This window comes from Rhodanobacter sp. FW106-PBR-R2A-1-15 (genome assembly GCF_058789735.1).
On sequence record NZ_JBYTEM010000023.1, the window covers coordinates 1 to 57,671 of the forward strand.

The following is a 57,671-nucleotide window of genomic DNA, read 5'->3' on the forward strand; positions in this document are numbered from 1 at the left end:
GCTTTTGCTCTTGCGAATCCCGAATCCCGAATCCCGAATCCCAGCTTCAAAAGCATCGCCCGCCAGCGGGCTCCTACCGGTGCGTTGCTGTGACAACCGGTGTGCCTTGGCGATATTCGCGGCGAGGCCCGGCGCTAGAATGCCGGCTCCCTACTCTCGCACGATGCCCCCATGCAACCCGTCAACCAGGCCCGTCTGCAGATCCATTTCTGCGTGTTGCTGTGGGGCTTCACCGCAATCCTCGGCAAGCTGATCACGCTGCCCGCATTGCCGCTGGTGTGGTGGCGCATGCTGCTGGTGGTGGCGGCGCTGCTGCTGATGCCGCGGGTCTGGCGTGGTTTGCGCGCGATGCCGGCGCGGCTGATCTGGGCGTATGCCGGCATCGGCGTGCTGGTGTCGCTGCACTGGCTCACCTTCTACGCGGCGATCAAGCTGTCGAACGCCTCGGTCGGCGCCACCTGCATCGCGCTGGGTCCGGTGTTCCTGGCCTTCATCGAACCGTGGATCGCCAAGCGCCGGTTCGATCCGCGCGAGCTGCTGATCGGCGTGGCGGTGGTGCCGGGCGTGGTGATGGTGGTGGGCGGCGTGCCGCACGACATGCGTGCAGGGATCGCGGTGGGTGTGCTGTCGGCGCTGTTCGTGGCGTTCTTCGGCTCGCTCAACAAGCGCCTGGTCGAGCACGGCGACCCGCTCACGGTGACCTTCATCGAGCTGGGCACCGGCACCGTGTTCCTCACCCTGCTCGCGCCATTCATTCCGCACGCCGGCCCGGCATTCATGCTGCCGAGCGCGCACGATGCGCTGCTGCTGCTGGTGCTCGCGTTCGGCTGCACCTTGCTGCCGTTCACGCTGGCGTTGGTGGCGCTGCGCCACATGAGCGCGTTCGGCACACAGATGGTGACCAACCTGGAGCCGGTCTACGCGATCGTGCTGGCGATCGTGCTGCTGGGAGAGCAGCGTGAGCTGGACGGCTGGTTCTATGCCGGCGTGGCGGTGATCCTGGCCGCAGTGTTCATGCACCCGCTGATGAACCGGCGCGCGCGCAGCACCAGGCAGCCCGAACTGCTCGGCACGACCGAAAGCCACTCCCTGGTCGACTGATCCATCGGCACCCGCTGACAGGTGCCCGGGCCATCGACCACTTCGGCAGTGGCCGATGGCGTCTCAGCCGGCGGGCACCGGTCGGCGTGCCTCGCTGGCACCGTGCACCCAGCGGTACAACGCCGGCAGCACCAGCAGGGTCAGCAGCGTCGAGGACAGGATGCCGCCGATCACCACCGTGGCCAGCGGACGTTGCACTTCGGCGCCGGTGCCCACGTTCAGCGCCATCGGCACGAAACCCAGCGATGCCACCAGCGCGGTCATCAGCACCGGCCGCAGGCGGGTCAGCGCGCCTTCGACAATGGCACCGTCCAGGTCATGGCCTTCGTCGAGCAGGCGGCGGATGAACGACACCAGCACCACGCCGTTTAGCACCGCCACGCCCGACAGCGCGATGAAGCCCACGCCGGCGGAAATGGAGAACGGGATGCCGCGCAGCCACAGCGCCAGCACGCCGCCGGTCAGCGCCAGCGGCACGCCGCTGAAGATCACCGCGGCATCCCGCGCCGAACCGAACGCCATGAACAGCAAGCCGAAGATCAGCAGCAGCACGACCGGCACCACCACCTGCAGGCGCTGGCTGGCCGAGATCAACTGCTCGAAGGTGCCGCCGTAGTCGATCCAGTAGCCCTCCGGCAGGGTGACCCCGGCGGCCACGGCGCTGCGCAACTCCGCCACGAACGAGCCCAGGTCGCGGTCGCGCACGTTGGCGGTGACCACCACCCGGCGCTTGCCGCTTTCGCGGCTGATCTGGTTCGGCCCGGTGGACAGTTCGATGCGCGCCACCTCGCCCAGCGGTACCGTGATGGGGGCGGACGGATCAGCGCGCGCCGGCAGCGGTATCGGCAAGCTACCCAGCGCCTCCAGCCGGCTGCGCTGCGCCTCCGGCAGGCGCACCACGATGTCGATGCGCCGATCGCCCTCGAACACCTGGCCGGCGGGGCCGCCGCCCATCGCGATGGACACCGTGTCCTGCAGGTCGGCGACGGACAGCCCATAGCGGGCCAGCGCGGCGCGGTCGGGCTGGATCGTCAGCAGCGGCAGGCCGGTGGATTGCTCCTGCTTGACGTCGGCGGCACCGGCGACGCCGGCGGCAACCTGCTCCACCCGTTCGCCCAACGCCACCAGCGTGTCGAGGTCGTCGCCGAAGACCTTGACCGCCACCTCCGCGCGCACGCCGGCGATCAGCTCGTTCATGCGCATCTGCACCGGCTGCGTGAACTCGTAGTTGTTGCCCGGGATGGCGCGCACGGCCGCGTCCATCTCGCGGACCAGTTCGGTCTTGGGCTTGCGCGGATCGGGCCAGTCCTTGCGTTCCTTCATGATGATGTAGGTATCGGCGACGGACGGCGGCATCGGGTCGGTCGCCACATCGGCGGTGCCCAGCTTGGCGAACACGTGGTTGACCTCCGGGAACTGCTTGATGCGCGCTTCCAGTTGCACCTGCATGCCGATCGCCTGGTTCAGCCCGGTGCCCGGGATGCGCAGCGCATGCACGGCGATGTCGCCTTCGTCCAGGTCGGGGATGAATTCGGCGCCGAGCCGACCGGCCAGCAGCCCGGCGGCGACGACCAGCACGGTCGCCGCGGCGACCACCGCGATTCGCCACGCCATCACCCGCTGCAGCAGCGGCGCGTAGACGCGGCGAACCGCGAGCATCACCCGGTTCTCCCGCTCGGCCACGCGGCCGGTCACGAACATCGCCACCGCCGCCGGCACGAAGGTCAGCGACAGCGCCATCGCCGCGGTGATCGCGATCACCACGGTGAACGCCATCGGATGGAACATCTTTCCCTCGACCCCCGAGAGACTGAAGATCGGCAGGTACACGGCGGCAATGATGAACAGGCCGAACAGGCTCGGCTTGATCACCTCGGCCGTGGCGCTCGCCGCCAGCGCGAAACGCTCTTCCCGGCGCAGCATGCGGCCCAGGCGGTGCTGCGCCTCGCCGAAGCGGCGCAGGCAGTTCTCCACGATGATCACTGCGCCATCGACGATCAGGCCGAAGTCGAGCGCGCCCAGGCTCATCAGGTTGCCGGAAATGCCGTTGCCGACCATGCCGCTGATCGTCATCAGCATGGTCAGCGGAATGACCGCAGCGGTGATCAGCGCCGCGCGCAGGTTGCCCAGCAGCAGGAACAGCACCGCGATCACCAGCAACGCGCCTTCGACCAGGTTCTTCTGCACCGTAGCGATGGCCCGGTCGACCAGCAACGTGCGGTCGTACACCGTGCGTGCACTGACCCCGTCGGGCAGGCTCGCGTTGATCGTCTTCAGCTCGGTCGCGACCCGCTGGGCCACGATGCGGCTGTTCTCGCCGATCAGCATGAACACGGTGCCCAGCACGGCCTCGTGACCGTTCTCGGTCGCCGCACCGGTGCGCAGTTCCTCGCCCTCGGCGACTTCGGCCACGTCGCGCACGCGCAGTGCCACGCCGTCCTTCTGCTTGATCACGACCTCGCGCAGGCCATCGAGGTCGGCGATCTGCCCAGGCACACGGATCAGGTACTGCTCGCCGAACCGCTCGATATAACCGGCACCGACATTCGCGTTGTTGCGTTCCAGCGCCTGTTGCACGTCGACCAGGCTCAGCCCGTAGGCAGCCAGCCGGGCCGGATCGGGGGTGACGTGGAACTGGCGCACGAAGCCGCCAATCGTGTTCACCTCGGTCACCCCGGCAAGGTTGCGCAGCTGCGGCCGGATCACCCAGTCCTGCAGTGAGCGCAGGTCGGTCGGCGTCCACGGCTGGCCGTCGGCACGCCGCGCAGCGGGAGCAGCCTCGACCATGTACATGAAGATCTCGCCCAGGCCGGTGGCCACCGGCCCCAGCGTCGGCTGCACGCCCGGCGGCAGTTGCGTGCCGACCTCCTTCAGCCGTTCGGCCACCTGCTGCCGCGCGAAGTACACGTCGGTGCCGTCCTCGAACACTGCGGTGATCTGCGACAGGCCGTAACGGGCGATCGAGCGCGTCTGCTGCAGATGCGGCAGCCCCGCCAGCGCCGTCTCGATCGGGTAGCTCAGGCGCCGTTCCGCTTCCAGCGGCGAATAGCCGGGCGCCTCGGTGTTGATCTGCACCTGCACGTTGGTGATGTCGGGCACTGCGTCGATCGGCAGCTTCGAATAGTTCCAGGCGCCAAGTGCACCCAGCCCCAGCGCCAGGATGAGCACCAGCAGGCGATGCGCGATCGCGGCGCGTACAAGTCGTTCAAGCATGCCGGCGTCCTCAGTGGTCGTGGCTGGCGCCGGACTTTTCGATGTCCGCGCGGATGAGGAAACTCTGCTCGCTCACGTAGGCCGTGCCGGGCTTGAGGCCGCCGAGCACCTCGACCGCCCCGGCATCGCGCGCACCCAGCTCCAGCATGCGCACCTCATAGGTGTCGCCGACCCGGGCGAACACCACGGTGAAGTCGCGAAAGCGCTGCAGGCCCGAAACCTTCACCGCCAACGGCACTTCACGCTGGGCGACGGTGACATCCCCGACCACCGCCATACCCGGACGCCAGGCGCCGTCCGGGTTGGGGATGCGTGCGCGGACCACCACGCTCGTACCCATGTGGGTGACCGGTACCAGGGCGTCGATACGGGTCGCCAACGCCTCGCCGCCGCTGGCCGGGCGCACCCTCACCGCCTGCCCCGGCCGCAGCCGGTCGGCGTCGCGTCCGACCGCATGCAGTTCGATCCAGACCGAGGACAGGTCTGCGATCTCGAACAGCGGCGCCTCGTCGGCGACGTCGCCGACATTCGTGTTGCGCGCCAGCACCACGCCGTCCAGCGGTGCGGTTACCACGTAGCTGCGCATGCTGTCGTTGCCTTCCACCGTGGCCAGCGTCTGCCCGCGGCGCACGCGATCGCCCAGGTTCACCGGCACGCTGCGCACGATGCCCGGAAAACGGGCACGCACCATCGCCTGGCGGCTGCGGTCGATCGCCACGCGCCCCATCAGCGGCAGCACGTCGCGGATCGTGGCCGGGCCGGCCACCGAGGTTTTCACTCCTGACGCTACGGCAATCGCCGCCGGGATCGTGACGCGTCCTTCGTACGAGGCGTAGTTCCACGCATGCGTCTTGCCGGCGTGGACGGCACTGACCTTGACGTCGAACGAATGCGGCTCGATCACCGTGCCGTCGGCAACCAGCGCGTCGCCCTCGGGCCGGAACGTGAAGCGGGTGGTTTCGCCGTCCAGACGTCTGATCTCGATCAACGGCTGCAGCGCATCCGGCGGCAGCAGCTTGCCGTCGCGATAGCCGTACAGGCGGAACTCCGGCGGCACGCCGGCTTCGTAGACGGTGACTTCGAGTGCGAACGAGCCGTCGCGCAGCAGGCGGCCGTTGTGCGGGCCGCGCTCGAACGCATCGGCGGCAGCGTGTTCGCCTGCGGCCGGTTCATGCGCGGCACGATCGCCGCAGGCGCCAAGGGCAACAGTGGCGAGAACCAGCAGTACCAGTGCAATGCGCTTGATGGGAGCGCTTTTCAGGGACATGAACTTCATGGCGACGAAACTCCGGCCGAGACCGTCATCCGTTCGATGTCGGTCAACAAGATGTGGTAACGGACGGCGGCGTCGATCTGCGCGTTGCGCAGTTCGAGCAGCGTGCGCTGGGCCTGCGACAGCGCGACGAAGCTGAAGCGCCCCGCCTCGAAACCCTTGCGGGTCAGCGCCAGCGCGGCTTCGGCCTTGGGAATCATGCGGTCGCGATGCGCTTCGAAGGCGGTACGCGCGTGGACCATTTCCTGGTACGCGGAGAACAGCCGCTGGCGCACGTCCATCTGCTGTGCCTGTGCGCGCGCGTCGGCCGCCTCGGTCTCGGCCTCCGACTGGGCCACGCTGAGCGCGGAGCGTCCGGCGCTGCCCAGCGGCAGCGATACCCCGGCGATCAGCGCCGTGTCGTTGAACGTCGACAGCCGCCGCACGCCGACGTGCCAGGTAACGTCCGGCTTGGCGCTGGCGGCGGCGACGCGCTCGCGCGCCCGTGCCGCGTGCGCGTCCAGTGCCAGGCCGCGCAAGGCGGGGTTGTCGGGCAGGCGCGAAATGAGGGCTGCATACGACGGTACCGCGGGCAACTCGAACAGGTTGCCGGCCACCGCGTCGAAATCAGGCTCGGCGGCATGCCACAGCGCGGCCAGGGAGACCCTAGCACTGGCCAGCTCGTGGGACGCGTGCTCCACCTCGATGTCGGCGCGCGCCTCGGCGATCTGCATCAGGTCGAGGTCCGACTCCGGACTGCGGCCGGCCTGCACCCAGCGCCGCACGGTCGCCGTCAGCTCGTGCGCGAGGGCGAGGTCCTGCGCCGCCAGGGTGGTGCGCGTCTGGTCGGCGAGCACTTCGACGAAGCGCCGTGCGGCCTCGGTGGCCAGCTCCAGACGGACCTGTTCCAGCGCATTGCGCGACCGTTCGATGTCGATGGCACCCGCGGCCACGCGAGCGTCGCGCTTGCCGCCCCGTTCGAGGACACGGCCCAGCCGCAAGGTGGTTTCCGCTGCCCCGACGCCGGCCAGCGATCCGCTGCCGGCCACGTTTTCCACCTCCGCCCCCACCACCCAGGGCGGCGCAAGGCCGGCAAGGTCCGCCTGCCGTTCGTCGGCGACGACGGTCCGGTCGCCGGCACGAATGGCCGGGTTGTGCGCGAGCGCACGAGCTACCGCTTGCGGCAGCGAAAGGGCCTCGCCCGCCACCGCAGGCGCACCGAAACCGCCCGCCAGCAGCAGGAGGCACAGACAGCGTAAAGAAAACACGACGATCTCCCATCGAATGCACAGTCAACGAGTTCAGGCCGCGATGCGGCCGTCGGGACGTTGCCGTCAGACGATGGGAGGCCGATGCAGGCGGGTCAGCGAACCGTCGGGTGCGGAGGCATCCTGCCAGGGCGTGCAGGCGTCCGCCTGCACCGGTGCGCACAGCGCAACGACGACTTGCGGCAGGGTTGCCGCTGCGCCGGCCAGGTAATGCGCATGGACGTGCGAGCCGTCCGGCAGCGGCACCACCGGCTCGCCGGCACCATCGGCATGGTGGTGATCGGCGGCGGCATCGGTGGCGAGCACGTGCACTGCCGTGTGCGCGCCGTCATGGCTATGCGTGATCCACCTCGGCATCAAGGCCGACAGCACCATCGCCAGCGCGAACAGCAGCACCGCGCGCACCATGACGGGGCGACGATGGGGCAAGCGGCGAAGAGTGCAAAGGACGCTCATGACCCGCCCACTATGCGCAGGAAGAGCCGCGAAGGCAACCGGCGATGCGACGCACCACATGCCGTTCACCCGCCGCGACGATCAGCCGCGGCACCAGCAACGGGGGCGCCGCTGCCGTCGCCGGCATCGGTGCCCGGTGCGATTTCAGGTCGGAAACCGATGACGGTGTCAACCAACGGGCGGCGTGCCTGCTTCGCTCCACGGAACCGGCCATGCGTCATATCTTGAAGTCGTCGAAGGCTATGCGCTCGTCATCGACACCCAGGCTTCGCAGCAGCTTGATGGTGGCCGACAACATGCCTGGAGGGCCGCACAGGTAAAACTCGCAGGACTGCAAGTCAGGATGATCGCGCAGCAAACCCTGGTGGGTGGCCTCGTGTACCAGACCTTCGATCGACATGGCGCCATGTCCGGCCGTTTCCGACAACACGAGATGCCAGGTGAAGTTGGAATGACGCGATGCCAGTTCGGCCATCTCGTCGATGTAGGGCGCCTCCCCGCGATGACGGGCTCCATACCAGAAATGGATTCGCTCTTGCCCGCCCTGGTCGAGCCGGGAGTGGATCATCGCCCGCAATGGAGCCATGCCTGCACCGCCGCCGATGAAGATCTTTTCGCGATCGCCCGGACGCAGGGCGAAGTCGCCGAACGGCCCGCTGAAGCGGATCGCGTCGCCCGGCTTGAGCGAATACAGGTAGGCCGAACCCTTGCCCACGAACCGGTGTTTGCTGCCCGGGCTTCCCACGCTGAAACGGGCCAGCAAGGTGAGATGCCACCCGGCCTTCTCCACCGGCAGCGACAGCGAATACGAACGCCGGACCGGCTCCTTGCTGACCAGCACCGGCGGCAGGTTCAGCGCGCCCCATTCGTCACGATGTTCTTCCGGGTGTGAAATATGCTGGCGCGGCAGCGCGTAGTCGGGAACGTGAACCTGGAGATACGAACCCGGCTGAAACCCCCGCCTGATGGGCGACGACGGCAAGAGCCTTATCTCGCGCAGGAACGGAGTCACCGCGGTGATGCTCTCGACGATCGCCGTCTGCTCGTTCCACAGCTCGGCACCACCGGGCACCTCCAGCTCGAGATCGGCGTGCACCGGAACGTTGCAGGCCAATCGATAACCCAGCTTCAGGCTGCTGGCGCTGAGATGCTCGCGATCGGAACTCGTCGAGGGTGGCGCGTTGCCACGCAAACGGACCGCGCACAACCCGCAGCTCTGCCCGCCACCGCAATTGGACGGCAGGTGCAGGCCGCTTCGCCCCAGCGCCAGAAACACGCTGTCGCCTTCGCGCGAATCCACCAGGCAGAGCTTCGTCCCGTCCGGCGCGTAGACCGCCAGGCTCCGTTTCCGGCGCCAGCGAAGCGGGACGAATTCACTCAGGCGGAAACTTGCAACGAGCAGCCACAGTCCCGACAGCGCCATCCATAGTCCCCCCGAAGCCGCCAGGACCACCAATGGATTGTTGAAGTTCTGCTGCCCCGTGTAATCCATGAAGTGCAGCATCATGACCGTATCGAACAGCCGCCAGGTCGCGTTGCGGCGCTCGAGGATATGGCCATCGCGGGCCGACAGGTAGATCGTCGTATCGGCGCTGTCGCCGAACGCCACGCGCCAGACCGGGCCCTGGTAACCGCGGGTCTCGAAATTGGCCTTCGGCAGGAACTCCGGTGCCTCCGGTCGACCGTCGCCGACATAGTCGCGGGCGGCGATGATCGCCGCGATCGTGGCATCCACGGTCACGCTGTGCCCGGTGTGCGCGTCCACCAGCCACGCCTCGGCCTTTTCGGCAAGCCGGTAGACCGGGCGATCCGCCAGCCACATGGTTTCCAGCGTCTGTACCGAACGCCCTGCATCCGCCAACACGCGTTGCGGTGCAAGCATGCCGGTGGGCCAATCCGGTATTTCACGCGCCTGGGCGCGATGGGTCCGGCCTTCGACGGCGTCATGATCGAGCAGGCTCATGATCAGGCCGCTTCCCGTCCAGACCACGAATTGCGCCGCGACGATCAGGCCGATCCATTTATGCAGTTTGCGGATCCACGGCTTCATGTCGTCGCCTTCCTCTTGCGGAAACTGTGCACCAGCAGCCAGATCCCGCTGAGCGCAAAAAGCAGTCCGATGGAAGCCGCTACCCGCATCAGACCGTTGTTCACGTTCGAACGCGTCTCGTAGTCCATGATGTGGAACATCCAGAGAAAATCGTACAGGCGCCAGAAGTCGTGCCGCCGCGCCAGCAATTCGCCCGTCGTCGCGGACAGGTACAGCGTCGTGTGGCCGCGATCCGAGAAATTGGCTTGCCACATGGGTACCGGCCGCTTGGCCACCTCGCTCGGCACCTTCTCCAGCAGATGCACGGATTGAATGGCGCCATCGCCGCGGTAGAGCGACGAGGCCAACTGTCGCACCTGCTGCTCGCCCAGCGCGGGCAACTCGGCGCCGGTCGAGGCATCGACCAGGACGGTTTTCCCGCCCTGGCGCAGCTCGTATACCGCCTGCCCCATCAACTGCTTGAGCTTGAAACCCGTCGAGTGCGGATAACGCTCGCTCAACGTGCCGGCGTCGACCTGCACGGCCGGCTCGCGAAGCGGCTCGGCCGCGACGTGCGCCAGGTGGTCGCCATGGATGAGGTCGATCGAGATGGCGGTCATGTAAAGACCGCTCAGCGTCCAGAGGAGTGCCTGCACGCCCACGATCAGGGCGATCCAGCGATGGGCGCGCCGCGCCCAAAATGCGAGTTTCATCGAAAATATCCTGCTGACGGACAACCCGGGGGCGCATGACCGGATAGCTGCCGGCGCCATCGCGCCGGCAGCTTCCGACGAAGTCACCAGCGGTAGGTGAGCTTCGCGTTCCAGCGCCGACCGAGCAGGTCGTAGGTCATGGTGTCGGTGTTCGCGTCGGTATAGCTCTGGATGAATGGCGCCTGCTTGTCCCAGAGATTGTCGACGCCGAAAGCAACGTCGAGGAACGTGTTCACCACGTACTTCAGCTGCACGTTGTGATAGGTCAAGCCCGGTGCGTGGTCGCCGATATCGCCGCGCGAGGCGTTGATGTCGTCGGCGGCGCCGATGTACTGCACGCTGTAGGAGCCAGACCACGGCCCGCGCACCATCGTCAGCGAAGTGAACGAACGCCAGTGCGCGTAGCTGCCGCGACCGCCGGTGATCTTCCCCGCATAGTGGATGTCGTCCGCACCCAGGAACGGTTTCACGTCGTAGTTCTTCAGGTACGAGACGTCCGCGCTGAGGGACGCCTTCCAGCCGGCCAGATCGAACTGGTAGACCGCCCCCAGGTCGACGCCCGAGAGCCTTTCACTCGCGGCATTGACCGGCTGGGCCGAAAGGAAACCAATCTCGCCAGTCTGCCGATTGCGGGTGAAGTTCGACGCTGAGCAGAACGGATGCGAAAAACCGGGCGTGTTGTAGCACACCGCAAGCTTGGTCGAACCGGCGATACGCTGGATCGCGTTGTCGATCTTGATCTTGTAGTAGTCCAGCGTGACCGTCAGGTCGTTCACGAAGTTTGGCGTCCACACCACTCCCGCCGTCATCGTCTTTGCGGCCTCGGGCTGCAGTTTCGGGTTGCCGCCAACGGTCGTCAGTACCGTGTTCCCCAGCTGGGTATAGCCGGCCGGCACGCCGGAAGCGCGGCAGTTCTGCGCAACCACCGACGACGCCGGCAGCTTGCTCCAGCCGTTGCAGGGATCGGTCGTGGTCAGATTGCCCTCCGACACTCCGCCGAAGAGCTCGGGCACATTGGGAATGCGGAAAGCGGTGGCGTAGTTCGCGCGCAGCTTGAGCGACGGCACCATCTGCCAGTCCAGGCCGACCTTGTAGTTGCTGTCGTTGCCGAACAGGTCGTAGCTGGAATACCGCGCTGCCGCGCTGAGGTTCAGCGACTGCGCGAGGAACTTGTCCTGCAACAGGGGAACTGCGACTTCGGCGAAGGCTTCCTTGGCCGTGTATTCGCCCGCTATCGGATCCTGCTTGTTGGTGTTGGCGATGCCCAGCACCGTGAGCTGGTCCGGGTCGCGCCAGCCGCGTTCCTTGCGAATCTCCACGCCGGTTGCCACGCCGACGACGCCGGCCGGCAGTTCGAACAGCTCACCGCTGAGGTTCGCCGTGAAACTCTTCTGGTCGTTGCCGCCGTTGTCGCGGCTCTTGAAAAGGATGTAGTCGAGCACCCTGGGAGTCAGGTTGCCGTAACCGAGGTAGTTGCCGCAGGGAATGGCTGCACCTGCCGCATTGCTGCAGATGCTCGTGTTCAACGTCTGGTCGACGCGATCCAGATTGGCGATGTTGGTGGAACCATCGATGCCGGTGCTGCGCCCCCAGTTCACCGCCGCCGACCAATCCCAGCGGGTACCGATCCGGCCCTCCAGCCCCACTACCGCGCGGAAACTGTCGACTTCCTGATAGAAGTTGCGGGGACCCGCTTCCTGCAACCTTCTGCGCTGCAGCAAGAGGCTCTGACCCGTCGGGTTGGTCGGGTGATCAGCCGCGATACGGATCGGGCGGTATATGCCTATCGCGCCTGGCGTGGCGAGCTGGTCCGAACGCCGGTTCGTGTACATCAATTCGGTAAAGACACGAACCTCCTCCGTCAACGCCAAATTGCCGAACGAACTGAGGCTCAAACGCTTGATCGGATTGACCGCATTGAGATACGGATTGGAATTGTAGTTGTCGCGCGCCGGTGAGTAGGTGTGATAGCCATTCGCCGGGCCGTTGGGGTCCTGATTGAAATTGACTCTCCGGCCATCGGCCAGAACGGCCCGGCCGCCGATCGTCGAGGAGCTGCCGACGCACACGAGCTTTCCGCCGACTTCGCCGAACGAGCACGGCGCGCGATCCGCCATGTTGACCTCTCCGGTTTCGGCGTAGTTGATCGCCGCCATCAACGAGCCCCGGTCAGAGCTCATCCCCCAGGCCAGATCGACCGCCTTCTCGTCGCCGTCCTGCTGGAAGGTCCGGCCGTAGCGAACCGAGGCCTCGACGCCGTTGAACTTCTTCTTGGTGATGATGTTGACCACGCCGGCCACCGCATCGGCACCGTAGATCGCCGACGCACCATCCTTCAGCACCTCGATGCGGTCGATCAGCGCCACGGGAATGACGTTCAGGTCAGCGGAGCTGTTGGCTCCGGTGCCTCCGTTGACGATACGCCGGCCGTTGAGCAGAACGAGCGTCCGGTTGATGCCGAGGCCACGCAGGTTCACCTGCGCGGTGCCGTAGCCATTGTCGGCCCAATAGGCATTGGTCTGGTTGCCGGCAAAACCGGCCGAGGCCGGCAGCCGCTGGAGCAGATTTTCCACCGACACCACGCCGGAACGCGCGATCTCGTCGGCATCGATGACGGTTACCGGGCCGACGCCGGAGATCTCGGCTCCCTTGATGTGGCTGCCAGTCACTGCGACCGCCTCAAGGTTGGTGGCCGGCGGCGCGGCGGTGGACTGGGCAAAGGTGGTGCTGGCAAAACCGGCGGACAACAGCGCGCCGATAGCCAGCGCAAGGTGATTGCGCTCGTAGAACATGGAAAACTCCCCCCAACTCGGTCTGGGATGATCTGATCGGTGAATGCCTGCGACGCTGCCAGCGCGACTGCGCGGCAGAAAATTGCTCAAGGCAAAACATGCCGCCACAGAGGGCGGGCCGACGAGATCAACCGATGGGAGGTCGGAAGACGGAGGAGATGGCGGTGCGAACCGTGTGCATGACCGCCATCACGGAGGGATGCGTATCGAGAACATGCTGGGCGGCAAACACTACCGCCTGGTCGACGGATGCGGCCGGCGATACGCACATGCAGGCGCACCCCGGGGTACAGTCACAATCCGCATCCCCCTTGCGTTCGTGCACCGAGTCGGCATTGTCGTCACAACCATACGCGATCGAACGGATACCGGCCTGGCCGCGCTGGGCCTGCACCCCGGCCATCTCGGCCGAGCGCCACTGCGCCACACTGGCATCGAGGCAGAAAGCCGCAACCAGAAGGCACCGCAACAGTAGGACGCAGGTGGGCATGGCGTGGCGCTGCCGACTCGTAAAGTTGTCTATACCATCTAGTACCACGTCCAAAATCGGGCTGTCAATCATGCACCGCAGCGCGGTACCCGGTGCGCGACGACGTCTTCCACAAGTTGTATAGACATGCAATGCTCTGGCGATGAACGGACGCCAGCCGCAGTACCTCAAACTCAAGCGCCATATCCTCCGCCACATCACCAACGGCGACTGGCCGCCATTGAGCAAGGTACCCAGCGAAAACGAGCTGGCCTCCCGCTTTGGCATCTCCCGCATGACCGTCAACCGCGCCATGCGCGAGCTGACCGATGCCGGCATGCTCACCCGCACGCAGGGTGCGGGAACGTTCGTTGCGGAGCGCAAGGCCGAGTCGGCGATGTTCGAAGTGCGCAGCATCCGGAATGAAATCGTCTCCCGCGGGCAGGCGCATACCGTGGAGATATTGACCCGCGAACTTGTTTCCGCGCGCCCCGTCACGGCGCGCCAGTTCGCCCTGCCTGCCGGAACCAAGCTCTACCATTCGCGCCTGCTGCACCGGGCCGACGGCGAACCACTGCAGCTGGAAGACCGCTTCGTGAATCCGGTCTGCGCGCCGGACTATCTGGAGATCGATTTCTACAAGGAAATTCCGCATCAGTACCTGATGCGCACGGCGCCCTTGCAGCGAATCGAGCATGTCATCGAGGCCGAGGCCGCAAGCAAACGGCTGGCACGCCTGCTCGATGTCGAGCCGGGAAGCCCATTGCTGACGCTGACACGCCGCACCTGGTCGCGCGACCAGATCGCCAGCTACGTCCGCCTCAGCTATCCCGCCGGCAAGTTCCGCTTCGTCGGCGATTTCAATGTCGGCGATTTCAAAACTCCCTGATGGAAACACCCATGGATACGCTTGCCATGCCCAAGGCGGGCCCGCGCACGGTGCGGGCGCCGCGCGGTACCGCACTGACCTGCAAGAACTGGCTGGCTGAAGCCGCCTACCGGATGCTGCAGAACAATCTCGATCCGGATGTGGCCGAGCGGCCGGAAGATCTCGTGGTTTACGGCGGGATCGGCCGCGCCGCCAGAGACTGGCGCTGCTTCGACCTCATTCTCGAATCGCTGCGCACGCTGGAGGACGACCAGACGCTGCTGGTGCAATCCGGCAAGCCGGTGGGCGTCTTTCGCACCCACGCCGATGCTCCGCGGGTGCTCCTCGCCAACTCGAACCTGGTACCGCACTGGGCTACCTGGGATCACTTCAACGAGCTCGATCGCAAAGGATTGATGATGTACGGCCAGATGACGGCCGGTTCCTGGATCTACATCGGCTCGCAAGGCATCGTGCAGGGCACCTACGAAACCTTCGTCGAGCTTGGGCGCCAACACTACGCCGGCGACTGGTCGGGCAAGTGGATACTTACGGCCGGCCTGGGCGGCATGGGAGGCGCACAACCGCTCGCCGCCGTGCTGGCCGGCGCCAGCTGCATCGTCATCGAATGCCAGGAGTCGCGCATCGACTTCCGCCTGCGCACACGCTACCTCGACCGCAAGGCGCACAGCATCGAGGAAGCCCTGACGATCGTCGGGAATGCGGCCACGCCTGTCTCGGTCGGTCTGCTCGGCAACGCCGCCGATCTCATGCCCCGCTTCGCCGAACTTGCGCGCACCGGCGCGGCGCGCCCCGGCGCCGTGACCGACCAGACCTCGGCGCACGACCTGATCAACGGTTACCTGCCGGCCGGCTGGACGCTTGCGCAATGGGAGGCGGCCCGCCGCGGCGCCCCGTCGCAGCAGGACGCGCTGACCCAGGCCGCTGCCGCCAGTTGCGCAACGCACGTCAACGCGATGCTGGCCTTCCACCGCATGGGAGTACCGACGATCGACTATGGCAACAACATCCGCCAGGTCGCCTTCGACCAGGGCGTGCAGGACGCGTTTGCCTTCCCCGGTTTCGTGCCGGCCTGCATCCGTCCGCTGTTCTGCCAGGGCAAGGGGCCGTTCCGCTGGGTCGCGCTGTCCGGCGATCCGGAAGACATCTATCGCACCGATGCGAAGATCAAGGAACTCTTTCCGGAAGACGCACGCCTGCACGACTGGCTGGACCAGGCCCGGGAGCGCATCGCTTTCCAGGGCTTGCCGGCGCGCATCTGCTGGCTCGGCCTGGGTCAGCGCCATCGCACGGCCGTGGCCTTCAACGAGATGGTGCGCACCGGAGAGCTGACCGCGCCCATCGTCATCGGCCGCGACCACCTCGACTGCGGTTCGGTCGCCAGCCCCAATCGCGAAACCGAGGCCATGCGCGACGGATCCGACGCCGTTTCCGATTGGCCGCTGCTCAACGCATTGCTGGCCGCATCCGGCGGCGCCACCTGGGTCAGCCTCCACCACGGCGGCGGCGTCGGCATGGGCTTCTCGCAGCACTCGGGCGTCGTGATCGTCTGCGATGGCACGGACGCGGCAGCCAGGCGCCTCGAACGCGTGCTGTGGAACGACCCGGCGACCGGCGTCATGCGCCATGCCGACGCCGGCTATGCAACGGCGTTGCAGTGTGCGCGCGAACACGGCCTGAACCTGCCCGCCATAACCGGATGACCATCCCATGCTAATGCTTACTCCCAGCCGGTTGACGCTGGCCCAGCTGCGCGGCCTTGCCGCTTCGCATGCGCCGATCGAACTGGCGCCGGAATGCGAGGCGCCGGTGCGCGCCGCCGCCACCGCCGTGCAAACCGTGGTCGCCGCAGGTGCGCCCGTGTACGGCATCAATACCGGCTTCGGCAAGCTGGCCCACGTCCGGATCGTCGACGACCAGCTCGAACAGTTGCAGGCCAATCTCGTCCGCTCCCACGCCGCAGGGGTGGGCTGCCTGCTCGAAGACGCCACCGTCCAATTGATCCTGGTGCTCAAGATTGCCTCCCTGGCCCGCGGCTATTCGGGCGTGCGCTGGGAGGTGGTGCAGACGCTCGTTGCCTTGCACAACGCGCAGATCTACGCCTGCATCCCTGCGCAGGGCTCCGTCGGCGCCTCGGGCGACCTGGCCCCTCTGGCTCACCTGACCCTGGCCGCGATGGGCGAGGGCGACGTGCGCGTGAACGGCGTGCGGATACCCGCCGCGGATGCCCTGGCGCATGCCGGCATCGTGCCGATACGTCTGGCCGCCAAGGAAGGCCTGGCCCTGCTCAACGGCACCCAGGCCTCGACCGGCATCGCACTGATGGCGTTGTTTGCCGCCGAGCGGGCGTTTTCCGCCGCCGTCGTCGCCGGTTCGCTTTCGGTCGATGCGGCCGCTGGCTCGGATACCCCCTTCGACCCACGCATCCATGCCGTGCGCGGCCAGCCCGGCCAGATACGCGCCGCCGGGTTCTACCGGCAGTTGCTGGCGGGCAGCGCGATTCGCGAGTCGCACCGCCACGACGACGCGCGCGTCCAGGACCCCTACAGCCTGCGTTGCCAGCCCCAGGTCATGGGGGCATGCCTGGATCTGCTGAACCAGGCGGCCACCACGCTGCAGATCGAAGCCAATGCGGTTTCCGACAACCCGCTGGTCTTTCCGGACGACGGCGAAGTGCTGTCCGGCGGCAACTTCCACGCCGAACCGGTCGCGTTCGCGGCCGACCAGATCACCATCGCGATCGCCGAAGTCGGTGCGCTGGCCGAGCGCCGGATCGCGCTGCTGATCGACGCCACGCTGTCCGGCCTGCCCGCGTTTCTCGTCGACGAACCGGGCATCAACTCCGGTTTCATGATCGCCCACGTCACTGCCGCGTCCCTGGCCAGCGAGAACAAGACGCTCGTGCACCCGGCCAGCACCGATTCGATCCCCACCTCGGCCAATCAGGAGGATCACGTCAGCATGGCCACGTTCGCCGCACGCAAGGCCATCGACGTGGCGGTCAACGTCCGGCGCATCGTGGCGATCGAATTGCTGGCCGCCTGCCAGGGCCTCGACTTCCGGCGCCCGCTGCGCTCCTCCGAGCCGCTCGAAGCCGCGCATGCCATCGTGCGCCGGGTCGTGCCGCGCTACGCCAGGGACCGCTATTTCGCCGCAGACATCGCCCACGCCGACGACCTGATCGCCGCCGATGCCTTCGCGACGGTGTTCGGCCACGTCCTTGCCGAGCCTTCCACGTGATGGAGGGGTGGCGGGGCCGTGTCGATTCCACCGACGATCCAGCGGCATTGACCGGAGAACCGCTCCAGCTGGATGACCTCGGCGTGGATGGGAACTTCGCGACCGAACGTCCGCAGCGTCGACGTACCCCCGCCAGGGCCGCGCCCCGCGTGCCACCGGCCTGGTAGCCCGCGAGCACGATGGCATTGCGATCATCGGGGCCGAACGCTTCGATGTGATGCAGCACGCTCCCGCCGGTCGTCATGCCGCTGGCCGAGATGATGATCATCGGCCCGCGCTGGCGATTGAGCGCCGTGGACTCCTCGACGCTGTTGACGAAGGTCGCCAGTTCGAACATGCGGCGGCAGTCTTCGTCCGATACGTGGTGTTCGTCGTGATGGCGGTGGCCAATGTGGGTCGCATCGATGGCCATCGGGCTGTGAGGTAGACCGGAACCCGCGGGATCTCGCCCCGCTCCCGCAGGCGCGCTATGCGAGCCGTGTTTTACGACGTGCGTGAGCGGACCATCCGTCCGCTCACGATGAATGCTTCAGCAACTACTTCTGCAGGGGCTGAATGGAAGTCACGGTGCTCGCCATGCCGGCCGGGTGCACGGTGAACTGCACTTCGTCGCCCACCTTGGCGGCCTTGAGCACATCCGGTGAGCCAGCCTTGAAAGCCATGGTCATAGCCGGCCAGCCGATCGAGGCGATAGCCAGATGCTGAAGGGTGACGGTGCCCTTGTTGGTATCAATGGCTTTCACGATGCCGACGCCTTGGGCTTCCGCCGGCTTGGCCTGGTGCTGCATGGCGGGCATGTTCGGATCCATCTGCAGCGCAAAGGCCGGTACAGCGACCAGTGCGCCGGTGAGCGCCAGGGCGAAAAGAGCTTTTTTCATTGCGTGGATTTCCTTCGGTTGGGTTGGAGACATGCGTTCTAGACGTTCCTGCGCAAGCGGCGCAGGACCAGCACCCGGAACGCCGCGGGAATGACCAGCATCGACAGCAGCGGCGCGGTGAGCATGCCGCCGATCATCGGCGCCGCGATACGCTGCATCACCTCCGAACCGGCGCCGTGGCCGAGCAGGATCGGAAACAGGCCGGCAAGAATCACCGCCACCGTCATCGCCTTCGGCCGCACGCGCTGCACCGCGCCCTCGCGGATCGCCTCATCCAGCTCAACCGGCCCCGAGTGCGGATCGGCCGCCAGCTGGCGGTCCCACGCGTGGCGCAGGTACAGCATCATCACCACGCCGAACTCGGCGGCGACGCCGGCCAGCGCGATGAAGCCGATCATCGTCGCGATCGACACCGCATGCCCGAGCAGCCAGATCAGCCACAGGCCGCCGACCAGCGCCAGCGGCACGCTGGCCATGATCAGCGCCGCCTCGCTCATCCGACGGAACACCGCGTAGATCAGCACGAAGACGATCAGCAGCACGACCGGCACCACCAGGGTCAGCCGTTGCATCGCCTGCTCCAGGTATTCGAACTGGCCCGACCACGCCACCGTGATGCCTGGCGGCAACTTGACATCGCGCGCCACCGCACGTTGCAGGTCCGCCACCACCGTGCCCAGGTCGCGGCCGGCGGTGTCGACGTAGAGGTAGCTCGCCAACTGGCCGTTCTCGCTCTTGAGCTGGGGCGGGCCGGCGACCACCTTGATGTCGGCCACTTGCGCCAGCGTCAGCTGCGCGCCGTTGGCGGCGACGATCGGCAATACCTTCAATGCAGCGAGTGAATCGCGCTCGGCCCGCGGGTAGCGCAGCACGATGGGATAGCGCTCGCGGCCTTCGACGGTTTGCCCGATCGAATCGCCGCCGACCACCGTCGCCACCAGCTGTTGCACCTGCTGCTGGGTCAGGCCGTAGCGCGCGGCATCGACGCGCCGGATGCGCACGTCGACATAGCGACCGCTGGCCGCCCGCTCGGCAATGGCCGAACCTACGCCAGGCACCTGCCGAGCCACCGTCTCGATGCGATCGGTCACCTCCTGCAATGTCGATGGATCGGGGCCGAGTACCTTGATGCCGATCGGGCTCTTGATGCCGGTGGCCAGCATGTCGATGCGGTTGCGCAGCGGCGGCACGAACAGGTTGGTCAGGCCCGGTACCTGTACCGCCTTGTTCAGCTCCGCCTTGATCTTCGCCATCGTCATGCCCGGTCGCCATTGGTCCTTGGGCTTGAAGGTGATGGTGGTCTCGAACATCTCCAGCGGCGCCGGGTCGGTCGCCGTGTTGGCACGACCAGCCTTGCCGAACACGTGATCGACCTCGGGCACGGTCTTGATCATGCGGTCGGTGAGCTGCAGCAGTTGCGAGGCCTTGCCCGCGGACAATCCGGGTAGCGCGGTGGGCATGTACAGCAGTGTGCCTTCGTCCATCGCCGGCATGAACTCGCTGCCGAGCCGGCTGAGCGGCAGCAACGCAGTGAGCAGCAGCAGCCCGGCCAGCGCCAGGGTCGTCTTCGGATGGTGCAGCACCGCCTCCAGGATCGGCCGGTACAGCGCAATCAATCCGCGGTTGAGCGGGTTGGCGTGTTCCGGTCGGATGCGCCCGCGGATCAGGTAGCCCATCAGCACCGGCACCAGCGTCACCGCCAGCCCGGCCGCCGCCGCCATCGCGTAGGTCTTGGTGAACGCCAGCGGCTTGAACAGCTTGCCCTCCTGCCCCTGCAGCGCGAACACCGGGATGAACGACAGCGCGATGATCAGCAGGCTGATGAACAGCGCCGGCCCCACCTCCGCCGCCGCCTCGACCACCACCGACCAGCGCACCGCGCCCTGCGGTTCCCCGCCGTCGTGCGCGTCGCGCCAGTGCTCCAGGTGCTTGTGCGTGTTCTCGATCATCACCACCGCCGCATCGACCATCGCGCCGATCGCGATGGCGATGCCGCCGAGCGACATCAGGTTCGCCGACACGCCCTGCAGGTGCAGCGCGATGAATGCGGCGAGCACGCCCAGCGGCAGGCTGACCACCGCCACCAGCGCCGAACGCAGGTGGCCGAGGAACAGCACGCATACCAGCGCGACCACCAGGAACTCTTCCAGCAGCTTGCCCCACAGGTTTTCCACCGCCGCGTCGATCAGCTGCGCGCGGTCGTAGGTCGGCACGATCTCGACGCCGGCTGGCAGGCTGCGCTTGAGTTCGGTGAGCTTCGCCTTGACCGCCTCGATCGCGGCCTTCGCGTTCTTGCCCGAGCGCAGCACGGCGACGCCGCCGACCACTTCGCCCTGGCCATCCAGCTCGACGATGCCGCGCCGGAAGCTCGGCCCGCGCCGCACCGTGGCGACCTCGCGCAGCAGCACCGGCACACCGTTCGTGTTGGTGCTGATCGGCACGTTCTCGAAGTCTTCGCGGCTGCGCAGGTAGCCTTCGCTGCGCACCATCAGCTCCGCCTCGCCCTGCTCGACCACCGAGCCGCCGCCGGCGCCGTTGGCCGCGCGCACCGCGTCAGTCAGCTGCGCCACGGTGATGCCGCGCGCGGTCAGCGCTCGCGGGTCCGGCACGATCTGCCAGGCGCGTTCCATGCCACCGAGGCTGGCCACTTCGGCGATATCCGGCACGGTCTTCAGCTGATAGCGCAGGAACCAGTCCTGCAGCGCGCGCAGTTCGCCGAGGTCATGCTTGCCTGTGCGGTCGACCAGCGCATATTCGTAGACCCAGCCCAGGCCCGTGGCGTCGGGGCCCAGCGACGGGTTGACCCCGATCGGCAATTGATCGCGCACCTGGCTCAGGTACTCCAGCACGCGCGAGCGGGCCCAGTACAGGTCGGTGCTGTCGTCGAACAGCACATAGACGTAGGAGTCGCCAAAGAACGAATACGCGCGCACCGTCTTGGCGCCGGGCACCGACAGCATGGTGGTGGCCAGCGGATAGGTGATCTGGTCCTCCACCACCTGCGGCGATTGCCCGGCCCAACTGGTGCGGATGATCACCTGGGTGTCGGACAGGTCCGGCAAGGCATCCAGCGGCGTGCGCGTCAGCGAGAACACGCCGGCCGCCGCCAGCGCCAACGCGGCCAGCAGCACGAACACGCGGTTGGCGACGGCGGCGCGGATGAGGGCGGCGATCATGGGTGGCCTCCCATCGGCATTGCGTGCCCCGCATGCGAGGTATGGGAGGTGGCCGGCTGGGAGGCGCTGGTGGCCGCTGCAGGAACCGTCCCGCCCTCACCCAGACGCTCCAGCGCACCAGACAGGCTGGCCTCCGAGTCGATCAGGAACTGGCCGGAGACAACAACCTTCTCGCCGCCCTGCAGGCCGTCCAGGATTTCCGTGTAACCGTCAGCCGAACGGCCGGTGCGCACGGCGAGGGGGCGGAAACGGCCGTCCGCCTCCGCCACGATCACCCGCGTCTGCACGCCGGTCGCGATCAGCGCGTCGCTCGGCACCACCGCCACCGCCTCGCCGGCGACCGGGTTCAACTGCACGGTGACGAACATGCCCGGACTCAGCTGAGCGCGCGGGTTGGCCAGCACGATGCGCGCGCGCTGGGTGCGCGTGGCGTTGTCGAGGTCCGGCAGCAGCGTCTCCACGCTGCCCTGAAACACCTGTCCGGGCAGTGCATCGGCGCTCACCGTGACCGGCGTACCACTATGCACCGTGCCGGCGACCGCCTGCGGCAACGCCGCCTCGACCCAGACCGTCGCCAGGCTGTTCAACGTCATCAGCGTCTGCCCGGCACCGACCCGCTGGCCTTCTTGTACCTCCAGCGCGGTGACCATGCCTGTTTGCGGCGCATCCAGCGTGATCGCCGCGCCCGCGCCACGGCGTGCCGTGCGGATCTCCGCGGCGGTCAGGCCGAGCACCCGCAGGCGCTCGCGGGCGGCGACGCGCAAGGCCTTTGCGTCAGCCGATTGCGCGCCCTGCAGCGCGTCGTACTCGGCCAGCGCGCTGCCCCACTGCGGCGCCAGCAGTTCGGCCAGCGGCTCGCCTGCCGTCACCTGCGTATACGGCGCACGCACCCACAGCTTGTTGATCACCGCGTCGACGCGGGCGCTGACCGTGGTGGCTTCGCGCGGATTCCACGTGACGGTGCCTGGCACCCATACCGCAGTAGACAAGACACGGCGTTCGACCGGCGTAGTCCTGATGCCCAGATTCTGTACCGTACCTGGGTCGATGCGTACGCCACCAGCCTGCTCGCCGTCATCCGCGTACTTGGGCACCATTTCCATGCCCATGGGTGATTTGCCGGGCTTCGGGAAGTGCTGCGCCGGCTCCATTGGGTCGTACCAGTACAGGATCTCTTTGGCAGAGGCCGACGAGGAAACCGGTGTGCCCGCGGGGGCTGCTGTGCCGACATGTTGGCGGCGGCCGCCGAGGTAGCCTGCCAGGAGCAATAGCGCCGCGAAAAAAACGGCGGAAAAAATGATCAATGGACGCTTCATGGCGTCACCTCCGAAGGCAATAGATAGGCCAGCGATGCCCACAACCGTGCGCGTGAAGCGAGCGCGGCGGCATAGCTCAGGCGCAGTTCGATCTCGTCGCGACGGGCGTCCAACCAAGGTTGCAGCACGCCACCACCGCGATAACCGGCCAGCGCTGTTTGCGCGCGGTCACGCGCCAGCGGCAGCAGTGTTTGCTGATAGCGCGCGATCTGGCGATTCCAGCCCTCCCAGGTTGCCGCGGCGCGCGCGACAGCTTCCTGCTGGGCGCGCCGAGCATCTTCATGGTCAGCCTGGACGGCATCGCGCTGCGCTTGCCTCGCGCTGATGCCGCGATCCTGTCGGTTGCGGGTAAACAGCGGCAGGCTGACGCTGAACTGCACCGTGACCATGTCCGACATCCGTGGCGCACGCTTGCCATATTCGGCACTGACGCTCCAGTCCGGGTGCTTGGCTGCACGCGCCTGGTCAAGCGCGGCTTGCGCCACCCGTTCGCGCGCCTCCCACGCCTGCATCGGCGCCTGCTCGTCGATGGATCGCTGCAGGCTTTGCTCACTCACCGGCAACCGACCGAAGTCCGGCGCCTCGGCAAGTGGGCCAGTGATGGGGCCTACCCAGCGCTGCAGACTGGCCTGCGCCGCCGCGAGGTCCGCGTCAGTGGCCTCCAGGCGATTGTCGAGCAGGGAAGCCGCCGCACGCGCGGCCAGTGCATCGGACGCCCCGCCTTCGCCGCCATGCAATCGCGCCTGCGTGGTCTCTACCGCCAGCGTGCTCTCACCGCGCAATTCAACCAACAGCGAGCGCGCAAGTTCCGTTGCCCATACGTCGATCCACGCGTCGGCGACACGCTCCTGCACGGTCTGCGTGGTGGCCACGCGGTTCGCTGCTGCCGCGTCGATTTGTGCGTTGGCCAATCCGCGCTCGGCAACGCGAGCCGCGCGCGACGGAATAGCTTGCATCACGCCTACCGTGCGCATGGTCGCGCCGTCCGAGCGCAAGCTGAAGGCGCCCGGCGCGGTCACCGGATAATTGGCGACTCCGAAGCTCAGCGCCGGGTCCGGCAAGCGTCCGGCACGCGCTGCCTCCTCGTGCATGGCTGCGACATCAGCGGCACGTGCCTCAACTTGCGGGGCATGCGCCAGCCCGCGCTGGACAGCCGTTGCAAACGTCAGCGGCGGTTCGGCGGCGGCTGCCGCCGTGGCCACTGCTCCCCACAGGAGCGTGGCCAAACCCGGCGCCAGCAGGCGTCGGGCGAAATACATGGATAACATGGAAGGACACTCCCTCGATCTGGAATCTGCACCGTGCCAGAACAGGCACGGCGATGCCACGTCAGTGGATACAGCGACGTGTCAGATCAAATCAGGAGCGAGCAGAACAACAATCGGGGAATGGGGGCCGGTGCACGCAGCTGCTCCTGCCGCACCAAGGCGCGATGCGACGGCAACGCTACCGCAGCCACGGACGGCAACTCCGGCGGCAACGCGGCTAGCGTGCTGGCCGGCACCGAGGCGCTGCGCGCATCGACCTGGGTGGCGTGGTTGGGCTGGCAGTGCTGCCGGCACAGCGGATCGACCGGCGCCGTCATGTCCGTGCAACCGTCATCCATCACCACCATAGCCGCCGCGGTCGTGGCGACCGGCGCCGGCGCGGAGACGCAGGCATACGCCGCCACCGCCACCTGCTGCCACAGCAGCAGCACGACCACCAGCCACGCAAGGCGGCGGCGGGTGAGCGGACGGAGGCGGAAGGCGGGTTTCATCTCACGGGCACTATAGCGTCGGCAGCGGGCGCGTCATTGACGCGGATCAAGTCAGCGGAACGCGATCGGGACACCGGCTTCGCTCACGCGGCCGGGCCGTGCGTCGCGTAGACCCGGGTCGAGCCGTCGCGGCCGATCAGCACCACGTCGTAGCGTTTGGGCGCGCCCATCTCCATGCCAGGCGAACCCACCGGCATGCCGGGCGCGGCCAGACCGCGCGCGTCCGGCCGTTCGGCGAGCAGGCGGCGGATGTCCTCCACCGGCACGTGCCCCTCGATCACGTAGCCGTCGATCACCGCGGTGTGACAAGACACCGCACCGGACGGCACGCCGAAACGCGCCTTCACCGCCGCCATCGGCTGGTCCTGGTGCACGGTCACGGTGTACCCCTGCGCGCGCATGTGGTCGACCCACGCGCCACAGCAGCCGCAAGATGGGTCGCGGTAGACGTCGAACGCATTCGCGGCCAACGCCGCCGGCGCGAACAGCATGGCAAACAGCAGGCTGATACCCATGCGGGAAAACCATCGTTTCATCATCATTCTCCGGTTGTCGGGGTGGTTTGCCACTGGACGGACACGATCTTCCAGCTATCGCCGTCCTTCCTGAGCTTGAGCATCTCGCGGCTGCGCAGTGTAACCGGCTTGCCCTTCATCGTGGCCCCGATCTCGCTTTCGCTGCCGACCATCGCGGTGTCGCCCATCGGCATCGAGCCCAGCGAGACCGGCGTCAGCTTCGCGGCCTTCAGGAACGCGATGTCCTCGCCCAGATGGCCGGCGACGTACTCGTCGCGTGTCTGCGTGTGGCCGCCTTCGCTGACGCCGACGTCGGGCGCCAGCAGCGCGAGCACGGCCTCGCGGTCGCCATGCTGCAACGCAGTCTGGAATGTCCGCGCCACCGCTTCGGCCGTCGGCGCTGCGCCCGGCTTCATGCCTTCCATCGACAGCGGCGCCTCGACTGCTGGCGCGGCGGAGTGTTCGTGGGCATCGCCATCAGCAGCGTCATGGCTGTGTCCCGCTTGGCCGGTCGCAGCCATGCCCTCCATCGCCGCCGCACCATGCGCATCCTCGTCGGCGGCCCCACCATGGCTGTGGCTGTGGCCGCCCGCCTCGTCCATGTCGTGGTCCTGCGGGGCCTTGGCCACGATGTCCTTGTATTGCGCCGGCGTCATGTCGGGCAGCTTCTGCAGGAACGCGACCATGCTCCAGATCGTGGCGTCATCGTGGCTGGCACCCCACGCCGGCATCGCACTCATCTTGACGCCGTGCTTGATCACCCAGAACGCCTCGCGCGGGTCGGGCCGGAATTTTGCCAACTCGGGCGGCAACGGGTACAGGCCCGGGCGCATCTCGTTCTCGGCCATGCCCGGTGCCAGGTGGCAGCCGGTGCACATCGCCGCGTACTGGCCGGCGCCCTTGAGGATCAGCTGCGGGTCGCCGAGGTTCGGCACGACGACGTCCTTCGCGTGATGATCGATCGAGCGCTCGCGCAGCGCCTGCATCAGCGCGTAGACGGGTTTCGTGTGGTGGGCGTCGGCACCGATGTCGTAGACGCCGGACCAGACGAAGGCGCCGACGCCAGCGATGACGACGGCGCAGAGAATCACAAAGGTGATGATGAGTCGTTTCATGGGCTCTCCTCAGAACCAGATGCGCAGGCCGGCAACCCATTGCCGGTCGAAGACTGCTTGATGATTGGCGTGGGCGAAATCGGCCGTGGCACCGAAATGGCGCGCCCAGACTACGCCGATGTACGGCGCGAATTCACGCCGTATCTCATAGCGCAGGCGCAGCCCCAGCTTCGCATCCGAGACGCCGCTGCCGATGCCGCGCGCCGGGTCGGATTTGCCGTACAGGTTGACCTCCAGTTCCGGCTGCAGGATCAGCCGCTGGGTGAACAGCAGCTCGTAGTCGGCACGCAGGCGTGCCGCGGTGCGTCCGGAAGGCCCGACATAGGCGGTGGCCTGGATCTCGAACCAGTACGGGGCCAGGCCCTGCACGCCGAACGCGGCCCAGTCGCGCGTCGGGCCTTCGCCGAAGTCGTGGCGCACGCCCAGTTGCGTACTCCAGAAGGTGGCGACGTTGCGGTTCCAGAAAGCCTCCACGCTGCCATCTTCGAGTTTGCCGCGGCTGCGTTCGCCTTCGCTGCGCAGCCACAGCTTGTCGCTGTCGTTGCCGTACCAGCCTTCGGCTTCCCACGTCTGGCCGTTGCCGTCGCGGCCGTGGAACGCTTCCAGTTGATCGACCAGCAACATGCCGGCCAACGCGCTGCCGTGCAGGTGCAGTCCATGCGCAGGGCTGGCGGCGATGCCGTCGGAATAATCGCCGCTGCGTGCATCCGCAGGTGCGCGGCCGCCCTGCATCGGCCCCATCGCCATGGCCGGCACCGCTCCCGTGCCGTGTGCCGCGCCATGGTCCATGCCGGGCATCGCGCCGTGATCCATCTCCGGCATCGCCTGCTGCTCCGTGCCCGCCATGACATGACTGGAGGCCGCGGGCGTGGTGGACGACGCTCCATGGTTCATCCCATGCATCGAGCCGTGGTCCATCGACGGCATCGCGCCATGGTCCATGTCGTGCATGGGGTGCGCGCCGGCGGGCGCAGCGGCCGGCGTGGCCGGGGCGTGCGGCTTCTTCGCCTTTTTGACCGGCGTCTTCGCCGCCGGTGGCGCACTGCTGCCGGTGCTGGCCGGCATCGTCATGCCGTGCATGCCGGCGTGGTCCATGCCCGGCATTGCGCCCATGTCCATCGGTGCGGTGCTGCCCGACGAGGCCGGCGCGCTCTGCGCCGTCGCCGCCAGCGGCATGGCCAGCAGCAGCGCGGCCAGCAGCAACGGGCGGCGCCCGGAAAATGCAATGATCCGGCGGTTCGTACTCATGCCACCACCACCTCGCGGAACATGCCCGCTTCCATGTGATACAGCAGGTGGCAGTGGTAGGCCCAGCGCCCCGGCGCGTCGGCCGTCACCGCGTAGCTGACGCGTTGCGCCGGCTGCACGTTGACGGTGTGCTTGCGCACCTGAAACTGCCCGCCGGGATTTTCCAGCTCGCTCCACATGCCGTGCAGGTGGATCGGGTGGTTCATCATGGTGTCGTTGACCAGCACGATGCGCAGGCGTTCGCCGGTATTGAAGTGCACCGGCCTGGCGTCGGAATACTTGATGCCGTCGAACGACCACATGAAACGCTCCATGTTGCCGGTCAGGTGCAGTTCGATCTCGCGGCTGGGCTCGCGTGCGTCGATCGGGCCGCCGATGGTGTGCAGGTCGGCATAGGTCAGCACGCGGCGGCCGTTGTCGCGCAGGCCGGTGCCCGGATCGTCGAGGTTGCTGCGCGGCATGTCGACGTGCATGTCCACGCCGGGGCCGTATTCGGCGCGGGCGTGGCGCACGACGGGTGCAGCCGCCATGCCGGACATGCTGCCGTGGTCCATGCCGCCGTGATCCATGCCGGGCATCGCGGCTTGGCCGCCGTGGTCCGCGTGCGACATCGCGCCCATCATGTCGCGCATGTCCAGCCACACGCGCTTGTCCACCGATGGCACCTCCGCCTCCATCCCGGCGCGCGGCGCCAGCGTGCCGCGCGCGTAGCCGCTGCGGTCGATCGACTGAGCGAACAGCGTGTACGCCCGCTCCTCCTGCGGCTCGACGATGACGTCGTAGATTTCGGCCGGCGAGAAGCGGAACTCGTCGACCGGCACCGGCTGTACGTCCTGGCCATCGGCGGCGATCACCGTCATCTTCAGGCCGGGAATGCGCACGTCGAAGATGGTGGACGACGAGCCGTTGATGAAGCGCAGCCGGATCTTCTCGCCGGGCTTGAAGATGCCGGTCCAGTTGCCCGCGGGCGCGGCGCCGTTCATCAGGTAGGTATAGGTATAGCCGGAGACGTCGCTCAGGTCGGTCGGGTTCATGCGCATCTGGTTCCACATCTTGCGCATGGCCAGCGCCTGACTCAGACCCTTCGCGCGCACGTCGCGGAGGAAATCCGGCACCGTCGGCTGGGCGAAGTTGTAGTAGTCGCTCTGCTTTTTCAGCTTGGCATAGATGCGCTCGGGATCCTCGTCGGTCCAGTCGTTGAGCATCACCACGTAATCGCGGTCGGTCGGGTAGCGCTCGGGGCCGTCCGGCTCGATCACCAGCGGGCCGTACAACGCGTTCTGCTCCTGGAAACCCGAGTGCGAGTGATACCAGTAGGTGCCGCTCTGGCGCACCTGGAACCGGTACAGAAAGCTTTCGCCCGGCGCGATGCCGCCGAAACTGATGCCGGGCACACCATCCATCTGGAACGGCAGGATGATGCCGTGCCAGTGGATCGAAGTCGGCACACGCAAGCGGTTGGTCACGCGCAGGTTTACCGTGGTGCCCTGCCTCCAGCGCAACAAGGGACCGGGCACGCTGCCATTGACCGTGATCGCGGGCCGCGCCGCGCCGGTGAAGTTGACGGCGGTCTCGACGACGTCCAGCGCAAAGTCGGTACCACTGAGCACGGTGGGCTGTCCCGGGCTGGTCAGCGCCCAGGCGTTCGGAGGACGCAGCAGGCCAAAGCCGGCCACCGCGCTGCCCAGGGCCAGGCCCTGCACGAAACGCCGCCGCGACAGGTCGGTCGCGGGCAATGGGGAAAATGGATTCACGTTCACTTCCTTCGAGGGGGCATCGGCGGCCGATGCCGATCAAGGGCCGCTTTCACGCCCGCTGCAGGGCGGGCGCGAAAGCGCTATCGCAGCGGGTGGAATCAGCCGACCGGGGGCCGCAATGGCACTGCGTGGACAACACTGGGCGCCGCCAGGACGGAGGAAGAAACATGCGGCGACTCCGGCGCCACCGGCACGAGCCCGGCCATGACCGGCGACGGCAGCACGCTGTCGCATACCGCCGCGCACTGGGCCGGTCCCGTCGACCCGTGCTGGTCGTGGTGCAGATCGCCGCAACAGTCCGTCGGAGCCGGCATGACCTGCCGACCGTGATCGGCCGCGTGCGCGATGGCCGCCGCAGGCGTCGCACCACTCGCGTCGCCGACCATCCCGCGCGGCATGCCGTGCAGCGGCACCAGCGCGAGGATCAGCCACGCCAACCAGGCCATCGCCCGGAGCGACGGCAAGCATGCGGCATGGCGCAGTGGGCGGTTCATCGGCACAGCATAGGGTTCGTGCCGGCGGGCCTCAACCCTGGACGAGGGTCCACCGGACCTCGCCGGCACGCCCACCGCGGAGGGTCGCCCAACGCTACTTGGTGTAGCCCATGTGCAGCGTGATCTTGTCGCCAGCCTTCAGGTTCGCCACCGAAGCGGGCGGGAAGTGCAGGCGCAGCGACATGCCTTCCGAGTCCGCCTCGACCAGGCCGGTCTTGGTGTCGACCGAGCTCACTGTGGCCGGCATCATGTGCATGCTGCCGTTCTTGTTGTGGTGCATCATCTTTTGATGCATGCCTTGATGCATGCCGCCCATCTGGTCCATGTGCCCCATGCTGCTCGACGGCGATGCCGGCGCCATGCCCCCAGTGTCCTGGGCGCTGACCGTGCCAAATGCCAGGCAAAGGCCGACAGCGGCCATCGGAACGATGATTCTTGGCGAAAACGTCATGATGATTCTCCGCGCAGATGGACAGCCGGAGCCGCACGTCCGGCCGGTTGCAACGCTGCAACAGGCGCAGCCTGCACCGGCCAATGTGCAGGAAAGGTTACGTCGCGCCCCGGGGAGCATGGCCCCAGCCCCTCTATACTGGTCCACCCCGCCGCCGTGACCGCCATGAACTACCGCCACGCCTATCACGCCGGCAATTTCGCCGATGTCCTCAAGCACGTCGTGCTGCTGGCGCTGGTCGAGGCGTTGCAGGCCAAATCCACGCCGTTCTGCTATGTCGACACCCATGCCGGCAGCGGCAGCTATGCGCTGGAAGGCCACGAGGCCAAGAAGACCGGCGAGTATCACGACGGCATCGCTCGCCTGCACCCGGCCGAGAAGCTGCCGCCGCTGCTGCGGCGCTGGCGCGACGGTATCCTCGGCGGCGAAGGCAACGAGCACGGCCTGAAGTACTACCCCGGCTCGCCGCTGCAGGTCGCCCGGGCGCTGCGCCCGGGCGACAGCGCGCAGCTGTGCGAGCTGCATGCCGAGGAAGCGGCGAAATTGCGCGAACTGTTCCGCGGCAACCCACAGGTGCACGTGCACCAGCGCGACGGCTATGAGGCGCTGAAGGCGCTGCTGCCGCCGAAGGAGAAGCGCGGCCTGGTGCTGATCGACCCGCCCTACGAGGCGCAGGAGGCCGAGTACAAGCTGATCGAGCAGGCGCTGAAGACCGCCCTGCCGCGCTGGCCCACCGGCGTCTACGCGGTGTGGTACCCGATCAAGCTGCGCAGCCAGGTGCAGCCGTTCCTGCGCAAGCTGCAGCACAGCGGGGTGAAGCGCATCCTGCGCGCCGAGTTGTTGGTGCATCCGGACGATTCGCCGCTGCGCCTCAACGGCTCGGGCATGGTCATCCTCAACGCGCCGTGGAAACTGGACGACACCCTGCGCGAACCGCTGCGCATGCTGGCCAGCCTGCTCTCGCAGGAGCGCCCGGCCGAATGGAAACTGGACTGGCTGCTGGACGAAGCCGGCAGCCAGCTGAACACGCCCAGCCCATTGCCGGCGTCGCGACTACCGCGAACCCCGGGGCGCCGCTAAGCTCGGCGCATCCAGGCTTCCCCCCAGGAGCACGACCATGCGCATCCGCCTCGCCTCCCAGCCGATCCGCCTCGCCGCGCCGGCCGCTCTGCTGATGCTGCTGGCCGCCTGCGCCCCGCCACCGATCTACAAGGCCAGCGGCGCCGCGGTCACCGCCGCGCCGTTCCAGGTCGCGCAATCGCCGGAGAACTTCAGCAACCGCGAGGTGATCTGGGGCGGGCGCATCGTGCAGGTCAAGGTGTTCGCCGATCACAGCGAGATCGAGCTGCTGGCCTACCCGCTGGATGCCTCGCAGCGCCCGAAGGCGAACGACAGCGGCAACGGCCGCTTCATCGCGGTGATGTCCGGCTACGTGGAACCGCTGGACTACCCCTCTGGCGCGCTGATGACCGTCAACGGCAAGCTCAACGGCAGCCGCGCCGGCAAGGTCGGCGAGGCCGACTATGTGTTCCCGCTGGTCGGCGTGGCGCAATCGCACGTGTGGACCACCGACGAGATGAACAAGGGCCGCAACAACGTCCGCTTCGGCGTGGGTGTGGGGGTGGGCATCCACTGATCGCCCCGCACAACGTCCTGTGCCGCCGGTACACTGGACGGCCTCATTCCAGGGACTGAAGCCGCATGTCGTCCAGTCATGCCAATCCCATCAAGGCCATCTTCCTCGCGCTGGGCGCCAACTTCGCCATCTTCGTGGCCAAGCTGTTCGCCGCCTTCGTCACCAGCTCGGGCGCGATGATGGCCGAAGCGGTGCACTCGCTGGCCGACTGCGGCAACCAGGGCCTGCTGCTGCTCGGCATCCGCCAGGCGAAGCGGCCTCCGTCCGACGAATTCCCGCTGGGCTGGGGGCGTGCGCTGTACTTCTGGTCGTTCCTGGTGGCGATCCTGCTGTTCAGCGTGGGCGGCATGTTTTCGATCTACGAGGGCATCCACAAACTCACCAACCCCGAGCCGCTGAAGTGGCCGTGGCTGGCGCTGGGCGTGCTGGTGTTCGGCATCGTGGTCGAGGGCATCTCGATGCGCGGTTGCCTGCAGGAAGTGAACAAGGCGCGCGGCGACCAGGACCTGTGGACATGGTTCCGCGAAACTCGCTCCAGCGAACTGCTGGTGATCTTCGGCGAGGACCTGGCCGCCCTGGTCGGCCTGTGCCTGGCCTCGCTCGCCGTCGGCGCCACCATGCTCACCGGCAACCTGATGTTCGACGCCGGCGGCACCATCGCGATCGGCGTGCTGCTGATCGTGGTGGCGGTGCTGGTGGCGATCGAGGTGAAGGCGCTGCTGATCGGCCAGGGCGTCGAGCCGCGCCGCCGCGACGAGCTGATGAGCTTCCTCAAAAGCCGCCCCGAAGTTGCCGAGGTGCTGAACCTGATCACCCTGCAGATGGGCCCGGACGTGATGGTGGCGGTGAAAGCCCGCATGCAGCCCACGGCCAACTTGATCGATGCGATCAACACTGTCGAGGCGGCGATGAAAGCGCAATTCGGCGATGTGCGCTGGAGCTTCTTCGAGCCGGACAACGCGGACTGAGCCGCCGCAACGCACCGCTCTCCTGCATCCCCACAAGACGTCCCCCGGCAAGTCCGATGCGCAATCCACTCCAGGAACAACTGCTCAAAGCCGGCCTGGTCAAGAAGAACCAGGTGGCGCAGGCCGCGCGCGAGCAGGCAAAGAAGCACCAGGGCAAGGCGCCGGTGGCGCCGAGTGCCGAAGAACTGCAAGCGCGGCGGCTGCAGGCGGAGAAGGCCGAGCGCGACCGCGCCATCGCCGCGGAACGCAATGCGCAGACGCGCGCGAACGAAGCGCGTGCGCAGATTCGGCAGATCGTCGAGGCGCACAAGGTGAAGCGCGAGGGGGAAATCGCTTATCGCTTCACCGACGGCGACCGGATCAGGGACGTGCTGGTGAACGCGGCGCTGCGCGCGCAGCTGGCCGGCGGCACGCTGGTGATCGTGCGCCACGGCGAAGGCTACGAACTGCTGCCGCGCGAGGCCGCCGACAAGGTGTACGAACGCGACGCGGCGATGGTCGTGCTGGACCACGGCCGCGCAGATACCGCCGGCGGCAACGACCCGGACGACGAGTACTACAAGCAGTTCGAAGTGCCGGACGACCTGATCTGGTAGCAGCCCGCTGGCGGGCGATGCTCTTGAAGGCCGGGATTCGGGATTCGGGATTCGCAAGAGCAGCCTCGTAGGGCGGGCACTGCCCGCCGGCCCTTGATGGCCAGAGCGGCGGGCAGTGCCCGCCCTACGCATTGGCGCGCGATCTTTTGCAAGCGCTCAGCGTTTCGGTTCCAGCAGATCCCAGCCGTTGCCGTACAGATCCTCGAACACCGCCACCGTGCCGTAGGCCTCTTGCCGCGGTTCCTCGCAGAAGTGCACGCCTTCGGCGCGCATGCGTTGCCAGTCGCGCTGGAAGTCGTCGGTGTGCAGCAGCAGGAACACGCGACCGCCGGTCTGGTTGCCGATGCGCGAGGTCTGCTCGTCGCCGTTCGCCTTCGCCAGCAGCAAACGCGTTTCGCGGGAACCCGGCGGCGCCAGCAGCACCCAGCGCTTGCCGCCGCCCAGGTCGGTATCCTCCACCAGCTCGAAACCCAACGCACGGGTGTACCAGGCGATCGCCTCGTCGTAGTCGGCGACCAGCAGCGCGAGCGCGCCGAGATGCTGTTTCATTTCTGCTTCACCTTGACGGTTGGCAACGGCCCCAGCGCCGCCCGCAGTTTTTTCGTCAGTTTCGCGCGCACCAGCGTATAGGCGTCGAGGATGAACGCCTCCAGCTCCGCCGTGGCGAAACGCTGCGGTTCGGTGATCGAGATCCAGTGCGCGCGCGCCAGGTACGGCGCGGGGACGATGCCGGGCTGGTCGGTGAGTTCGAGGAAACGGTCGTCGGCCACCTTGCACGACAGCCGCCCGCCTTCACTGCCGTCCGACGGCATCACCGCGAACATCTTGCCGCCGACGCTGAACACCATGTCGACGCCCCATTTGGTATCACGGGTGACGCCGGGCCAGTGGCCGCACAGCGCTTCCAGTTGGGCCGCTGTGAGACCGTTTGCCGGTTTGCGAGTCATGCCGTGCTCCGGGGAAATCCAGCCCTGCATTGTGCGGAGTGATGCGCTCCCTGTCTGCCACGCCCATACCACCCCGTACTGCAACATGGGCAAGCCAATAGCAGCGACAGTTCGCCGCAGATGCGTCAGCTTACCGCGGGGCTCGCCATTGCAAATTCATGTTGCGTTGCACACAATACGCAAAAGTATGGAATTGCCATGAATCCCGCCATCGACTTTTCTGCCCCGTCCCGCTATGCCTCGCTGCCGCCACGCAGCAGCGAGCGCTTTGCGCGCCCCAAGGTGGTGCCGTCGACGCGCGGCGAGCAGGTGCGTACCCAGGACGGCCGCGAACTGGTGCTGCGCGCGATCGAGCCGGGCGACGTGGCGGCGATGCAGCGCTGCTTCACCCGGCTGTCACCGGAGGACATCCGCCGCCGCTTCCTGCACGCGATGTCCGAGCTGCCCACGCCGATGGCGCAGCGGCTGTGCCGCATCGATCCCATGCTGGAGACCGCCTATGTGCTGATGGACGAATCCATCAAGCCGGCCGAGATGCGCGGCGTGGGCCGTATCTACATGGACGAGGCCACCGACAGCGCCGAGTTCTCGGTGCTGGTGGAACAGGACTGGAGCCGCCGCGGCCTCGGTGCGCTGCTGATGCAGCACCTGGTCGACGACTGCCGCCGCCGCGGCCTCGCCGAGCTGTGGGGCTACGTGCTGCTGGAGAACCGGCCGATGCTGGAACTGTGCAAGGAGCTGGGCTTCAGCCAGCGGATGATCCCGGACGAACCGGGCACCGCGCAGATCACGCTGAAGCTGTAGACCACGGCCAGCCCCACCCAGCAGGTCCGGACGGACCGCCGCGTTACACTTGTCGGCTATGTCCAGCCCGATCAAGCACCCGCCCCTTCCCACCACCCCGAAGCAGCGCCGCTACTGGACGCCGCCGCACGGCTCCGCCCGGGCGTTGCTGCTGGCCGAGGCGGCGCGCTCGCACGAGGGCCTGCTGGTGGTGGTGGCACGCGACACCCAGCGCGCGCAGGCGCTGGAAGCGGAGCTGAAGATCTTCGCCGGCGGTCTGCCGGTGCTGCATTTCCCCGACTGGGAAACGCTGCCCTACGACGCGTTCAGCCCGCACCCGGAGATCGTCTCGCAGCGCATCGCCACCTTGTACCGCTTGCCGGGCGTGAAGCGCGGCGTGCTGGTGGTGCCGGTGGCCACCTTGATGCAGCGTATTGCCCCGCGTTCGCACATCACCGGCTCCGGGCTGGTGCTGGCGAAAGGCCAGAAGCTCGACCTCGCCACCGAGCAGCGCCGGCTGGAAGCCTCCGGCTACCGCCACGTGCCACAGGTGGCCGAGCCCGGCGACTTCGCCGTGCGCGGCGCATTGCTGGACATCTTTCCGATGGGCACGGCCGAGCCGTACCGCATCGAGCTGTTCGACGACGAGGTGGAGTCGATCCGCAGCTTCGACCCCGAAACGCAGCGCTCGCAGCAGCCGGTGGACAAGGTCGAGCTGCTGCCCGCACGCGAATTCCCGCTCACCGGGGAAGCGGCCAAGCTGTTCCGCGGCAACCTGCGCGAGCGCTTCCCGATCGACGTGCGCCACTGCCCGCTGTACCAGGACATGAAGGAAGGCGTGACGCCCGGCGGCATCGAGTATTACTTGCCATTGTTCTTCGAACAAACCGCAACCTTGTTCGACTACCTCGCCGACGACGCGCTGTTCGTGCTCGGCGAGGGCGCCGGTGAGGCCGCCGACCAGTTCTGGGTGCAGACCGCCGAACGCTACGACCAGCGCGCGCACGACATCGAGCGTCCGGTGCTGCCTCCGGCCGAGCTGTACCTGCCTCCGGAAAAGCTGCGCGAGCAGCTCAACAGACGATTGCGCGTGGAAGTGGTCGAGCCCGGCCATGAACACGCCATCGACACCGGCACCCAGCCGGCACCGGAGCTGCCGCTCAACCGCAAGGGCGAGGAACCGGGTACGTCGCTGCGGCATTTCCTGGCCAGCTACCCGGGCCGGGTGCTGATCGCGGCGGACTCGGCGGGGCGGCGCGAGGCGTTGATCGAGACGCTGGCGGCGGCGGGGTTGAAGCCCGAGGTGCTTGAGGACTGGCGGGCCTTTCTCCTCCCCCTGCAAGCAGAGGGAGGTTGGGAGGGGGTTGCTCCGGCTGGCGAGGAAGCAGAAGCAAGAGCACCCCACCCTCCGCAAGGGATTCCCTTCGGTCACAACCCTCCCCTGCAAGCAGGGGAGGGGGCAGAAGCAGAGGGAGTCAAATTCGCGATCACCATCGCCCCGCTGGAGCAAGGCTTCGCGCTGACCAAGCCCGCCCTCGCCGTGCTCACCGAGCGCGAGCTGTATGGCGAGCGGGTGCGCAGCGAGCGCGAGCGCAAGCGGCGCCGCGGCGCCGCGCGCGACCCCGAGGCGATCATCCGCGACCTCACCGAGCTCACCCCCGGTGCGCCGATCGTGCACGTCGACCACGGCGTGGGCCGCTACCAGGGCCTGGTGTCGATGGACGTGGGCGGCATGGACGGCGAGTTCCTCACCATCGAATACGCCAAGGGCGACAAGCTGTACGTGCCGGTAGCGCAGCTGGGCCTGGTCAGCCGCTACTCCGGCACCGCGCCGGAGCTGGCGCCACTGCATTCGCTGGGCGGCGATGCGTGGGAGCGTGCGCGCCGCAAGGCCGCCGAAAAAGTACGCGACGTGGCCGCCGAGCTGCTGGCGATCTACGCGCAGCGGCAGGCGCGCGGCGGTGAATCGCTGCCGATCGACCGCCAGCTGGTGGAGGAGTTCGGCAGCACCTTCCCGTTCGAGGAAACCCCCGACCAGGAGAGCGCGATCGAGGCCGTGCTGGCCGACCTGGCCGCGCCGCGCGCGATGGACCGGGTGATCTGCGGCGACGTCGGCTTCGGCAAGACGGAGGTGGCGCTGCGCGCCGCGTTCGCCACCGCCACCGCCGGCAAGCAGGTCGCCGTGCTGGTGCCGACCACCCTGCTCGCCCAGCAGCACTACCGCAACTTTGCGGACAGGTTCGCCGACTGGCCGGTGCGGGTGGACGTGCTGTCGCGCTTCAAGTCAGCCAAGGAAGTGAACGAGGCGCTGAAGCGCCTCGCCGACGGCCAGATCGACGTGATCGTGGGTACCCACAAACTGCTGCAGCCGGACGTCAAGTTCAGGAACCTGGGCCTGGTGATCGTGGACGAGGAGCAGCGCTTCGGCGTACGCCAGAAGGAGCAGCTGAAGAAGCTGCGCGCCGAAGTGGACCTGCTGACCATGACCGCCACGCCGATCCCGCGCACGCTGAACATGGCGATGGCCGGCCTGCGCGATCTTTCATTGATCGCCACGCCGCCGGAGCACCGCTCGGCGGTGCGCACCTTCATCTCAGCATGGGACCCGGCGACGATCCGCGAGGCGCTGCAACGCGAGCTGTCGCGCGGCGGCCAGGTGTATTTCCTGCACAACGAGGTGCAGAGCATCGAGCGCACCGTGCGCGAGCTGGAGGAGCTGGTGCCAGATGCGCGCATCCGCATCGCCCACGGCCAGATGCCCGAGCGCGAGCTGGAACAGGTGATGGCGGATTTCCACCGGCAGCGTTTCAACGTGCTGGTGTGCACCACCATCATCGAAACCGGCATCGACATCCCCACCGCCAACACCATCATCATCGATCGCGCCGACCACTTCGGTCTGGCGCAGCTGCACCAGCTGCGCGGCCGCGTGGGCCGCTCGCACCACCGCGCCTATGCCTACCTGGTGGTGCCCGACCGCAAGTCGATCACCGCCGACGCGCAGAAGCGGCTGGAGGCGCTGGCCTCGCTAGAGGAACTCGGCGCCGGCTTCACCCTGGCTACCCACGACCTGGAAATCCGCGGCGCCGGCGAGCTGCTCGGCGACGAGCAGTCCGGCCAGATCCAGGAGATCGGCTTCGGCCTGTATACCGAACTGCTGGACCGCGCGGTGCGCGCGCTGAAGTCGGGCAAGGTGCCAGACTTCGACCTGAGCAGCGAGCACGAAACCGAGGTGGAGCTGCACCTGCCTGCGCTGATCCCCGACGACTACCTGCCCGACGTGCATGCACGGCTGACCCTGTACAAGCGCATCGCCAGCGCGCGCAGCGAGGACGAGCTGCGCGACCTGCAGGTGGAGATGATCGACCGCTTCGGCCTGCTGCCCGATCCGACCAGGCAACTCTTTGCCGTGGCCAGCCTGAAGCTGATGGCCACCCCGCTCGGCATCCGCAAGCTCGATTTCGGCGCCAACGGCGGCCGCATCGTGTTCCGCGAAAAACCCGAGATCGACCCGATGACCATCATCCAGCTGATTCAGCGCCAGCCGCGCGTATACAAGCTGGATGGCCAGGACAAGCTGAAGGTGATCCTCGAGCTGCCCGGCGCCAGCGAGCGCATCCGCAGCGCGCAGGACGTGCTGGTGACGCTGGGCGCGCGCCGGCCTGCCTGAGCCGGGCCGCCGCCGCCGGGGCTGAGGATAGTCACTGGCCGCCGCCCCGGGCTGCGTACAATGTTTGGACAGCCGACCGGATGACCCTCCGCGTCCGCATTGAACCAATTCTCGGCTGCCTCGTGCCGCCTCCTGGCCGCCCGCGGGCGCCGGCAAGCGGCCACGGCCGGGGAATCGGCCACGTGCGGCACCGTGGCACGGCCCGTGCTTGATACGATAGACGATGCGCGTTCGCCGGTTGCCACCCGCTCCGTCACCGGCGGCAGGCAGGCGGGGCGGCAAGCATGACGAGGGGCGACCCCCGACATGCCGGGGGTGCAAACCGAACAGCCGGCAAGACGCTCGCACAGCGGGGGGGGAACCCATGGAGAAGCCGACCACAACGCCGACAACGGCCCGCCCAGGGCGGTCGTGGTGCGGCTTCGTGCTCGGCCTGCTGTTCTGGCTGGGGTTCGGTACGGCCCAGGCCGCCATGCCGTTGAACGCCGCCTGGCGCGAGGCACGCCCCGGCGACACCCCGCAGAGCCTGCTGGACGAATACCACGCCGGCCTGCTGAAAAGCTTCGACCCGTCCCTGCTGCAACGGTTTCCGCAGGGTGCCGACGGCAGCTGGGTGGTGATTGCGGCGCAGCCGCCCTGGGACAACGACGCGCGGGTGCTGACGATCTACCCGGCTACGCTGGGCACGGTCACCGTGTTCGGCGGCAGCCAGCCGCAGACGCTGGCACTGGACGACTTCAGCGATTCCACCCATGGCCACGGCCGGCTGGCCTGGCAGCTACCGGCCGACATGGCCGCATCGGCGCCGATCCTGCTGAAGTTCGAACCCTCGCCGATGCTCAGCGCACCGGTGCGTTTCCACCTGGAAAGCTGGGGCGAATATGCGCGCAGCGACGCGCGCTGGCTGGTCCTGGCCAGCGCGTGCTTCGCGGTGATGCTGGCGATGGTACTGATGGCGCTGTGCTTCGCGCTGATGCTGCGCGACGTCACCTACGCGTGGTACGCCGGCTACGTGCTCTGCTATGCCCTGATCCAGGGCGTCCAGACCGGTTTCGTGTTCCATCCGCTGGAATGGCAATGGCTGTCGGGCAGGGCCTTGCTGGCCGGTTCGGCCGCCGTGGCGCTGTCGGTGGCGTTCGCCTCGCTGTTCATGATGCGGTTCTGCGAACTGCAGCGTTACGCACCGCTGCTGCGGGTGCCGGTCACGGCCGTGGCCGTCGGCATGATCCAGCTGGTGCTGATGCGCTGCAGCCGGATCCCGCCGTTCGTAGAGGTGGCGCAGGTGCTGCTCAACCCGCTGCTGATGATCGGCGCGGTGCTGCTGCTGGTGGCGGCGATCGTCGCGGCGGCACGCGGTTCGCGCCAGGCGTGGTTCTTCTTGGCCGGCTGGACGCCGCTGCTGCTGCTCACCGCGTTGACCAGCGCCCAGGTCGGCGGCGCGCTGCCGCAGCTGGACTGGCTCAACGACGCCAGCCTGGCCGGCGGCGCGTTCGAGGCGGTGGTGCTGTCGATCGGCCTGGCCGACCGCGCGCTGCGCCTGCGCCACGACCGCGACATCGTGCGGGTGCTGGCCGACCACGACGCACTCACCAACGTGTTCAACCGCCGCGCCTGGACCGAGCGGGCCAGTACCCTGCTGTCCGACGGGCCGCCGCGGCCGATCGCGCTGCTGTTCCTCGACCTGGACCATTTCAAGCTGCTGAACGACCGCCAGGGCCACAACGCCGGCGACCGCGCACTGGTCGCCGTGGCCAAGGCGCTGGCCGCCGAGCTGCGTCCAGCCGATCTGCTCGGCCGCTACGGCGGCGAGGAGTTCGTGGCCCTGCTCGACGGCATCCCGACGCAACAGGCGATGCAGGTGGCCACACGCCTGTGCCGGCGCGTGCATCGCCTGGAAATACCCGTCAGCGAGGAGTCGCTGCTGCTCACCGTCAGCATCGGCATCGCCATGCGCCAGGAAGGCGACGACCTGGAATCGCTGGTGGACCACGCCGACCAGGCCATGTACGACGCCAAGCTCGGCGGCCGCAACCGCGCCTGCCTGCACGCCGACAGCCTGGCGCCGCGCGGCGGTCCGCACCTGCATGTAGTGGAGAAGCGCGAGCGCTGAGCAGCGGTCCAGGAGCCGGCCCGCAGCCAGCCGCGAATCAGCCCGCGGCCAGCTCGCGCGCCGCCGCCACCACCTCGGCGTCGCCTGGCAGCACCAGCAGCGCCGCGCCGGCCAGCGGAGTGAACGTGTCGGCGCCGACCACGCGCTTCAGCGGCGTGGCGCCGCAGCCACCTTCGACGATCGCGGTGATCACGCCCTCGCCCACGCCGGCGCTCTTGCGGCCCTCGTCCAGCACCAGGATGCGTTTGGCCGTTTTCGCCTGCGCCGCGATGAAGGCATCGTTGAGCGGCGCCAGCCAGCGCAGGTCGACCACGCGTACCTGCCAGCCCAGGTCCTGCTCGATCGTGCGCGCGGCGCGCAGTGCCATCGGCACGCCGTTGCCGAAGGTGAATACCACCAGGTCGTTCGCCGCCTCGTGGTAGATGCGGCCCTCGCCCAGCGTCATCGCCTGATTCGGCGCCGGATAGTCGAACTGCCACTGGCCGTCGCCTGCTTCGTACAGATCCTTGGTCATGTACAGCGCGATCGGTTCGAGGAACGCGCAGACGCGGCCGTCCACCTTCGCCAGCGCCATCAGCGTGCGCAGCATCATCGCCGCGTCGTCGCCACGGCTGGGGCAGCCGACCACCAGGCCGGGAATGTCGCGCAGTGCGGTGATCGAGTTGTCGTTGTGGAAGTGGCCGCCGAAGCCCTTCTGGTAGCCCAGCGAGGCGACGCGCATCACCAGCGGGTTGCGGTACTGGCCGTTGGAGAAGAACTGCAGCGAGGCCGCCTCGCCGCGGATCTGGTCGCAGGCGTTGTGGAAGTACGCCAGGTACTGGATCTCCGGAATCGGCAGCATGCCCATGTTGGCGTAGCCCTGGGCCAAGCCCAGGATTATGGTTTCATCGAGCAGCGTGTTGAACACGCGGCTGCCCTTGAAGGTCTTGTTGAGACCCTTGGTGACGGTGTACACGCCGCCCTTCTGCGCCACGTCCTCGCCGAACAGCAGCGCCTCGGGATACTTCGCCAAGAGGTCGTGCAGGGCCTGGCCGATCTGGATCGCCAGGTGCCGCGGTGGCAGGTTTTCCGGCAGTTTCGCCTCGCCGCCGAACACCGCCAGGCGTTTGTCGGCGTAGTCGGCACGCTCGGCCTCGGCCTTCACCGCGGCCGGCGTGTACGGCGCCAGCGGCTTCATGACATCGGCAAGCGAGGTCAGCCGCGACCGCGAATCCGCGTCCTCGGCGGCGGCGAAGCAGCGCTTGCGGGTGGCCTCGTACAGGCCCAGCAGCGCGTCCTTCGAATACAGGCCCGATTCCAGCGCGATGCCGGCCGAGCGCAGCAGCGGGTCGGAGCATTCGACGGCGAACAGTTCCTCGATGCTGCGCCACTCGATCTCGAAATCGGTGCCGGCGTGGCCCATCACGCGGGTGGTCCGCAGATGCAGGAAGGTCGGCCGGCGCGTCGTGCGGCAATGCTCCACCGCGCGCTGCACCTGGGCGTAGCCTTCGGCGAGATCCAGGCCATCGGCGAAGAAATAATCGAGGTTGGCGCGATGCTGGTAGTTGGCCGCGATCCAGCCGGTCGGCGTCTTCACCGAGATACCGATGCCGTTGTCCTCGCACACGAACAGCACCGGCGCTGGCAGCTTCTGGTACGCCGTCCACGCTGCGGCGTTGAACGCGGTCTGCGCGGTGGCATGGTTGCTGGAGGCATCGCCGAACGAGCAGATCGCGATGCTGTCGCCGGGGATCGGCAGCGTGTGGCCAATGCGCGGTGCCTGCTCGATTGCCACCGCGGTGCCCAACGCCTTGGGCAGGTGCGAGGCGATCGTCGAGGTCTGCGGCAGTACCCACAGTGGCTTGCTGCCCCACACCTTGTGGCGGCCACCGGAGGCTGGGTCGTCCTTGCTGGCGGCGAACGACAACGCCGAATCCATCACCGGGTCCATGCCCGGGATCTTGCGGAAGCGCTCGGCCATGAAGCCGCCGCTGCGGTAGTGCAGAAAGGCCGGATCGGTGTGACGGGTCAGCCGCGCCACCATCGCGTTGCCCTCGTGGCCGGACGAGCCGATCGTATAAAACACCTTGTTCTGCACGCGCAGCACGCGCGCCATCAGGTCGAGGTGGCGCGAGATCAATTGGGATTCCAGCAGCTCGCGAAAACCGCGCGCATCCAGCGCACTGCCCGGTAGCACCGCCTCATCGTCGCGCGGCGCGGTGCGCACCTCGCCCTGCCACAGCTGCACGAACTCGATGAAGTTCTGGTCGACGACTTCGGCGCGGTTGAAGCCCTTGTGGCGGGCGCTGAGGGTGAACGGAATGGACATGGCGTGTTGTCGGTGAGATGGAAGAATGTTTCCGTAGGAGCCCGCTTGCGGGCGATGCTCTTGCGAATCCCGAATCCCGAATCCCGAATCCCGGCTCCAAAAGCATCGCCCGCAAGCGGGCTCCTACAGTGGCAGGTGTTGCATCGGCGTGTGGCCGGGTTGAGCCCGCACGCGATCGAGCCACGCGCGGATGTTCGGGAACGCAGACAGCTCGAAACCGCCGTCGCCGGCACAGTGGGTGTACGCGTACAGCGCGATGTCGGCGATGCCGTAGCGTTCGCCGACGAACCAGTCGCGCCCGGCCAGGTGCTGCTCCATCACCGCCAGCACCTGCGCGCCCTTTTGCAGCAGCGCAGGGAGTTCGGCCTGGCGCGGGTGGTCGGGCGGCAGCCAGCCGCGGATGAAACGCGCCACCGCAATGCACGGCTCGTGACTGTACTGCTCGAAGAACAGCCACTGCAGCGTTTGCGCGCGCAGCCAGGCGTCGTCGGGCCAGAACGAGGTGCCTTCGGCAAGGAAGCACAGGATCGCGTCGGACTCCGCCAGTCGGCGACCGTCATCCAGCTCCAGCAGCGGTACCTTGCCGTTCGGGTTTTTCGCCAGGTAGTCCGGTGTGCGCGTCGCGCCGTGCGCGCTGTCCACGTCGACCCAGCGATAGTCGCGACCCAGCTGGTCCAGCAGCAGCTGCAGCTTGTAGCAGTTGCCGGAGGCGCGCATGCCGTAGATGGTGATCATGGCCGCTCCCCACTCAGCTGTTTAAGCAGTGCGGCGCGTTGCAGGTCCTTGGGACGACCGAAGCTTTCGCAAAGCCGGATCTGGTCTTTGGCCGACGGCACCGGCACGGCCAGGCCGTTCACGCCGACCAGCACGAGCTTCCCCGGCAGCACCGGCTGCCAACGATCGTCGGCATGAAGCTCGAGCGCACCCATCACCTCGACCGGCGCGCCGGGGAAGCGGAAGCGGGCGAAGTACGAACGGAACCGGTCGGCATCCGGCGGCGTGAACGCGGGCTCGCGCCACTGTGCCCAATGCGCCATCAACACCTCGGCGTCGGCGCGCGAGGTCAGCACGTCCACGTCCGCGGCGCTGGTCTGCGCGCCGAGCAGCAGCGCCGCGGCGCTGCCGATCAGGCACCACGGATCGACGCAATGCACGTGCAGCTCGGGCACGATCTCGGCCAGGGTGGCGTAAAGCGCGGGCGAGAGGTGGCTCATGCGCGGCGCCGGCGCCACTGTTCGCGCGTCTGCGCCCAGATCTCGGTGGGGGAATCCTCATACGGCGCGGGCAGCTTGCCTAGGCCACGGCAGATCGAGCCGAGCCGCTGCGCCAGCGCCTGCGAGGCACGGTTGTCCGGATGGATCGAATGGATCATCTCGCTCCAGCCCAGCTGGTCGAAGGTCCAGTCGATCGCCGCAATGCAGCCTTCCAGCGCGTAGCCCTTGCCCCAGGCGCCGCGCACCAGGCCCCAGCCCACCTCAGTGCCGGGCCAGTCGACCGGGTGCCACGGCCCGAGTCGGCCAACCCATTGGCCGCTGCTCCGCTCGATCACCGAGAACATCGCGAACCCCTGCAGCGACCAGGCACCGGCGAGCGTCAGGAAGCCTCGCCACGCCGCAGCGCGCGCCTGCTGCCCGCCGATGAAGCGGGCGGCCTCGGCGTCGGCCATGTTCGCCGCGTAGGCGTCGAAATCCTCGATGCGCGGCGGGCGCAGGATCAGTCGATCGGTTTCGATGCGGATGTCGGGGATCTGCAAGGATTGGCTCCTGAAAGCCCCTCTCCCATCGGTGACCAAAGGAAGTCCCCTTGCGGGAGAGAGGGGTGGGGGTGAGGGTACGGAGCTTGCGCGAACATCAACGATCACGCTCCGCCCGAACCCTCATCCGTCGCTTCGCGCCACCTTCTCACCCGCAAGGGGACTCCCTTTGGTCGCCAGAGGGAGAAGGGAAACATCAGAACGCGTTGATGCCGGTCAGCTCGCGGCCGACCACCAGCTCGTGCACGGTCTCGGTGCCCTCGTAGGTGATCACGGATTCGAGGTTCAGCGCATGGCGGATCGCCGAATGCTCGGTGGTGATGCCGGCGCCGCCGAGGATGTCGCGGCACTGGCGCGCGATGTCGATCGCCATGCGGCAGTTGTTCCACTTGGCCAGCGAGACCTGGGTCGGCTGCATCTTGCCGGCGTCCTTCAGCCGGCCCAGCTGCAGCGACAGCAGCTGCGCGGTGGTGATGCGCCGGGCCATGTCGGCCAGCTTCAGCTGGATTGCCTGGTTCGAGGCCAGCGGACGGCCGAACAGGATGCGCTCGGCGGTATAGTCGAGCACTTCCCTGAGGCACGCCTGCGCGGCGCCGATCGGCCCCCAGGTGATGCCGTAGCGGGCCTGGGTGAGGCAGCCCAGCGGACCCTTCAGACCCTTCACGTTGGGCAGCCGCGCACTGTCCGGCACGCGCACGTTGTCGAAGAACAATGCACTGGTGACCGAGGCGCGCAGGCTCATCTTCTTGTGGATTTCCTGCGCCTTGAAGCCGGCACTGTCGGTCGGCACGATGAAGCCCTGGATGCCGTCCCCGGTCTGCGCCCACACGATCGCGATGTGCGCCAGGTTGCCGTTGGTGATCCACATCTTGGCGCCGTTGATGATCCAGTCGGCGCCGTCCTGCTTCGCATGGGTCTTCATGTTGGCCGGATCGGAGCCGCCGTGCGGCTCGGTCAGGCCGAAGCAGCCGATCACCTCGCCCGCCGCCATCTTCGGCAGGTAGTGCAGCTTCTGTTCCTCGCTGCCATAGGCGTAGATCGGGTACATGCACAGCGAGCTCTGCACCGAGGCGAAGCTGCGCAGGCCCGAGTCGCCGCGCTCCAGCTCCTGGCAGATCAGGCCATAGCTCACGCCGCTCATGCCGGCGCAGCCGTACTTCTCGGGAATGGTGGCGCCGAGCAGGCCGAGGCCGGCGATCTCGGGCACCAGCTCCTTCGGGAAACGGCCCTGGTCGAAGCAGTCGCCGATGATAGGCAGTACGCGCTCATCGACGAAGCGGCCAACGGTGTCCTGCACCATGCGCTCCTCGTCGGTGAGCAGCGAGCGGACGTCGTACAGATCGAGCGGATTCAGACGGACAGCCATGGAAGCTCCGGAGAGGGCGCGTAAAAGCCGGTATTGTAGCGCGTGCCTTGTTGCCGCACAGGCCGCCGCGTACCCGACGGACGCGTACGGCCCGCGTTGGGCCTCGCCTTGCCCGGCCCCATCTTCCGCTCTCGTCCCCGGATTCACGTTTTCCCACGGAAACCCCATGTTCAAAGGTGTCCTGCTCGGCTTCATGGCCTTTGCCGCGTTCGCCATCAGCGATGCGTTCGTGAAGTCGCTGCGCGGCTCGCTGCCGGCCTATGAGGCGGTGTTCTTCGGCGCCGCGCTGGGCCTGACCGCGCTGCCGTTCATCAAGGGCGCCGACGCCCGCTGGCGCGACGTGGTGCTGGCGCAGCGCCAGGGCCTGTGGCTGGTGCGTGCCGCCGCCAGCGCGGTCGGCAGCATCGCGGCAGTGGTCGCCTTCACCGCGCTGCCGATGGCGGAGGCGTTCGTGCTGATCTTCCTGCTGCCGATCTTCGTCACCATCCTGTCGGTGCTGGTGCTGAAGGAGCACGTCGGCTGGCGCCGCTGGTCGGCCGTGGTGGCCGGCTTCATCGGCGTGCTGGTGGTGCTGCGGCCGGGTTTTCGCGTGCTCGGCATCGGCCACCTGGCAGCCACCGTGTGCGGACTCTCCGGCGCCGTCTCGATGATCGCGCTGCGCCTGTCCGGTTCGCACGAGAAGCGCGTCACCCTGTACGGTGCCGGCATGATCGGCTCGATGCTGGTCGCCGGGCTGATGATGCTGGCCAACTTCCGCTGGCCGGATTTCGCCCAGTGGCTGCTCCTGCTCGGCTACGGCCTGCTCGCCGCGCTCGGCTCGGTGCTGCTGATGCTGGCCACGCAGAAGGCGCCCGCCAACCACGTCGCGCCGACCCAGTACAGCCAGATGCTGTGGGCCGTGCTGTTCGGTTATGTGCTGTTCCACGACCCGCTGGACCGGCCGATGGCGATCGGCATCGCGATCATCCTCGGCGCCGGCCTGTTCACCTTCGTGCGCGAGGAACAGGTGACGCGCTGGTGGAAACGAGTACGCATCGTCTAATCATCCCCGGACGACCATCCGCCCGTGCCCCGTGCCTTGTTGCCGGGGCAATGGCTTGGCACACTGCCGCACCCATCGGTTGATCCCCCCATGCCGCAACAAGCTGTCAGCGATCGTCCCCCGCCCCCGCCGGTCCGGCTTTCGCCCGTCGTGGCGGGCCTGTGGCGCCTTGCCGAATGGAAGCTGGACGTCAAGCAGCGCGTGCGCTGGATCGAGCAGGCACTGGAACTGGGCATCACCAGCTTCGACCACGCGGACATCTACGGCGACTACCGCGCCGAGGCGCTGTTCGGCGAGGCGCTGAAGGCCGAACCGGCGCTGCGCGGGCGCATGCAGCTGGTGACCAAATGCGGCATCCGCCTGCGCTCGGCGCAGCGGCCGTACCGGATCAACCACTACGACACCTCGCCGGCCTATGTGCGGGCGCAGGTGGAGCGGTCGCTGCTCAACCTGCACACCGAGCGACTGGACCTGGTGCTGATCCACCGGCCGGATTACCTGATGGACGCCGCGGCACTCGCCGACACATTCGCCACGCTGAGCCGCGAAGGCAAGGTGGCGCATTGGGGAGTGTCCAATCACAGCGCCAGCCAGTTCGCCCTGCTCCACCGGCATCACCCGCTGGCGACCAACCAGGTCGAGTTATCGCCCCTGACGATGGACGCGCTCGACGACGGCACGCTCGACCAGGCCCAGCAACTGGGCCTGCGCCCGATGATCTGGTCGCCGCTGGGCGGCGGGCGGCTGTTCACCAGTCGGGACGAACAGGCCGTGCGCCTGCGCACCGAAATGGATGCCATCGCCGCACGCCTCGGCATCAGCCTCGCCACCCTGGCTTATGCCTGGATCCTGCGCCACCCCTCGCGGCCGCATCCGATTACCGGCAGCGGTCGCATCGAGGGACTGCGCGAAGCGGTCGCCGCACTCGACGTGCCACTGGGCGCCGAAGACTGGTACGCGATCTGGACGGCCAGCAAGGGGCACGCCGTACCCTGAGTCGCTCAGGCCTTGCGACTTGCCCTGCGGCGTCGCATGCGCCTCGCCAGCGCGAACAGTGCAGCCAGCAACAGCAGCACGACACCGACGATCAGGCCGCGGTAATGTTCCTGCAGGAAGCGCGCTGCGCCATAGATCCGATCGAGACGCCGCAAGGTGGTCGTATCGCCGAAGGCCGTTTGCGTTATGCGCTCGCCCAGTTGCATGGTCCGCTGCGTTTTCGATTCAAACGCCGGCCACTCAGGCAGGCTTGGCCCATTGGGGTTGCCCGTCTTAGCAAAGTTGGTCCAGTAAGCGACCATCATGTCGGATAGCTGGCGGTCCTCCGCCGACCAAGCCAGTGGCTGCAGGTCCAGATGCCCGAATACGTACGGCATCTCCATGCTGTGTCCCGCGCCCCATCCGAAGTAGCGGTCACCCGGTCGATACGGTGGAACCCGTGCAAACTCGTACAGGAAAACCCGGGCGCGCCCGGCATTCGAAACGAGCCGTGCCCACGTCCACATGTCCCAGCGAAAACGCATGTCGCGATGGAACATGGCGGCTGCGTTCCGCGCCGCCTCGTCAGTATCCCCTGGGTCGGGCGCAGCAAGTTTGACCAGCAGATCCGGGAAGCTGCGCCCCAACTCGTGTCGGAAATTTTCGCGCGTGATAGTCCGCCCGGCGATGAAGCTCGAGCCCTCGTCGCGGTTGAACCCGACAAGCAGCGGCATGTCCTGCTGTCGACCTGAGTGGTACGCGTCGTACGGAGGTTCGGGCAACACATGGCCATCCACGATGAGATGCGGATCGAAGCCGATCTGCAGCAATTGATCAGCTGGCAGGCGACGTAACGCCTCGATGGAGCCACTTCCGGCGCGTTTCGCAAAACGCTGTCCCGCTTGTTCCGCTCCGTGCAGCATGAAGTCATCGGACAGGCTCATCGGTTCGAACAGGGCGCCGCTCTCGGCAATGGCACGCTGAAATAACCCTCGCGCCAGCGGCGATGTGGTCAGTGCGCTGATCGAAATGGCCCCCGACGACTGACCGAATACGGTTACCCGCGATGGATCACCACCGAATGCCGCAATATTCCGTTGCACCCACCGCAAGGCAGCGATCTGGTCGAGCAGCCCGTAGTTGCCGGAGCTGTGGTACGGCGATTCGTCGCTCAATTCCGGGTGCGCGAGGAAACCGAACACGCCAAGGCGATAGTTCAGCGTCACCACGATCACGCCCTTTCGCGCCAGTCGGTCACCCGCGTACAGCGGTGTCGACGATGAACCATTCTCCAGGCCGCCGCCGTAGATCCACACCATCACCGGCAGCTTGTCAGCCGCGGGATCGGCCGGGCGCCACAGATTGAGATAAAGACAATCTTCGCTGGTCGGCTCTGCCGCCGCATCGGGTGGGTAAGTGCCGCTTTGCATGCACACCGGCGCGAACCGATCAGCCTGCCGGACGCCCGGCCATGGCTCGGCAGGCACCGGGGCACGCCAGCGCAGCTCACCAACGGGTGGCCTGGCGAATGGCACCCCCTTGTAGACGAGCACATCGTTCTCGGCCACACCCCCCAACATGCCCGTATCGAGGCGTACCAGCCCAACTTGTGCGTACGCCGTCGTTGCCCACAGCAACATGACACCGGCAAATACCTGTGTCGCCAGATGCCGCATACGCCGGCGCCTCCCCAGCAAAGCCATCATCCCTGCCCCCTTGGATACCCGCGTATGTCCGTCGGAACGGCTCCTCGTCGACGCCGATGCTAGCGGTTGCTCACCCCGTGCGGCACGTGCCCGGTCGCCACGTGCTTGCGCGCGGACTCCACGTTGGCCGGCGAGTCGTCGAAGAAGATGTCGGCGCCGAACGCGTCGAGGAACGGGCCCTTGTCGCGGCCGCCGAGGAACAGCGCCTCGTCGATGCGCACGCCCCAGCGGCGCAGGGTGAGGATCACCCGCTTGTGCGCGGGGGCGGAACGGGCGGTGACCAGCGCGGTGCGGATCGGCGAGTCCTCCGCCGGGAATGCGGTCTGCAGGCGATGCAACGCGGCGAGGAAGCCGCGGAAAGGCCCCACCGACAGCGGCTCGGCGGCATGCTCGCGCTCGTTGCGGTGGAAGGCCTCCAGGCCTTCCTCGCGCGAGACGCGCTCGCCCTCGTCGCCGAAGATCACGGCGTCGCCGTCGAAGGCGATGCGCAACTGCTCGCTCATGCGCGGTGGCGCGACGCTGGGCAGGATGGTGGCCGCCGCCACGCCGGCGGCCAGGGCGCGGCCGACGTCCTCGGCGTTGGCGGAGAGGAACAGGTCGGCCTTGAACGGCGCGATGTAATCGGAGGTGGGCGCGCCACTGGTGAACGCGGCGCGGCTGATCTCCAGGCCGTAGTGCTGGATCGCGTTGAAGATGCGCAAGCCAGTGTCGCCGGAGTTGCGCGACAGCAGGATCACCTCGACCGGCGGCACGTCACCGGCCAGCTTGTTCAGCCCGAGCAGCTTCTGCACCAGCGGGAACGCCACGCCGGGCTGCAGGATCTCGTTTTCGTGCTCGATCTGGAACGAGCGGTAGGCGTCGAGGCCGTCGCGCTCGAACAGCGCGTGGCTGTCGCCGAGGTCGAACAGCGCGCGCGAGGAGATGGCGACGACCAGTCGGTTGTCGGTGGTGGAGGAGGCGTCGTGGACGCCAGAGCCTACGGTGGTCATGAGGCGATTGAAGGGGGCGTTGGCGTCGAATCTAGCAAAGCCCGCGAAAGATTTCCTGTAGGAGCGCACCCTGTGCGCGATGGCTCTTGCGTCACGTGACAAAAATTTCGCGCACGACCGGGGGAAGTCCCTTGTGGACAGGGTGCGCTCCTACAGATGCCATGTCTCATTCCACCGCGAACTGCTCGTCGAGGATACGCTGCTCCAGGTTGTGCTCGGGGTCGAACAGCAGCCGCACGCCCTGCCCGCCGGACTGGCGGATCGCCACCGTGTGCACGTCGCGCACCTCGTGGAAGTCGGCGGTGGCGCTGACCGGGCGCTTGCCCGGATCGAGCACGCGCAGCATCACCCCGGTGCGGTGCGGCAGGATTGCGCCGCGCCAGCGCCGCGGGCGGAACGGACTGATCGGGGTGAGCGCCAGCACGTTCGCGTCCAGCGGCAGGATCGGGCCGTGCGCGGACAGGTTGTAGGCCGTCGAGCCGGCCGGCGTGGCGACCATGATGCCGTCGCAGATCAGGTTCGGCAGCTTCACCGTGTCGTTGAGCTGCACCTCCAGGTGCGCGGCCTGGTTGCTCTGGCGCAGCAGCGAGACTTCGTTGAACGCCAGCGCGACGTGATGGTTGCCGGCCGCATCGACGACCGCCATCTGCAGCGGAAACAGCGAGGCCGTGTGTGCGCGCGCGACCCGCTCCGGCAGGCCGTCGAGCCGGTGCTTGTTCATCAGGAAGCCGACCCGGCCCAGCTTCATGCCGTACACCGGCACGTCCAGCGCGTGGTACGCGTGCAGGGTGCGCAACATGAAGCCGTCGCCGCCCAGCGTGACGATCAGCTCGGCCTGCTCCGGCGGCACGTTGCCATAGCGCTCCACCAGTTTGCGCCACGCCTGCTGGGCGACACTGACCTCACTGGCGACGAAGGCAATGCGCATGAAGGCCCCGGTGTGGCGGAAGGAGCACTAAGAGTACGACAGAGCGGCTAGTTCGCCCTACTCCAGACTTTTCGCAAAGAGCACCCCCTCCCGTCCTCCCCCTGCCAGCAGGGGGAGGAGCGAAAGCAAGCCACCGCATAGCTTCAGACGTGCCGGAATACCCTCCCCTGGTCGCAGGGGAGGGCAGGGGTGGGGTTCACGCTGCGACGAACTCCCGGAAGCGCCGTATCAGACCGGCACCTGCGCCAATTGCGCCAGCCGGCGCACCGCGACCGAGGCGATCGGGTAGTCCGCATTCTGGGTGAGGATTTCCGCCAGCATGCCGCGGGTATACTGCAAGGTGGCGTCGTCGCGCTGCAGCCATGCCTGCACCGGCGAGATGTCCTTGCTGCCGCCGCCGAGGCTGAGCACCTGCAGCGCCAGCGCCCGGTGCTGGTGGTTGAGCTCGTCCAGCAGCGAGCCGCGGGCCTGGGCGTGCCAGTGGCCTTCCACCGGCAGCGCCTCGATCTGGTCGCGCAGCCATTCCAGGTCCAGCGCCTCGCCCAGTTCGAAGAACACGCCGGCGACCTTCTCGATCGACTGGCCGCTCTGCTGGCTCACCTCGACCATGTCCAGCGCGGCGCGCAGCTCCGGCAAGCGGGCCATCCGCAGCGCCAGCTCCGCCGGCAGGCCCAGGCCTTCCCACTTCTCCTGGCTGGAGGAGAAATCGCCCTTGCCGGTCGCCGTCAGCACCTCCGGCAGCGCCTTGCGCAGGGCCGACACGCCGGCCTGGTAGCGCTCGACGTTGGCGGCGATGTCCAGCGAGCCGCCGGGGCGGTTCAGCAGCCAGCGCGTCATGTGCCGCAGCAGCGACCAGATCTGCTTGATCGCGTCGATCTGGGTGTCCTCGGCGACCTTGGCATCCAGCGCCTCGATCTCGGCCCACAGCTCGCGCGCCTCGAGGATCTCGCGCGCCGCGGTGTACGCCTTGGCGATCGCCGCCGGCCCCTGCCCGGTGTCTTCCTGCATGCGCATCATGAAGGTGGCGCCCATGCGGTTGATCGTCGAGTTGGTTACCGCGGTGGCGATGATCTCGCGCTTCAACCGGTGGCGCTGCATGTGCGCGGCGTAGGTCTCGTGCAGCGGCAGCGGGAAGTAGCGCACCAGCTCCTTCGACAGGTACGGGTCCTCCGGCACGTCCGAGTCCAGCAATTGCTGGAACAGGCGGATCTTGTCGTAGGACAGCAGCACCGCCAGCTCCGGCCGGGTCAGGCCCAAGCCACGGCTCTTGCGCTCGGTCAGCTCGGCCTCGCCGGGCAGGTTCTCGACCTGACGGTCGAGCGTGCCTTCGGCCTCCAGCGTGCGGATGAAGTGCGCCATCGAGCCGATGCGATGCACCGACTGGTGCTCCATCAGGGTGATCGCCTGGTTCTGCCGGTAGTTGTCCCACAGCACCAGCTGGGCCACCTCGTCGGTCATCGCGGCGAGCTGGGCGTTGCGCGCGTCGAAGCTGAGCTCGCCGCGCTGCACGGCGTCGTTGAGCAGGATCTTGATGTTCACCTCGTGGTCGGAGGTGTCCACGCCGGCGGAGTTATCGATGAAGTCGGTGTTCAGCAGCACGCCATGCTGCGCCGCCTCGATGCGGCCCTTCTGGGTCATGCCCAGGTTGCCGCCCTCGCCGATGATCTTCGCGCGCACGTCGGCGCCGTTGATGCGCAGCGCGTTGTTGGCACGGTCGCTCACCTCGGCGTGCGTTTCACCGGACGACTTGATGTAGGTGCCGATGCCGCCGTTGAAGATCAGGTCCACTGGTGCCTTAAGGATCGCGCTGAGCAGGTCGCTCGGCGCCAGCTGCTCGACCTCGGGCTTGAGCCCCAGCACCGCGCGCATCTCCGGCGACAGCGGGATCGACTTGGCGCTGCGCGGGTAGATGCCGCCACCGGCGGAGATCAGCGATTTGTCGTAGTCGTCCCAGCTCGAGCGCGGCACGTCGAACATACGCTTGCGCTCGACGAACGAGCGGGCCGCATCCGGGTTCGGGTCGAGGAACACGTGGCGATGGTCAAACGCGGCCACCAGCAGGGTGTGCTCGGACAGCAGCATGCCGTTGCCGAACACGTCGCCGGACATGTCGCCGATGCCCACGCAGGTGAAGTCCTGCGTCTGGCAATCGCGGCCGAGCGCGCGAAAATGACGCTTCACCGACTCCCACGCGCCACGGGCAGTGATGCCCATGCCCTTGTGGTCGTAGCCGTGCGAGCCGCCGGAGGCGAAGGCGTCGCCGAGCCAGTAGTTGTGCTCGATCGAGATCGCGTTGGCAATGTCGGAGAACTTGGCGGTGCCCTTGTCGGCAGCCACCACCAGGTAGGGGTCGTCCGCGTCGTGGCGCACCACGTCGTGCGGGTGCACCACCTTGCCGTCGACCAGGTTGTCGGTGACGTCGAGCAGGCCGTTGATGAACAGGCGGTAGCAGGCGATGCCCTCGGCCAGTACCGCGTCGCGATCGCTGGCGGCCGGGGACTTCTTGACGAAGAAGCCGCCCTTGGAACCGACCGGCACGATCACCGTGTTCTTCACCATCTGCGCCTTGACCAGGCCCAGCACCTCGGTGCGGAAATCCTCGCGGCGGTCGGACCAGCGCAGGCCGCCGCGCGCCACCGCGCCGAAGCGCAGGTGGATGCCCTCGACGCGCGGCGCGCACACCCAGATCTCGCGGTACGGCACCGGCTTGGGCAGGCCGGGCACGGCATGCGAGTCGAGCTTGTAGCTGATGTAGTCGCGGTACGCGCCGTCCCACTGCTGGAAGAAGCTGGTGCGCAAGGTGGCGCGGATCAGCTTCACGAAGCCGCGCAGGATGCGGTCCTCGTCGAGGCTGGCCACGTTCTCCAGCAGGATGCCGACCACGCTCTCCACCGCCTGGACCTGCTCGTCGCGCGGCTTCGACAGCGACCCGGCCAGCTCGCCGATCAGGCCCGGCTGCGCGGCCTGCACGTTGGCCGGGATCAGCGCCAGCATCTCGACGGCGAGGGTCGCACCGGCGGCCTGCAATTCGTCGGCGGAAAGCGCCTCGCGGCGCGGATCGAACTTGGCCAGGAACAGCTCCACCAGCAGCCCGGCGATCGCCGGATAGCGGTTCAGCGTTTCCTCCATGTACGACTGCGAGAAGGTGGCGCCGGTCTGCAGCAGGTACTTGCAGTAGCCGCGCAGCATCGCCACCTGACGCCAGCTCAGCTTGGCGCCGAGCACCAGCCGGTTGAAGCCGTCGTTTTCGGCGTTGCCGCGCCAGATCTGCTCGAAGGCGTCCTCGAACAGCGCACCGACCTGCTCCACGCCGAAGGTGAGCTTGCCGACCGGCTGCACCTCGAAGTCCTGGATCGACAGCGGCGCCTCGCCGGAAACCTCGTAGACATGCTCGGTGAGCACGCGCAGGCCGAGGTTCTCCAGCTGCGGCAGCACTTCGGACAACGCGATGTCGCCACCGGAGCGGTAGACCTTGAAGCGCAGCGTCTCGGGCGCCTTCGGCGGGTGGTAGAACGACATCCGCAGCGCGTTGTCGCCGACCAGCTGCGAGAGCTGGTACACGTCCTCGGCGGCCACCGCGGGGCTGACGTCCTCGATGTAGCCGGCCGGCAGCGCGCGCGCGTAGCGGTTGGCCAGCACCACGCCCTCGTGCTCGCCGCGCAGGCGCACCAGCGCGTCGCGCACCTCGTCGTGCCAGTTGCGCACGATGCTGGCCACGCCCTGCTCCAGCTCGGCCAGGTCGTAGGACGGGTGGTCGCCGATCTTCGGCCGCAGCACGATGGTCAGCCGCGCCAGCACGGCCTCGCCCATCTGCACCGAGGAATCGCTCTGCTCGGCGTGCAGCGCCGTGCGCAGCAGCGACTCGATACGCTCGCGCACCGAGGTGTTGAAGCGGTCGCGCGGCACGAACACCATGCAGGTGAAGAAACGGCCGTAGCGGTCGCGGCGCATGAACAGCCGCGTGCGCGCGCGCTGGCGCAGTTCGAGGATGCCCATCGCGGTGGCGAACAACTCGTCCTCGGTGCTCTGGAACAGTTCCTCGCGCGGCAGGGTTTCCAGGATGTGGCGCAGCGACCTGCCGGAGTACGAGTCGCGCTTGAGGCCCGAGCGCGCCAGCACCGCTTCCGCCTTGTGCCGCACCAGCGGCACGTCCTGCGGGCGGGCCATGTAGGCGTTGGAGGAGAACAGGCCGAGGAAGCGCTGTTCGGCCACCGCACGGCCGTCGGCGCCGAACTGCAGCACGCCGATGTAATCCATGTAGCCGGTGCGGTGCACGCGCGAGCGCGCGTTGGTTTTGGTCAGGATGATCGCGTCGATGGCGCCCGATTGCGGCAGCTCGCTGGCGGCCAGCGTGCTCAGCGAGCGCGGCGCCATCGAGCGTTCGTTGCTGCGCAAGATGCCCAGGCCGGACGATTCGACCGCCCGCAGCACGCGGTCGCCGTCGGCGTCGGCGACTTCGTATTCGCGGTAGCCGAGGAAGGTGAAGTTGTCGGCGGCGATCCAGCGCATGAACTCGCTGGCTTCCTGCACCGAGGCGGTATCCAGCGGCAGCTTGCGCTGCGGCAGTTGGTTGGCCACCGCCAGCGCCTTGTCGCGCATCGCCGACCAGTCGCCCACCGCGGCACGCACGTCTTCCAGCGCGGCGGCAACCTGCCCTTCCAGCTGCGCCTGTTCGGCGGCATCAGCCACCCGGTCGATCTCGAAATGCATCAGCGATTCGGCGCTGCCGGCGGCGCCGCCAAGGCCGAGCAGCTTGCCGGAAGCGTCGCGCGCCACCTTCAGCGCCGGGTGGATCACCACATGGATCTGCAGCTTCGCCGAGACGACCATGCTGACCGTGTCGACCAGGAACGGCATGTCGTCGGTGACGATCTGCAGCAGGCTGCGGCCAGCCTGCACGTCCGCCGGACTGAGCACGCGCACGCAGGCCTGGCCTTCACGGCGCTTCTGCATGAACTCCAGCAAGCTGCCGACCAGCGCCGCCCATTGCACCGGTGTGTGCAGATGCGCGTCGCCGCCCCCGACCCGTGCAAAGAAAGCCTCGCAGAAAACCTGCGCTTCACTCAGGCGCTCGGGCGAAAAACCGCCCCTTTTCAGCTCGGCGAATACTACTGACGAAAGGGAAGGGTCGTTCGCTGCAGGGGTCGCATTCATGGCATCTTCTGATTGATGGAGACGATGATGGGTGTGGCGGGTATAAAGCCTTGGAAGGATACGCCGCGGGATAAGGCGAATCCAGCCGCGCACCCCGTCGCGGCCATGCACGCGCGCATGGTTTCGCGCCCGGCCGCGAGCGATGTCCACGGTGCCGCGAAGTGCACCGCGGCAATCGACGCACCGCGAAAAACTGCGTTGTCCGGCAAGCCGGCGTGATGACTCCGGCAGCGCCGGTCGGTCCGCTTGCCCCAGCACGTGTCCAGACCGTCATGCCCCCTGTCAATGGCTGGATTCGCGGTCTCCATAAAATGTAAACTGGTCGGTATAGTCTGAGTCCACACCGTTTTGCGCAGCGCTTTGCGGAGCAGATGCCGCTTCGAGGCACGACAACTCCCCATCGCGCCAACCTATGACACAGGACACGTCGAACGCTTTGCTGTATCCCGTCTACGGGATCCGGCCATGCATCCGACGTCACCCCCTATCCCCGTTCCAACAAGTTCTGGAGTTTCCATGAAGTCCTCATCACTGAGCACACCCTTGCTGTGCCTGAGCCTGTTGGCGCTGGCCGCCTGCGGCAAAGGCAAGGAACAGGGGCCGCCGCAA

The 57,671-nt window shown here is 67.5% G+C and carries 44 protein-coding genes and 1 pseudogene (1 of these 45 running past the window's edge); 14 read left to right on the top strand and 31 right to left on the bottom strand.

Translation table 11 applies throughout. The features are described from left to right. The first annotated feature begins 171 nt into the window (after positions 1 to 171). Entirely contained in the window at positions 172 to 1,101 is a 930-nt protein-coding gene (locus AC3WTD_RS12410) for a DMT family transporter (RefSeq protein ID WP_492613965.1), read from the top strand. A gap of 63 nt (positions 1,102 to 1,164) precedes the next feature. On the opposite strand, the gene AC3WTD_RS12415 is transcribed toward AC3WTD_RS12410, so the two are convergent. The 8 genes from AC3WTD_RS12415 to AC3WTD_RS12450 form a co-directional block, all read right to left on the bottom strand. Then, a complete protein-coding gene (locus AC3WTD_RS12415) occupies positions 1,165 to 4,314 on the bottom strand; it encodes an efflux RND transporter permease subunit (protein WP_492613966.1) in 3,150 nt (1,049 codons plus the stop codon). Between the two features lie 10 nt (positions 4,315 to 4,324). Continuing rightward, positions 4,325 to 5,590, bottom strand: a complete 1,266-nt coding sequence (locus AC3WTD_RS12420; RefSeq protein WP_492613967.1) for an efflux RND transporter periplasmic adaptor subunit — start codon at positions 5,588 to 5,590, stop codon at positions 4,325 to 4,327. Further along, entirely contained in the window at positions 5,587 to 6,834 is a 1,248-nt protein-coding gene (locus AC3WTD_RS12425; RefSeq protein WP_492613968.1) for a TolC family protein, read from the bottom strand. Before AC3WTD_RS12425 ends, AC3WTD_RS12420 begins: the two co-directional genes overlap by 4 nt. A 66-nt stretch (positions 6,835 to 6,900) precedes the next feature. Further along, on the bottom strand, positions 6,901 to 7,263 hold the full coding sequence (locus tag AC3WTD_RS12430; RefSeq protein ID WP_492613969.1) for a hypothetical protein: 363 nt from the start codon (positions 7,261 to 7,263) through the stop codon (positions 6,901 to 6,903). Between the two features lie 244 nt (positions 7,264 to 7,507). Beyond that, the gene (locus AC3WTD_RS12435; protein ID WP_235642618.1) at positions 7,508 to 9,340 is read right to left on the bottom strand and encodes a 2Fe-2S iron-sulfur cluster-binding protein; all 1,833 of its coding nucleotides are present in this window, start codon (positions 9,338 to 9,340) and stop codon (positions 7,508 to 7,510) included. After that, a complete protein-coding gene (locus AC3WTD_RS12440; protein ID WP_221174191.1) occupies positions 9,337 to 10,056 on the bottom strand; it encodes a PepSY domain-containing protein in 720 nt (239 codons plus the stop codon). The genes AC3WTD_RS12435 and AC3WTD_RS12440 overlap by 4 nt, the downstream gene beginning before the upstream one ends. Before the next feature lie 59 nt (positions 10,057 to 10,115). After that, complete coding sequence (locus AC3WTD_RS12445) at positions 10,116 to 12,824, bottom strand: TonB-dependent receptor (protein WP_492613970.1); 2,709 nt, start codon at positions 12,822 to 12,824, stop codon at positions 10,116 to 10,118. A 127-nt stretch (positions 12,825 to 12,951) separates the two neighbouring features. Continuing rightward, the gene (locus AC3WTD_RS12450) at positions 12,952 to 13,314 is read right to left on the bottom strand and encodes a CopL family metal-binding regulatory protein (RefSeq protein WP_235642616.1); all 363 of its coding nucleotides are present in this window, start codon (positions 13,312 to 13,314) and stop codon (positions 12,952 to 12,954) included. A 142-nt stretch (positions 13,315 to 13,456) separates the two neighbouring features. On the opposite strand from AC3WTD_RS12450, the gene hutC reads away from it, so the two are divergent. From hutC to hutH, 3 genes are read left to right on the top strand one after another with little or no spacing between them, the layout of a single operon-like run. Then, positions 13,457 to 14,182: a histidine utilization transcriptional repressor HutC gene (gene hutC, locus AC3WTD_RS12455; RefSeq protein ID WP_027492390.1), complete on the top strand. Its 726-nt coding sequence runs from the start codon at positions 13,457 to 13,459 to the stop codon at positions 14,180 to 14,182. An 11-nt stretch (positions 14,183 to 14,193) separates the two neighbouring features. Continuing rightward, positions 14,194 to 15,885, top strand: a complete 1,692-nt coding sequence (gene hutU / locus AC3WTD_RS12460; RefSeq protein WP_492613971.1) for a urocanate hydratase — start codon at positions 14,194 to 14,196, stop codon at positions 15,883 to 15,885. Between the two features lie 7 nt (positions 15,886 to 15,892). Continuing rightward, positions 15,893 to 17,422 carry a histidine ammonia-lyase gene (gene hutH, locus AC3WTD_RS12465; RefSeq protein ID WP_051257545.1) on the top strand — a complete coding sequence of 510 codons (1,530 nt, stop codon included), beginning with the start codon at positions 15,893 to 15,895 and terminating at the stop codon, positions 17,420 to 17,422. A 193-nt stretch (positions 17,423 to 17,615) separates the two neighbouring features. Here hutH and AC3WTD_RS12470 read toward each other — a convergent pair. The 12 genes and pseudogenes from AC3WTD_RS12470 to AC3WTD_RS12525 all read right to left on the bottom strand — a co-directional run. Continuing rightward, positions 17,616 to 17,834, bottom strand: a pseudogene (locus tag AC3WTD_RS12470) (MBL fold metallo-hydrolase); the annotation flags it as partial. A 124-nt stretch (positions 17,835 to 17,958) separates the two neighbouring features. After that, positions 17,959 to 18,300, bottom strand: a complete 342-nt coding sequence (locus AC3WTD_RS12475; protein ID WP_492613972.1) for a copper-binding protein — start codon at positions 18,298 to 18,300, stop codon at positions 17,959 to 17,961. 38 nt (positions 18,301 to 18,338) lie between these two features. Continuing rightward, complete coding sequence (locus AC3WTD_RS12480; RefSeq protein ID WP_492613973.1) at positions 18,339 to 21,476, bottom strand: efflux RND transporter permease subunit; 3,138 nt, start codon at positions 21,474 to 21,476, stop codon at positions 18,339 to 18,341. Beyond that, positions 21,473 to 22,792, bottom strand: a complete 1,320-nt coding sequence (locus AC3WTD_RS12485; RefSeq protein ID WP_027492386.1) for an efflux RND transporter periplasmic adaptor subunit — start codon at positions 22,790 to 22,792, stop codon at positions 21,473 to 21,475. The genes AC3WTD_RS12480 and AC3WTD_RS12485 overlap by 4 nt, the downstream gene beginning before the upstream one ends. Beyond that, positions 22,789 to 24,060, bottom strand: a complete 1,272-nt coding sequence (locus AC3WTD_RS12490) for a TolC family protein (protein ID WP_492613974.1) — start codon at positions 24,058 to 24,060, stop codon at positions 22,789 to 22,791. The genes AC3WTD_RS12485 and AC3WTD_RS12490 overlap by 4 nt, the downstream gene beginning before the upstream one ends. 86 nt (positions 24,061 to 24,146) lie before the next feature. Next, complete coding sequence (locus AC3WTD_RS12495) at positions 24,147 to 24,551, bottom strand: hypothetical protein (protein ID WP_027492384.1); 405 nt, start codon at positions 24,549 to 24,551, stop codon at positions 24,147 to 24,149. Between the two features lie 83 nt (positions 24,552 to 24,634). Further along, complete coding sequence (locus tag AC3WTD_RS12500; protein WP_027492383.1) at positions 24,635 to 25,087, bottom strand: DUF411 domain-containing protein; 453 nt, start codon at positions 25,085 to 25,087, stop codon at positions 24,635 to 24,637. A 2-nt stretch (positions 25,088 to 25,089) separates the two neighbouring features. Further along, positions 25,090 to 26,181, bottom strand: coding sequence for a c-type cytochrome (locus AC3WTD_RS12505; protein ID WP_027492382.1), 1,092 nt, complete (start codon positions 26,179 to 26,181; stop codon positions 25,090 to 25,092). 9 nt (positions 26,182 to 26,190) lie between these two features. Next, positions 26,191 to 27,429, bottom strand: coding sequence for a copper resistance protein B (locus AC3WTD_RS12510; RefSeq protein ID WP_235642615.1), 1,239 nt, complete (start codon positions 27,427 to 27,429; stop codon positions 26,191 to 26,193). After that, the gene (locus AC3WTD_RS12515) at positions 27,426 to 29,183 is read right to left on the bottom strand and encodes a copper resistance system multicopper oxidase (RefSeq protein ID WP_027492380.1); all 1,758 of its coding nucleotides are present in this window, start codon (positions 29,181 to 29,183) and stop codon (positions 27,426 to 27,428) included. Before AC3WTD_RS12515 ends, AC3WTD_RS12510 begins: the two co-directional genes overlap by 4 nt. A 101-nt stretch (positions 29,184 to 29,284) precedes the next feature. Beyond that, complete coding sequence (locus AC3WTD_RS12520) at positions 29,285 to 29,680, bottom strand: hypothetical protein (RefSeq protein ID WP_235642614.1); 396 nt, start codon at positions 29,678 to 29,680, stop codon at positions 29,285 to 29,287. Between the two features lie 94 nt (positions 29,681 to 29,774). Beyond that, a complete protein-coding gene (locus AC3WTD_RS12525; RefSeq protein WP_235642613.1) occupies positions 29,775 to 30,041 on the bottom strand; it encodes a hypothetical protein in 267 nt (88 codons plus the stop codon). A gap of 255 nt (positions 30,042 to 30,296) precedes the next feature. Here AC3WTD_RS12525 and AC3WTD_RS12530 point away from each other — a divergent pair, with 255 nt between their 5' ends. From AC3WTD_RS12530 to AC3WTD_RS12545, 4 genes are all read left to right on the top strand, one after another. Further along, entirely contained in the window at positions 30,297 to 31,211 is a 915-nt protein-coding gene (locus tag AC3WTD_RS12530; RefSeq protein ID WP_027492377.1) for a 23S rRNA (adenine(2030)-N(6))-methyltransferase RlmJ, read from the top strand. Between the two features lie 37 nt (positions 31,212 to 31,248). Further along, a complete protein-coding gene (locus AC3WTD_RS12535; RefSeq protein WP_027492376.1) occupies positions 31,249 to 31,767 on the top strand; it encodes a Slp family lipoprotein in 519 nt (172 codons plus the stop codon). A 65-nt stretch (positions 31,768 to 31,832) separates the two neighbouring features. Beyond that, positions 31,833 to 32,735, top strand: a complete 903-nt coding sequence (locus tag AC3WTD_RS12540) for a cation diffusion facilitator family transporter (protein ID WP_027492375.1) — start codon at positions 31,833 to 31,835, stop codon at positions 32,733 to 32,735. 56 nt (positions 32,736 to 32,791) lie between these two features. After that, on the top strand, positions 32,792 to 33,331 hold the full coding sequence (locus AC3WTD_RS12545; protein WP_027492374.1) for a DUF2058 domain-containing protein: 540 nt from the start codon (positions 32,792 to 32,794) through the stop codon (positions 33,329 to 33,331). A 156-nt stretch (positions 33,332 to 33,487) separates the two neighbouring features. Here AC3WTD_RS12545 and AC3WTD_RS12550 read toward each other — a convergent pair whose 3' ends face one another. Continuing rightward, a complete protein-coding gene (locus tag AC3WTD_RS12550) occupies positions 33,488 to 33,880 on the bottom strand; it encodes a VOC family protein (protein ID WP_027492373.1) in 393 nt (130 codons plus the stop codon). Beyond that, positions 33,877 to 34,278 carry an MmcQ/YjbR family DNA-binding protein gene (locus AC3WTD_RS12555; RefSeq protein WP_027492372.1) on the bottom strand — a complete coding sequence of 134 codons (402 nt, stop codon included), beginning with the start codon at positions 34,276 to 34,278 and terminating at the stop codon, positions 33,877 to 33,879. Before AC3WTD_RS12555 ends, AC3WTD_RS12550 begins: the two co-directional genes overlap by 4 nt. 198 nt (positions 34,279 to 34,476) lie before the next feature. Here AC3WTD_RS12555 and AC3WTD_RS12560 point away from each other — a divergent pair, with 198 nt between their 5' ends. The 3 genes from AC3WTD_RS12560 to AC3WTD_RS12570 all read left to right on the top strand — a co-directional run bounded on the left by AC3WTD_RS12560 (position 34,477) and on the right by AC3WTD_RS12570 (position 40,841). Beyond that, positions 34,477 to 35,082 (top strand): GNAT family N-acetyltransferase, encoded by a 606-nt coding sequence (locus AC3WTD_RS12560; RefSeq protein WP_027492371.1) that lies wholly within the window; start codon positions 34,477 to 34,479, stop codon positions 35,080 to 35,082. Between the two features lie 58 nt (positions 35,083 to 35,140). Further along, the gene (mfd, locus tag AC3WTD_RS12565; protein ID WP_492613975.1) at positions 35,141 to 38,731 is read left to right on the top strand and encodes a transcription-repair coupling factor; all 3,591 of its coding nucleotides are present in this window, start codon (positions 35,141 to 35,143) and stop codon (positions 38,729 to 38,731) included. 364 nt (positions 38,732 to 39,095) lie between these two features. Beyond that, a complete protein-coding gene (locus tag AC3WTD_RS12570) occupies positions 39,096 to 40,841 on the top strand; it encodes a sensor domain-containing diguanylate cyclase (protein WP_027492369.1) in 1,746 nt (581 codons plus the stop codon). A 37-nt stretch (positions 40,842 to 40,878) separates the two neighbouring features. On the opposite strand, the gene AC3WTD_RS12575 is transcribed toward AC3WTD_RS12570, so the two are convergent. From AC3WTD_RS12575 to AC3WTD_RS12595, 5 genes are all read right to left on the bottom strand, one after another. Further along, positions 40,879 to 43,149, bottom strand: a complete 2,271-nt coding sequence (locus AC3WTD_RS12575) for a thiamine pyrophosphate-dependent enzyme (RefSeq protein WP_492613976.1) — start codon at positions 43,147 to 43,149, stop codon at positions 40,879 to 40,881. Positions 43,150 to 43,272: 123 nt separating this feature from the next. Further along, positions 43,273 to 43,884: a glutathione S-transferase family protein gene (locus tag AC3WTD_RS12580; RefSeq protein ID WP_027492367.1), complete on the bottom strand. Its 612-nt coding sequence runs from the start codon at positions 43,882 to 43,884 to the stop codon at positions 43,273 to 43,275. Beyond that, positions 43,881 to 44,363 (bottom strand): nucleotidyltransferase family protein, encoded by a 483-nt coding sequence (locus AC3WTD_RS12585; RefSeq protein ID WP_027492366.1) that lies wholly within the window; start codon positions 44,361 to 44,363, stop codon positions 43,881 to 43,883. The genes AC3WTD_RS12580 and AC3WTD_RS12585 overlap by 4 nt, the downstream gene beginning before the upstream one ends. Next, a complete protein-coding gene (locus tag AC3WTD_RS12590; RefSeq protein ID WP_492613977.1) occupies positions 44,360 to 44,902 on the bottom strand; it encodes a GNAT family N-acetyltransferase in 543 nt (180 codons plus the stop codon). The genes AC3WTD_RS12585 and AC3WTD_RS12590 overlap by 4 nt, the downstream gene beginning before the upstream one ends. A 196-nt stretch (positions 44,903 to 45,098) precedes the next feature. Continuing rightward, entirely contained in the window at positions 45,099 to 46,268 is a 1,170-nt protein-coding gene (locus AC3WTD_RS12595; RefSeq protein ID WP_235642612.1) for an acyl-CoA dehydrogenase family protein, read from the bottom strand. A gap of 166 nt (positions 46,269 to 46,434) precedes the next feature. Between AC3WTD_RS12595 and AC3WTD_RS12600 the strand changes: the two genes are divergently transcribed. Beyond that, positions 46,435 to 47,310: a DMT family transporter gene (locus tag AC3WTD_RS12600; protein ID WP_492613978.1), complete on the top strand. Its 876-nt coding sequence runs from the start codon at positions 46,435 to 46,437 to the stop codon at positions 47,308 to 47,310. Between the two features lie 150 nt (positions 47,311 to 47,460). Continuing rightward, positions 47,461 to 48,306 carry an aldo/keto reductase gene (locus AC3WTD_RS12605; RefSeq protein WP_492613979.1) on the top strand — a complete coding sequence of 282 codons (846 nt, stop codon included), beginning with the start codon at positions 47,461 to 47,463 and terminating at the stop codon, positions 48,304 to 48,306. A gap of 5 nt (positions 48,307 to 48,311) precedes the next feature. Here the strand turns inward: AC3WTD_RS12605 and AC3WTD_RS12610 are convergent, their stop codons facing one another. The 4 genes from AC3WTD_RS12610 to AC3WTD_RS12625 form a co-directional block, all read right to left on the bottom strand. Further along, positions 48,312 to 49,991, bottom strand: coding sequence for a carboxylesterase/lipase family protein (locus AC3WTD_RS12610; protein ID WP_492613980.1), 1,680 nt, complete (start codon positions 49,989 to 49,991; stop codon positions 48,312 to 48,314). Between the two features lie 59 nt (positions 49,992 to 50,050). Next, on the bottom strand, positions 50,051 to 50,980 hold the full coding sequence (locus tag AC3WTD_RS12615) for a 5'-nucleotidase (protein ID WP_235642608.1): 930 nt from the start codon (positions 50,978 to 50,980) through the stop codon (positions 50,051 to 50,053). Positions 50,981 to 51,146: 166 nt separating this feature from the next. Further along, a complete protein-coding gene (locus AC3WTD_RS12620; protein WP_027492362.1) occupies positions 51,147 to 51,908 on the bottom strand; it encodes an NAD kinase in 762 nt (253 codons plus the stop codon). 228 nt (positions 51,909 to 52,136) lie between these two features. After that, complete coding sequence (locus AC3WTD_RS12625) at positions 52,137 to 57,062, bottom strand: NAD-glutamate dehydrogenase (RefSeq protein ID WP_492613981.1); 4,926 nt, start codon at positions 57,060 to 57,062, stop codon at positions 52,137 to 52,139. 516 nt (positions 57,063 to 57,578) lie between these two features. Between AC3WTD_RS12625 and AC3WTD_RS12630 the strand changes: the two genes are divergently transcribed. Continuing rightward, positions 57,579 to 57,671: the beginning of an efflux RND transporter periplasmic adaptor subunit gene (locus tag AC3WTD_RS12630; protein WP_037088806.1), read on the top strand. It continues 1,101 nt past the right edge of the window; the window shows 93 of its 1,194 coding nt (coding positions 1-93); it begins with the start codon at positions 57,579 to 57,581; its stop codon lies off the right edge, out of view.

Excerpts from the sequence above, each read along its gene's own strand:
- AC3WTD_RS12540 (WP_027492375.1), top strand. The coding sequence starts at position 31,833 with ATGTCGTCCAGTCATGCCAATCCCATCAAGGCCATCTTCCTCGCGCTG.
- AC3WTD_RS12435 (WP_235642618.1), bottom strand. The coding sequence starts at position 9,340 with ATGAAGCCGTGGATCCGCAAACTGCATAAATGGATCGGCCTGATCGTC.
- AC3WTD_RS12410 (WP_492613965.1), top strand. The coding sequence starts at position 172 with ATGCAACCCGTCAACCAGGCCCGTCTGCAGATCCATTTCTGCGTGTTG.
- AC3WTD_RS12625 (WP_492613981.1), bottom strand. The coding sequence starts at position 57,062 with ATGAATGCGACCCCTGCAGCGAACGACCCTTCCCTTTCGTCAGTAGTA.
- AC3WTD_RS12510 (WP_235642615.1), bottom strand. The coding sequence starts at position 27,429 with ATGAGTACGAACCGCCGGATCATTGCATTTTCCGGGCGCCGCCCGTTG.
- AC3WTD_RS12595 (WP_235642612.1), bottom strand. The coding sequence starts at position 46,268 with ATGGCTGTCCGTCTGAATCCGCTCGATCTGTACGACGTCCGCTCGCTG.
- AC3WTD_RS12505 (WP_027492382.1), bottom strand. The coding sequence starts at position 26,181 with ATGAAACGACTCATCATCACCTTTGTGATTCTCTGCGCCGTCGTCATC.
- AC3WTD_RS12615 (WP_235642608.1), bottom strand. The coding sequence starts at position 50,980 with ATGACCACCGTAGGCTCTGGCGTCCACGACGCCTCCTCCACCACCGAC.
- AC3WTD_RS12415 (WP_492613966.1), bottom strand. The coding sequence starts at position 4,314 with ATGCTTGAACGACTTGTACGCGCCGCGATCGCGCATCGCCTGCTGGTG.
- AC3WTD_RS12420 (WP_492613967.1), bottom strand. The coding sequence starts at position 5,590 with ATGAAGTTCATGTCCCTGAAAAGCGCTCCCATCAAGCGCATTGCACTG.
- mfd (WP_492613975.1), top strand. The coding sequence starts at position 35,141 with ATGTCCAGCCCGATCAAGCACCCGCCCCTTCCCACCACCCCGAAGCAG.
- AC3WTD_RS12575 (WP_492613976.1), bottom strand. The coding sequence starts at position 43,149 with ATGTCCATTCCGTTCACCCTCAGCGCCCGCCACAAGGGCTTCAACCGC.
- AC3WTD_RS12585 (WP_027492366.1), bottom strand. The coding sequence starts at position 44,363 with ATGAGCCACCTCTCGCCCGCGCTTTACGCCACCCTGGCCGAGATCGTG.
- hutC (WP_027492390.1), top strand. The coding sequence starts at position 13,457 with ATGAACGGACGCCAGCCGCAGTACCTCAAACTCAAGCGCCATATCCTC.
- AC3WTD_RS12495 (WP_027492384.1), bottom strand. The coding sequence starts at position 24,551 with ATGAAACCCGCCTTCCGCCTCCGTCCGCTCACCCGCCGCCGCCTTGCG.
- AC3WTD_RS12560 (WP_027492371.1), top strand. The coding sequence starts at position 34,477 with ATGAATCCCGCCATCGACTTTTCTGCCCCGTCCCGCTATGCCTCGCTG.
- AC3WTD_RS12610 (WP_492613980.1), bottom strand. The coding sequence starts at position 49,991 with ATGATGGCTTTGCTGGGGAGGCGCCGGCGTATGCGGCATCTGGCGACA.
- AC3WTD_RS12555 (WP_027492372.1), bottom strand. The coding sequence starts at position 34,278 with ATGACTCGCAAACCGGCAAACGGTCTCACAGCGGCCCAACTGGAAGCG.
- AC3WTD_RS12545 (WP_027492374.1), top strand. The coding sequence starts at position 32,792 with ATGCGCAATCCACTCCAGGAACAACTGCTCAAAGCCGGCCTGGTCAAG.
- AC3WTD_RS12500 (WP_027492383.1), bottom strand. The coding sequence starts at position 25,087 with ATGAAACGATGGTTTTCCCGCATGGGTATCAGCCTGCTGTTTGCCATG.
- AC3WTD_RS12450 (WP_235642616.1), bottom strand. The coding sequence starts at position 13,314 with ATGCCCACCTGCGTCCTACTGTTGCGGTGCCTTCTGGTTGCGGCTTTC.
- AC3WTD_RS12535 (WP_027492376.1), top strand. The coding sequence starts at position 31,249 with ATGCGCATCCGCCTCGCCTCCCAGCCGATCCGCCTCGCCGCGCCGGCC.
- AC3WTD_RS12475 (WP_492613972.1), bottom strand. The coding sequence starts at position 18,300 with ATGAAAAAAGCTCTTTTCGCCCTGGCGCTCACCGGCGCACTGGTCGCT.
- AC3WTD_RS12525 (WP_235642613.1), bottom strand. The coding sequence starts at position 30,041 with ATGGCGCCGGCATCGCCGTCGAGCAGCATGGGGCACATGGACCAGATG.
- AC3WTD_RS12620 (WP_027492362.1), bottom strand. The coding sequence starts at position 51,908 with ATGCGCATTGCCTTCGTCGCCAGTGAGGTCAGTGTCGCCCAGCAGGCG.
- hutH (WP_051257545.1), top strand. The coding sequence starts at position 15,893 with ATGCTAATGCTTACTCCCAGCCGGTTGACGCTGGCCCAGCTGCGCGGC.
- AC3WTD_RS12485 (WP_027492386.1), bottom strand. The coding sequence starts at position 22,792 with ATGAAGCGTCCATTGATCATTTTTTCCGCCGTTTTTTTCGCGGCGCTA.
- AC3WTD_RS12520 (WP_235642614.1), bottom strand. The coding sequence starts at position 29,680 with ATGAACCGCCCACTGCGCCATGCCGCATGCTTGCCGTCGCTCCGGGCG.
- hutU (WP_492613971.1), top strand. The coding sequence starts at position 14,194 with ATGGATACGCTTGCCATGCCCAAGGCGGGCCCGCGCACGGTGCGGGCG.
- AC3WTD_RS12570 (WP_027492369.1), top strand. The coding sequence starts at position 39,096 with ATGGAGAAGCCGACCACAACGCCGACAACGGCCCGCCCAGGGCGGTCG.
- AC3WTD_RS12480 (WP_492613973.1), bottom strand. The coding sequence starts at position 21,476 with ATGATCGCCGCCCTCATCCGCGCCGCCGTCGCCAACCGCGTGTTCGTG.
- AC3WTD_RS12530 (WP_027492377.1), top strand. The coding sequence starts at position 30,297 with ATGAACTACCGCCACGCCTATCACGCCGGCAATTTCGCCGATGTCCTC.
- AC3WTD_RS12550 (WP_027492373.1), bottom strand. The coding sequence starts at position 33,880 with ATGAAACAGCATCTCGGCGCGCTCGCGCTGCTGGTCGCCGACTACGAC.
- AC3WTD_RS12600 (WP_492613978.1), top strand. The coding sequence starts at position 46,435 with ATGTTCAAAGGTGTCCTGCTCGGCTTCATGGCCTTTGCCGCGTTCGCC.
- AC3WTD_RS12580 (WP_027492367.1), bottom strand. The coding sequence starts at position 43,884 with ATGATCACCATCTACGGCATGCGCGCCTCCGGCAACTGCTACAAGCTG.
- AC3WTD_RS12445 (WP_492613970.1), bottom strand. The coding sequence starts at position 12,824 with ATGTTCTACGAGCGCAATCACCTTGCGCTGGCTATCGGCGCGCTGTTG.
- AC3WTD_RS12490 (WP_492613974.1), bottom strand. The coding sequence starts at position 24,060 with ATGTTATCCATGTATTTCGCCCGACGCCTGCTGGCGCCGGGTTTGGCC.